Annotated in this window: 45 protein-coding genes (1 of these 45 running past the window's edge); 22 read left to right on the top strand and 23 right to left on the bottom strand. The window is 68.2% G+C overall.

Going from position 1 to position 57,671, the window contains the following annotated elements; translation table 11 throughout:
- On the top strand, positions 1-518 hold the end of the coding sequence (locus tag M2421_RS00225; protein ID WP_310439032.1) for a LysR substrate-binding domain-containing protein. 733 nt of this gene lie to the left of the window's left edge; the window shows 518 of its 1,251 coding nt (coding positions 734-1,251); its start codon lies off the left edge, out of view; the stop codon is at positions 516-518.
- Positions 519-2,138: 1,620 nt separating this feature from the next.
- Entirely contained in the window at positions 2,139-2,510 is a 372-nt protein-coding gene (locus M2421_RS00220) for a hypothetical protein (protein WP_259202485.1), read from the top strand.
- A 64-nt stretch (positions 2,511-2,574) separates the two neighbouring features.
- Here M2421_RS00220 and acnB read toward each other — a convergent pair whose 3' ends face one another.
- The 3 genes from acnB to M2421_RS00205 are packed head-to-tail and all read right to left on the bottom strand — an operon-like array spanning position 2,575 to position 5,840.
- Positions 2,575-5,160 (bottom strand): bifunctional aconitate hydratase 2/2-methylisocitrate dehydratase, encoded by a 2,586-nt coding sequence (acnB, locus tag M2421_RS00215; protein WP_259202484.1) that lies wholly within the window; start codon positions 5,158-5,160, stop codon positions 2,575-2,577.
- A 49-nt stretch (positions 5,161-5,209) separates the two neighbouring features.
- Positions 5,210-5,608, bottom strand: coding sequence for a type II toxin-antitoxin system VapC family toxin (locus M2421_RS00210; protein WP_259202483.1), 399 nt, complete (start codon positions 5,606-5,608; stop codon positions 5,210-5,212).
- Between the two features lie 7 nt (positions 5,609-5,615).
- The gene (locus M2421_RS00205; RefSeq protein WP_259202482.1) at positions 5,616-5,840 is read right to left on the bottom strand and encodes an AbrB/MazE/SpoVT family DNA-binding domain-containing protein; all 225 of its coding nucleotides are present in this window, start codon (positions 5,838-5,840) and stop codon (positions 5,616-5,618) included.
- A gap of 286 nt (positions 5,841-6,126) precedes the next feature.
- On the opposite strand from M2421_RS00205, the gene acnA reads away from it, so the two are divergent.
- From acnA to M2421_RS00190, 3 genes are all read left to right on the top strand, one after another.
- Positions 6,127-8,883 carry an aconitate hydratase AcnA gene (gene acnA / locus M2421_RS00200; protein ID WP_259202480.1) on the top strand — a complete coding sequence of 919 codons (2,757 nt, stop codon included), beginning with the start codon at positions 6,127-6,129 and terminating at the stop codon, positions 8,881-8,883.
- A gap of 393 nt (positions 8,884-9,276) precedes the next feature.
- Positions 9,277-10,953, top strand: a complete 1,677-nt coding sequence (locus M2421_RS00195) for a long-chain fatty acid--CoA ligase (protein ID WP_259202479.1) — start codon at positions 9,277-9,279, stop codon at positions 10,951-10,953.
- Between the two features lie 209 nt (positions 10,954-11,162).
- Positions 11,163-12,032, top strand: coding sequence for a crotonase/enoyl-CoA hydratase family protein (locus tag M2421_RS00190; RefSeq protein WP_259202478.1), 870 nt, complete (start codon positions 11,163-11,165; stop codon positions 12,030-12,032).
- Positions 12,033-12,059: 27 nt separating this feature from the next.
- On the opposite strand, the gene M2421_RS00185 is transcribed toward M2421_RS00190, so the two are convergent.
- From M2421_RS00185 to M2421_RS00160, 6 genes are all read right to left on the bottom strand, one after another.
- Positions 12,060-14,231, bottom strand: coding sequence for a response regulator (locus M2421_RS00185; RefSeq protein ID WP_310439306.1), 2,172 nt, complete (start codon positions 14,229-14,231; stop codon positions 12,060-12,062).
- Positions 14,232-14,775: 544 nt separating this feature from the next.
- Positions 14,776-15,915 (bottom strand): two-component system response regulator, encoded by a 1,140-nt coding sequence (locus M2421_RS00180; RefSeq protein ID WP_259202475.1) that lies wholly within the window; start codon positions 15,913-15,915, stop codon positions 14,776-14,778.
- A gap of 197 nt (positions 15,916-16,112) precedes the next feature.
- Positions 16,113-17,630 carry a lysine--tRNA ligase gene (lysS, locus tag M2421_RS00175; RefSeq protein WP_259202474.1) on the bottom strand — a complete coding sequence of 506 codons (1,518 nt, stop codon included), beginning with the start codon at positions 17,628-17,630 and terminating at the stop codon, positions 16,113-16,115.
- A gap of 123 nt (positions 17,631-17,753) precedes the next feature.
- A protein-coding gene (gene prfB / locus M2421_RS00170; protein WP_259203508.1) for a peptide chain release factor 2 occupies positions 17,754-18,879 on the bottom strand; the annotation gives its coding sequence in 2 pieces (ribosomal slippage) (positions 17,754-18,803 and positions 18,805-18,879; 1,125 coding nt in all).
- Between the two features lie 55 nt (positions 18,880-18,934).
- Positions 18,935-19,828, bottom strand: a complete 894-nt coding sequence (locus M2421_RS00165; RefSeq protein WP_259202472.1) for a LytTR family DNA-binding domain-containing protein — start codon at positions 19,826-19,828, stop codon at positions 18,935-18,937.
- Positions 19,829-19,987: 159 nt separating this feature from the next.
- On the bottom strand, positions 19,988-22,918 hold the full coding sequence (locus tag M2421_RS00160) for a VIT domain-containing protein (protein ID WP_259202470.1): 2,931 nt from the start codon (positions 22,916-22,918) through the stop codon (positions 19,988-19,990).
- A 137-nt stretch (positions 22,919-23,055) separates the two neighbouring features.
- Between M2421_RS00160 and M2421_RS00155 the strand changes: the two genes are divergently transcribed.
- Positions 23,056-24,111: a DUF1176 domain-containing protein gene (locus M2421_RS00155; RefSeq protein ID WP_259202468.1), complete on the top strand. Its 1,056-nt coding sequence runs from the start codon at positions 23,056-23,058 to the stop codon at positions 24,109-24,111.
- Positions 24,112-24,171: 60 nt separating this feature from the next.
- On the opposite strand, the gene recJ is transcribed toward M2421_RS00155, so the two are convergent.
- The 6 genes from recJ to dapB form a co-directional block, all read right to left on the bottom strand.
- Positions 24,172-25,959, bottom strand: a complete 1,788-nt coding sequence (gene recJ / locus M2421_RS00150) for a single-stranded-DNA-specific exonuclease RecJ (RefSeq protein ID WP_259202467.1) — start codon at positions 25,957-25,959, stop codon at positions 24,172-24,174.
- A gap of 158 nt (positions 25,960-26,117) precedes the next feature.
- On the bottom strand, positions 26,118-27,038 hold the full coding sequence (locus tag M2421_RS00145; RefSeq protein ID WP_259202466.1) for a phosphoglycerate mutase: 921 nt from the start codon (positions 27,036-27,038) through the stop codon (positions 26,118-26,120).
- A 1-nt stretch (position 27,039) separates the two neighbouring features.
- On the bottom strand, positions 27,040-27,504 hold the full coding sequence (gene greA / locus M2421_RS00140) for a transcription elongation factor GreA (RefSeq protein ID WP_026069738.1): 465 nt from the start codon (positions 27,502-27,504) through the stop codon (positions 27,040-27,042).
- Positions 27,505-27,512: 8 nt separating this feature from the next.
- The gene (gene carB, locus M2421_RS00135) at positions 27,513-30,755 is read right to left on the bottom strand and encodes a carbamoyl-phosphate synthase large subunit (RefSeq protein ID WP_259202465.1); all 3,243 of its coding nucleotides are present in this window, start codon (positions 30,753-30,755) and stop codon (positions 27,513-27,515) included.
- A 147-nt stretch (positions 30,756-30,902) separates the two neighbouring features.
- The gene (carA, locus tag M2421_RS00130) at positions 30,903-32,033 is read right to left on the bottom strand and encodes a glutamine-hydrolyzing carbamoyl-phosphate synthase small subunit (RefSeq protein WP_259202464.1); all 1,131 of its coding nucleotides are present in this window, start codon (positions 32,031-32,033) and stop codon (positions 30,903-30,905) included.
- Positions 32,034-32,326: 293 nt separating this feature from the next.
- Complete coding sequence (gene dapB / locus M2421_RS00125; RefSeq protein WP_259202462.1) at positions 32,327-33,067, bottom strand: 4-hydroxy-tetrahydrodipicolinate reductase; 741 nt, start codon at positions 33,065-33,067, stop codon at positions 32,327-32,329.
- A 129-nt stretch (positions 33,068-33,196) separates the two neighbouring features.
- Here dapB and M2421_RS00120 point away from each other — a divergent pair, with 129 nt between their 5' ends.
- The 3 genes from M2421_RS00120 to M2421_RS00110 are packed head-to-tail and all read left to right on the top strand — an operon-like array spanning position 33,197 to position 34,994.
- Positions 33,197-33,958, top strand: coding sequence for a 3-oxoacyl-ACP reductase (locus tag M2421_RS00120; protein WP_259202461.1), 762 nt, complete (start codon positions 33,197-33,199; stop codon positions 33,956-33,958).
- Positions 33,958-34,359, top strand: a complete 402-nt coding sequence (locus tag M2421_RS00115; RefSeq protein WP_259202458.1) for a MerR family transcriptional regulator — start codon at positions 33,958-33,960, stop codon at positions 34,357-34,359. Before M2421_RS00120 ends, M2421_RS00115 begins: the two co-directional genes overlap by 1 nt.
- A 53-nt stretch (positions 34,360-34,412) precedes the next feature.
- Positions 34,413-34,994: an NAD(P)H-dependent oxidoreductase gene (locus M2421_RS00110; protein WP_259202457.1), complete on the top strand. Its 582-nt coding sequence runs from the start codon at positions 34,413-34,415 to the stop codon at positions 34,992-34,994.
- A 160-nt stretch (positions 34,995-35,154) separates the two neighbouring features.
- Here M2421_RS00110 and M2421_RS00105 read toward each other — a convergent pair whose 3' ends face one another.
- Genes M2421_RS00105 through M2421_RS00095 form a run of 3 tightly spaced genes read right to left on the bottom strand, consistent with a single transcriptional unit; the run spans position 35,155 to position 37,522 of the window.
- Positions 35,155-35,409: a DUF6587 family protein gene (locus tag M2421_RS00105; protein WP_259202456.1), complete on the bottom strand. Its 255-nt coding sequence runs from the start codon at positions 35,407-35,409 to the stop codon at positions 35,155-35,157.
- Positions 35,409-37,268: a ferrous iron transport protein B gene (gene feoB / locus M2421_RS00100; protein ID WP_259202455.1), complete on the bottom strand. Its 1,860-nt coding sequence runs from the start codon at positions 37,266-37,268 to the stop codon at positions 35,409-35,411. Before feoB ends, M2421_RS00105 begins: the two co-directional genes overlap by 1 nt.
- Positions 37,265-37,522: a FeoA family protein gene (locus M2421_RS00095; RefSeq protein WP_259202454.1), complete on the bottom strand. Its 258-nt coding sequence runs from the start codon at positions 37,520-37,522 to the stop codon at positions 37,265-37,267. The genes feoB and M2421_RS00095 overlap by 4 nt, the downstream gene beginning before the upstream one ends.
- A 117-nt stretch (positions 37,523-37,639) precedes the next feature.
- Between M2421_RS00095 and M2421_RS00090 the strand changes: the two genes are divergently transcribed.
- The 7 genes from M2421_RS00090 (at position 37,640) to M2421_RS00060 (ending at position 44,534) form a co-directional block, all read left to right on the top strand.
- A complete protein-coding gene (locus M2421_RS00090) occupies positions 37,640-38,428 on the top strand; it encodes an enoyl-CoA hydratase-related protein (RefSeq protein WP_259202453.1) in 789 nt (262 codons plus the stop codon).
- Positions 38,429-38,438: 10 nt separating this feature from the next.
- Positions 38,439-38,825 (top strand): VOC family protein, encoded by a 387-nt coding sequence (locus M2421_RS00085; protein ID WP_259202452.1) that lies wholly within the window; start codon positions 38,439-38,441, stop codon positions 38,823-38,825.
- 192 nt (positions 38,826-39,017) lie between these two features.
- Entirely contained in the window at positions 39,018-39,914 is an 897-nt protein-coding gene (locus tag M2421_RS00080; protein WP_259202451.1) for a hydroxymethylglutaryl-CoA lyase, read from the top strand.
- Positions 39,911-42,478, top strand: a complete 2,568-nt coding sequence (locus tag M2421_RS00075; RefSeq protein WP_259202450.1) for an EAL domain-containing protein — start codon at positions 39,911-39,913, stop codon at positions 42,476-42,478. Before M2421_RS00080 ends, M2421_RS00075 begins: the two co-directional genes overlap by 4 nt.
- A gap of 77 nt (positions 42,479-42,555) precedes the next feature.
- Complete coding sequence (locus M2421_RS00070; protein ID WP_259202448.1) at positions 42,556-43,326, top strand: SDR family NAD(P)-dependent oxidoreductase; 771 nt, start codon at positions 42,556-42,558, stop codon at positions 43,324-43,326.
- Between the two features lie 67 nt (positions 43,327-43,393).
- Positions 43,394-43,960 (top strand): elongation factor P-like protein YeiP, encoded by a 567-nt coding sequence (yeiP, locus tag M2421_RS00065; protein ID WP_259202447.1) that lies wholly within the window; start codon positions 43,394-43,396, stop codon positions 43,958-43,960.
- Entirely contained in the window at positions 43,950-44,534 is a 585-nt protein-coding gene (locus tag M2421_RS00060) for a hypothetical protein (protein ID WP_259202445.1), read from the top strand. Before yeiP ends, M2421_RS00060 begins: the two co-directional genes overlap by 11 nt.
- A gap of 12 nt (positions 44,535-44,546) precedes the next feature.
- Here M2421_RS00060 and M2421_RS00055 read toward each other — a convergent pair whose 3' ends face one another.
- The 4 genes from M2421_RS00055 to M2421_RS00040 form a co-directional block, all read right to left on the bottom strand.
- The gene (locus M2421_RS00055) at positions 44,547-45,281 is read right to left on the bottom strand and encodes an MliC family protein (RefSeq protein WP_259202443.1); all 735 of its coding nucleotides are present in this window, start codon (positions 45,279-45,281) and stop codon (positions 44,547-44,549) included.
- Between the two features lie 139 nt (positions 45,282-45,420).
- Positions 45,421-47,235 (bottom strand): DUF4105 domain-containing protein, encoded by a 1,815-nt coding sequence (locus M2421_RS00050; RefSeq protein WP_259202442.1) that lies wholly within the window; start codon positions 47,233-47,235, stop codon positions 45,421-45,423.
- Positions 47,235-47,531, bottom strand: a complete 297-nt coding sequence (locus M2421_RS00045) for a DUF2388 domain-containing protein (protein ID WP_259202440.1) — start codon at positions 47,529-47,531, stop codon at positions 47,235-47,237. Before M2421_RS00045 ends, M2421_RS00050 begins: the two co-directional genes overlap by 1 nt.
- A 61-nt stretch (positions 47,532-47,592) precedes the next feature.
- Entirely contained in the window at positions 47,593-48,981 is a 1,389-nt protein-coding gene (locus tag M2421_RS00040) for an FAD-binding oxidoreductase (RefSeq protein WP_259202439.1), read from the bottom strand.
- Positions 48,982-49,169: 188 nt separating this feature from the next.
- Between M2421_RS00040 and serA the strand changes: the two genes are divergently transcribed.
- Entirely contained in the window at positions 49,170-50,411 is a 1,242-nt protein-coding gene (gene serA / locus M2421_RS00035; protein ID WP_259202436.1) for a phosphoglycerate dehydrogenase, read from the top strand.
- Between the two features lie 455 nt (positions 50,412-50,866).
- Here the strand turns inward: serA and M2421_RS00030 are convergent, their stop codons facing one another.
- Positions 50,867-51,442 (bottom strand): NUDIX hydrolase, encoded by a 576-nt coding sequence (locus M2421_RS00030; RefSeq protein ID WP_259202435.1) that lies wholly within the window; start codon positions 51,440-51,442, stop codon positions 50,867-50,869.
- A gap of 192 nt (positions 51,443-51,634) precedes the next feature.
- On the opposite strand from M2421_RS00030, the gene M2421_RS00025 reads away from it, so the two are divergent.
- From M2421_RS00025 to mtnC, 5 genes are all read left to right on the top strand, one after another.
- Positions 51,635-53,113 carry an amino acid permease gene (locus tag M2421_RS00025; protein ID WP_259202434.1) on the top strand — a complete coding sequence of 493 codons (1,479 nt, stop codon included), beginning with the start codon at positions 51,635-51,637 and terminating at the stop codon, positions 53,111-53,113.
- A 68-nt stretch (positions 53,114-53,181) separates the two neighbouring features.
- Positions 53,182-54,609 (top strand): amino acid permease, encoded by a 1,428-nt coding sequence (locus M2421_RS00020; RefSeq protein ID WP_259202432.1) that lies wholly within the window; start codon positions 53,182-53,184, stop codon positions 54,607-54,609.
- 68 nt (positions 54,610-54,677) lie between these two features.
- Positions 54,678-55,319, top strand: a complete 642-nt coding sequence (locus M2421_RS00015) for a methylthioribulose 1-phosphate dehydratase (RefSeq protein ID WP_259202431.1) — start codon at positions 54,678-54,680, stop codon at positions 55,317-55,319.
- A 161-nt stretch (positions 55,320-55,480) separates the two neighbouring features.
- Positions 55,481-56,044, top strand: coding sequence for an acireductone dioxygenase (locus M2421_RS00010; protein ID WP_259202429.1), 564 nt, complete (start codon positions 55,481-55,483; stop codon positions 56,042-56,044).
- 3 nt (positions 56,045-56,047) lie between these two features.
- The gene (mtnC, locus tag M2421_RS00005) at positions 56,048-56,746 is read left to right on the top strand and encodes an acireductone synthase (protein WP_259202428.1); all 699 of its coding nucleotides are present in this window, start codon (positions 56,048-56,050) and stop codon (positions 56,744-56,746) included.
- Positions 56,747-57,671 lie beyond the last annotated feature (925 nt).

Below are 57,671 nucleotides of genomic sequence, written 5' to 3'. Positions count from 1 at the left end.
ACCTGCTGATTGGCGCGATGCGCGACAGCCTTCCGGCGCGCGACGTCGCCCAGGAAGGCCTGTTCGACGATGATCCGGTGATCGTGGCGCGCAGCGGCCACCCGCTGGCCAGCCACCCGCGCTTCGCGTTCACCCGCCTGCTCGCCTACCCCTGGGTGATCGCTGCCACCGGAGCCCCGGTCCGCGCCCGCTGGGAGCGCATGTTCCGCCAGCAGGGCCATGAACCGCCGCGCCTACGCATCGAATGCGGCTCGGTCCTGATCACCCGTGGCCTGCTGCTGGAAGACGACTGGCTCACCCTGATGTCGCGCGACCAGTTCGTGCTCGAACGCCGTGCCGGGCTGCTCCGCGAGATTGGCAGCGCCGGCGACCACCTGCGCCGCCGCATCGGACTTACCACCCGCGCCGACTGGCACCCCACCCGGCTACAGCAGGCGTTCGTGGAAACCTTCCGGCGGGTATGTGCCGAGCGCACTGATGACGGCACCGATGCTGCGTGGCCGTTCCGCTACCCGTGACCGACGCCGGGAATGTCGCTGCAGCACATTGATGGTCGAACTCGGCGATCCCTACGAGCGCTCATGGGCCGAAGCCGACCGCGATCGCCACCACGTCCTTCTCTCGTAGATAACAGCAGTTGCCGAATCCAGCCTGATAAAAGATGCACGTCTGGCTTGTGCGGGGACGAGCCTGTACCTGCAGCGTAAGTTCTTTTAATACGCCCCGGTGCAATTCCAATCAGGCGGACTGACGTCAGGCACGAGGGAGCACGTATTGGTACCCGGACCGTGATAATTGAAGGAGAGGCTGAATCTCTCCTCTGCGCTGGATGAGTAGTGGTACATCACACCAACCGAGTCGTAATCGAGATCAGCACCCTCATAACCGCCGCCAAGCTCTTGAAGGCTCCGTGGATATCGTCCAGCTGTTGAACGGAAAGCTTCCAGAGCACTGATGATTTCCGCGCCTTTTTCCATGCCATGCACCGCTTTACGGCCCTCGCCTGGCGGTTGGCAGGATGCCAGGAGGCAACAGATCCCCAAGAATGGCAGGCGGAGAGTGTGAATTCGTTTCATTGGCCACATCCACATTGCGTACGACTGGGCGCGCTGTAAAGCGCAGCCTCCGATAGATCCGAAGAGAGTTGATCCTTATCCTGATTGATATCTGCATCCTCCCAGTTCTGAGCTTGAGCTTCGCCACATCCCGCATTGGGTCGACGACCACGCGCGGCGTCCGGCAACTCTCCGCGGATGACCACCTGCTCGCAATACATAATAGGCATCTGTTCGCCCATCCAACGTTCAACCGGCCTCAAATCAGGCGCAACAAACCGAAAAAAGAACGACTCCCTCGGACCTCCCCTGTTCTTGGCCAACAGCAGTAGATCCCGCCCCTCTGAGCGCATCTCACCCAACTTCTCAAGCTTGTCTCTGGCAAGCATCCCCTGCTGGCGAATCTCTCGCGAAATCCAGGGTGTCCGCAATCATCACGTCGATGGTGGAAGCCCCAGTCGCCATGTAACCACGTCAACATCTGGCCCAGGACTTCTCACTAGACAGGCTCGCAGACGGGTGCAGGTCGGCGCAAACGCCGAGGAACACCCATGCCTAACAGCCTCATTCCCTGTGCTGGCACGTCAATTGCGTTTTTTACGCTCACAGGTCCTCGCAGGACGCGCCGCATTATGCCAGCAGCACGTCGTTAAGGCCGAGAAATCCTGAGCACCTGCGGCACCCGAGACCATCGACGGACCTGCTACCGCCGCGCCCAGCAGAGTGCCAACGCGAAGATCACGATATTTCATTATTCTCCCTTCCCTGGCTGCCACGCCGCGACTGACGCAAGACCTTGCCAGGCCAATCAAGATTCCCGTTCCCGCATTGAGCCAATCAATCGGTATGACAATCAATATGGCAGAAGCCATTTAGATCACATCAGGCAGGGAATCAGACTTTTCTGCCCCCTGCAGTCGATTCGTCTTCCAAATGCAGACACTCGCCGTTGCGCGTGCCCGTTCGGCGTGTTCAAGTAGGTCGGTCTGCGGAATGTAATGCAATCTCTGGCTGTCGTCCTTACCCAGCTCAGGGTATCGCAGCCGACGCGAATCACCCTGTCCCTCACAACGGAGCGTGAGCATGAAACACCCCTGGATGCGATTGTTGGCGATCGCGCTGCTGCTGGCAGCCCCGATCGCCCCCACCGTCGCCAGCGGCGATCTATTTCAGTTCAACGCCACCCAAGGGGATGTCAGCTTCACGCTGATGATGCACGGTCGTGAGGATATCGGTGCGATCCACGTGGTCTGGACGGGTGCGCCAGCGGCGGACCGCAATCTTCCTTACCGGCAGTACTACGTCGAGTTCGACCGCGCCAGACAGCGCCTCTATGTCCGCCCGCGCAAACGTGACGGCCTTCCGTGGTTCGAGCTGGACGTCGTCGGCAGCCAGGGGGATGTGCGCTTCCTGGGCCGGCGCATGCACGGCGAGGCAGACTGGGATATCCGGTAGGCGACACAAAAAACCCCCGGCCTGCGCCGGGGGTTTTTCGTTAACACATCAACCGATCAGCAGATCAGGCAGCAACCGTCTTGGCCACGTCCTGGTAATCCTCGATCTGGTCGAAGTTCATGTAGCGGTAGATGTCCTTGCTGCTGGCATCGAGCACGCCGATGTCGGCCATGTACTCTTCCTTGGTCGGGATGCGGCCCAGACGCGAGCAGATCGCGGCCAGTTCGGCCGAGCCCAGGTACACGTTGGAGTTGCGGCCCAGACGGTTCGGGAAGTTGCGGGTCGAGGTCGAGAACACCGTCGCGCCCTCGCGCACCTGTGCCTGGTTGCCCATGCACAGCGAGCAGCCCGGCATTTCCATGCGCGCACCGGCGGTGCCGAAGGTGCCGTAATGGCCTTCCTTGGTCAGCTCCGACGCGTCCATCTTGGTCGGCGGCGCCACCCACAGCTTGGTCGGGATGTCGCGCTTGCCTTCCAGCAGCTTGGCGGCCGCACGGAAGTGACCGATGTTGGTCATGCACGAACCGATGAACACTTCGTCGATCGCCGCACCGGCCACGTCCGACAGCGTCTTTACGTCGTCCGGATCGTTCGGGCAGGCCACGATCGGCTCGTGGATGTCGGCCAGGTCGATCTCGATGACGGCCGCGTACTCGGCATCGGCATCGCCTTCCAGCAGCTCCGGGTTGGCCAGCCAGGCTTCCATCTTCTCGATGCGGCGCGCCAGCGAACGGGCGTCCTGGTAGCCCTCGGCGATCATCCACTTCAGCAGCGTGATGTTGCTGGTGAGGTACTCGATGATCGGCTCCTTGTTCAGGTGCACCGAGCAACCGGCGGCCGAACGTTCGGCCGAGGCATCGGACAGTTCGAACGCCTGCTCGACCTTCAGGTCCGGCAGGCCTTCGATTTCCAGGATGCGACCGGAGAAGATGTTCTTCTTGCCGGCCTTGGCCACGGTCAGCAGGCCGGACTTGATCGCGTACAGCGGGATCGCGTTGACCAGGTCACGCAGGGTCACGCCCGGCTGCATCTTGCCCTTGAAGCGGACCAGCACCGATTCGGGCATGTCCAGCGGCATCACGCCGGTGGCCGCGGCGAAGGCGACCAGGCCCGAGCCGGCCGGGAACGAAATGCCCACCGGGAAACGGGTGTGCGAGTCGCCGCCGGTGCCGACGGTGTCGGGCAGCAGCATGCGGTTGAGCCAGCTGTGGATTACGCCATCGCCCGGGCGCAGCGAGATGCCGCCACGGGTGGAGATGAACTCCGGCAGCGTGTGGTGGGTCTTGACGTCCACCGGCTTCGGGTAGGCGGCGGTGTGGCAGAACGACTGCATCACCAGGTCGGCCGAGAAGCCCAGGCAGGCCAGATCCTTCAGCTCGTCACGGGTCATCGGGCCGGTGGTGTCCTGCGAGCCCACCGAGGTCATCTTCGGTTCGCAGTAGGTGCCCGGGCGCATGCCCTGGCCTTCCGGCAGGCCACAGGCGCGGCCAACCATCTTCTGCGCCAGCGAGAAGCCCTTGCCGGTGTCCGGCGGGTCCATCGGCAGGCGGAACAGATCGGTCGGGGCCAGGCCCAGCGCATCACGCGCCTTGGCGGTCAGACCGCGACCGATGATCAGCGGAATGCGGCCACCGGCGCGCACCTCGTCGAACAGCACGTCGGACTTGACCTTGAACTCGGCGATGACCGCGCCGTCCTTGAGGGCCTTGCCGTCGTATGGGCGCAGCTCGATCACATCGCCCATGTTCATCTGCGACACGTCGAGTTCGATCGGCAGCGCGCCGGCGTCTTCCATGGTGTTGTAGAAGATCGGGGCGATCTTCGAGCCCAGGCACACGCCGCCGAAGCGCTTGTTCGGGATGAACGGAATATCCTCGCCGGTGAACCACAGCACCGAGTTGGTGGCCGACTTGCGGCTGGAGCCGGTGCCGACCACGTCGCCCACGTAGGCCACCAGGTGGCCCTTGTCCTTCAGCGATTCGATGAACTTGACCGGGCCACGCTTGCCGTCTTCTTCCGGTTCGATGCCATCGCGCTTGTTCTTCAGCATCGCCAGCGCGTGCAGCGGGATGTCCGGGCGGGTGGTGGCATCCGGGGCCGGCGACAGGTCGTCGGTGTTGGTTTCGCCGGTCACCTTGAGCACGGTGATGGTCAGGCTCTCGGGCACCTGCGGGCGGCTGGTGAACCACTCCGCATCGGCCCAGCTCTGCAGCACGCCCTGGGCGTTGGCATTGCCGGCCTTGGCCTTTTCCTGCACGTCATGGAACGCATCGAACACCAGCAGGGTGTTCTTCAGCGCGTCGGCGGCGATCGCGCCGACGGCGCTGTCGTCCAGCAACTGGACCAGCGGGGCGACGTTGTAACCACCGAGCATGGTGCCCAGCAGTTCGGTGGCGCGCTCGCGGCTGATCAGCGTATTGGTTTCGCTGCCGAAGGCGATCGCGGCCAGGTAGGAGGCCTTGACCTTGGCGGCGTCATCGACGCCGGCCGGCACGCGGTGGGTCAGCAGTTCCAGCAGGAACTCGGCCTCGCCGGCGGGCGGGTTCTTCAGCAGTTCGATGACGTCGGCCGTCTGCTGGGCGCTCAGCGGCAGCGGCGGGATGCCAAGCGCGGCGCGCTCGGCTACGTGGTGGCGGTAGGCTTCCAACATGACAACTCCCGGGTGATTCTTTGAAAGAATGCGGTTTAAAAGTATGGGCTCAGGCGTGCGGCACGATCAGCTTCAGGCCCTTGAAGTAGTCGCGGTAAAATTTGTCGTTCCAGGTGATCAGGCCGTCGCATTGCAGCAGTGCGTGCGAGCCGATCATGAAATCGTCGAGGCTGCGGCGGCCTTCGCCACGCTGCCGGTGGCGGCGCTGCATCTCGCCGGCGCGCAGCGCCGACTTGGCTTCCAGCGCATTGAAATGGACGCCCATCTCTTCCAGTGCTTCGAGCACTTCGGCCCCGCCACGCAACGCGGCGCAGAGTTCGGCCAGGGTCGCGCCACATACCACCACGCGCCCGCCCACCAGGTTCTGGCGCAGGCACGCCTCCACGGCGTCGGCCTGCGGGCCATTGCTCAGCAGCTCGATCAGTACCGGCGAATCGACGGCGATCATCGCGGGCTCAGCCTTCGTCACGGACGGCCTTCACGGCGGCGTCGGACGACTCGAAGCCATCCAGCGCGAACTTGCCGCGGGCGCGCGAGATCGCGTCGTCCACGCTCTTGCGCAGGATGATCCGGCCGCCTTCCAGCTCGACGGTCAACTGGGTGCCCTTGGTCAGCCCCAGGGCATCACGCACCGCCTTGGGCAGGGTGATCTGGCCGCGCTCTGCAACGGTGGCTTCCATCGGTAGGCCCTCCAAAGTATGCACAAATTATACATACTTCCGGGGGCATACTTCCACCACCGCATTGTTCAGGGCCCTTCCCGCCCTTGCCAGGCAAAGGTTACGCAGCCCCGATGACATCCGCGATACATATCTCTATGTAGTCTGAGACCCGATGCCGCAGGCGGTAGGCCGACTGAATCGTTCATACTGGGGACGATCACCGGGCCTATAAGCCACCGGCGAACGCAAGCAGGCCCGCCCCGTGCGGACCACTGCAAGCCATCCGCAAGAGGAGTCACCCCGCATGAGCGATTCGTTCTCCACCCGCAGCCAGCTGGACGTCGGCGGCAAGACCTACGACTACTTCAGCCTGCCCAAGCTCGGACAGCAGTTCGACATCTCCCACCTGCCCTACTCGATGAAGATCCTGCTGGAGAACCTGCTCCGGCACGAGGACGGCGGTGCCACCGTCGGCCGCGATCACATCGAGGCGGTCGCCCGCTGGAACCCCAAGGCCGAGCCGGACATCGAGATCGCCTTCATGCCCGCCCGCGTGGTGCTGCAGGACTTCACCGGCGTGCCCTGCGTGGTCGACCTGGCCGCCATGCGCGATGCGGTGGTCAAGCTCGGCGGCCGACCGGAGCAGATCAACCCGCAGATTCCCTCCGAACTGGTGATCGACCACTCGGTGCAGGTGGATGTGTTCGGCACGCCCGACGCACTCGACCTCAACGGCAAGATCGAGTTCCAGCGCAACATGGAACGCTACGGCTTCCTGCGCTGGGGCCAGAAGGCGTTCGACAACTTCAAGGTGGTGCCGCCCAATACCGGCATCGTCCACCAGGTGAACCTGGAGAACCTGGCCCGCGTGGTGATGACGGCCGACAAGGACGGCAAGGCGGTCGCCTACCCGGACACCGTGTTCGGCACCGACAGCCACACCACCATGATCAACGGGATCGGCGTGCTCGGCTGGGGCGTGGGCGGCATCGAAGCGGAGGCGGCCATGCTTGGCCAGCCGTCTTCGATGCTGATCCCGCAGGTGGTCGGCTTCAAGCTGGTCGGCAGACTGCCCGAAGGCGCCACCGCCACCGACCTGGTGCTCACCGTCACCCAGATGCTGCGTTCGCACGGCGTGGTCGGCAAGTTCGTGGAGTTCTTCGGCGAAGGCCTGCAGCACCTGCCGCTGGCCGACCGCGCGACGATCGGCAACATGGCCCCCGAATACGGCGCCACCTGCGGTATTTTCCCGATCGACAACGAATCGCTGAACTACCTGCGCCTGTCCGGCCGCAGCGAAGAACAGATCGCGCTGGTCGAGGCCTACGCCAAGGCACAAGGCCTGTGGCACGACGCACAGACCGCGCACGCCAGCTACAGCGCCACGCTGGAACTGGACATGGGCACGGTCAAGCCCTCGCTCGCCGGGCCCAAGCGCCCGCAGGACCGCGTGCTGCTGGAAGACGTCAAGCAGAACTACCGCGACAGCCTGGTCGGCCTCACCACCAACCGCGACAAGCGCACCGAGGATGTGTCCAACTTCGTCAACGAAGGCGGTGGCGCGGCGGTCGGCAACGAGCAGCTGGCCAAGGGCTACAGCGATGTCGAACTGGACGGCCAGAAAGTCCGCCTGAAGGACGGCGCAGTGGTCATCGCCGCCATCACCTCGTGCACCAACACCTCCAACCCGGCGGTGATGATCGGTGCCGGCCTGCTCGCCCGCAACGCGGCCGCCCGGGGCCTGGACCGCAAGCCGTGGGTGAAGACCTCGCTCGGCCCGGGTTCGCGGGTGGTCACCGATTACCTTGAAAAGGCCGGTGTGCTCACCGAGCTGGAGAAGATCGGCTTCTACGTGGTCGGCTACGGCTGCACCACCTGCATCGGCAACTCCGGCCCGCTGCCGGCCGAAGTCAGTGCCGGCATCGCCGCCGGCGACCTGGTGGTGACCTCGGTGTTGTCGGGCAACCGCAACTTCGAAGGCCGCGTGCACCCGGAAGTCAAAATGAACTACCTGGCCAGCCCGCCGCTGGTGGTGGCCTATGCGATCGCCGGCACCACCGACATCGACCTGACCACCGAGCCGCTCGGCACCGGCAGCGATGGCCAGCCGGTCTACCTGCGCGACATCTGGCCGAGCAACAAGGAAATCGGCGATGTCATCGCCGCCACCATCGGCCCGGAGATGTTCAAGCAGAACTACGCCGACGTGTTCAAGGGCGACACCCGCTGGAACACCATCAAGTCGCCCGATGGCGACCTGTACGAGTGGGACGGTGGCTCGACCTACATCAAGAACCCGCCGTACTTCGAGGGCATGACCATGCAGGTCGGGCACATCGAAGACGTGCACGGCGCGCGGGTGATGGGCCTGTTCGGCGACTCGATCACCACCGACCACATCTCCCCGGCCGGCAACATCAAGAAGGATTCGCCCGCCGGCCGCTTCCTGCAGGAACGCGGCGTGCAGCCGGCCGACTTCAACAGCTACGGCAGCCGCCGCGGCAACGATGACGTCATGGTCCGCGGCACCTTCGCCAACATCCGCATCAAGAACCTGATGTTTGGCGGCGAAGAAGGCGGCAACACGCTGTACTTCCCCAAGGACGGCGGTGAACCGCAGAAGCTGGCCATTTACGACGCGGCCATGAAGTACAAGGCCGAAGGCGTGCCGCTGGTGGTGTTTGCCGGCAAGGAATACGGCACCGGTTCCTCGCGCGACTGGGCGGCCAAGGGCACCAACCTGCTGGGCGTCAAGGCGGTGATGGCCGAGAGCTTCGAGCGCATCCACCGCTCCAACCTGGTCGGCATGGGCGTGCTGCCGCTGCAGTTCAAGGCCGGCGAGAACGCGCAGAGCCTGGGCCTGGACGGGTCGGAGACCATCGACATCAGCGGCCTGCGCGATGGCGCCAGCAAGACCGCCACGGTCACCGCGACCAAGGCCGATGGAACGACGAAGCGCTTCGAGGCGCACGTCATGCTGCTCACCCCCAAGGAAGTGGAGTACTTCAAGCACGGCGGCCTGCTGCAGTACGTGCTGCGCCAGCTCGCGGCGAAGGGCTGACAGCAGCCACCATGCCCCGCCTGCACCGCAGGCGGCGCATGGAAGCGGGCGCAGCGTTCCGACGCTCCGCCCGCTTCCGTCTTGCGCCCGGTAGTGCCGAGCCATGCTCGGCACCGGCAATCCAGACCCACGCGCGGCACCGTCCACCCATCCGCCCCACGCACGCCACCCGCACCGACAGCAATGCCCGCACCGGGCATCTGCCGAGCATGGCTCGACACGACCGCCGCAGGCAGGCCGACGCCGTCCGATGCGCCCGCAGCGCCCCCACGAGCGCCCCACCCTTCACGCCCCCTTCGCCTTTTCCATTCGGCCCGGTATGCTGCCCGGACGTGAACTGGCGGATACTCAGGGCCAGAACACACTTTCATCAACGATTCCTGGAGGGGGAATATGAGTCTGGAACGTCCCTGGCTGCAGAGCTATCCCAACGGCGTGCCTGCCGAGATCGACGTCAACGAGTTCCATTCGGTCTCGGCCGTATTCGACACCTCGGTGGCCAAGTACCGCGACCGTCCCGCCTACTCCAGCTTCGGCAAGACCATCACCTACGGCGAAACCGACGCCCTGGTCGAGCAGTTCGCCGCCTACCTGCTGGGCGAACTGCAGCTCAAGAAGGGCGATCGCGTCGCCCTGATGATGCCCAACTGCCTGCAGTACCCGGTAGCCACCTTCGGCGTGCTGCGTGCCGGCCTCACCGTGGTCAACGTCAACCCGCTGTACACCGCGCGCGAACTCAGGCACCAGCTGGTCGATTCCGGCGCTGCGGTGCTCGTGGTGGTCGACAACTTCGGCGACACCGTGCAGCAGGTGCTGGCCGACACTCCGATCAAGCAGGTGATCACCACCGGCCTGGGCGACATGCTCGGTGCCAAGGGCGTACTGGTGAACTTCGTACTGAAGTACATCAAGAAGATGGTGCCCAACTACAGCATCCGCGGCGCGGTGCGCTTCAACCAGGCGCTGAAGCTGGGCAGCCGGCACACCCTGCCCAAGGTCGAGATCGACCACGAAGATGTCGCCTTCCTGCAGTACACCGGCGGCACCACCGGCGTGGCCAAGGGCGCGATGCTGACCAACCGCAACCTGATCGCCAACATGCAGCAGGCCTCGGCGTGGCTGTCCACCTCGGGCATCGAGCCGGGCAAGGAAGTGATCATCACCGCCCTGCCGCTGTACCACATCTTCGCATTGACGGCGAACGGCCTGGTCTTCATGAAGTTCGGTGGCTGCAACCACCTGATCACCAACCCGCGCGACATGAAGGGCTTCGTCAAGGAACTCAAGGCGACCCGCTTCACCGCCATCACCGGCGTCAACACGCTGTTCAATGGCCTGCTCAACACCCCCGGCTTCGAGGAGATCGACTTTTCCACGGTGAAGTTCACCCTGGGGGGCGGCATGGCAGTGCAGCGCGCCGTGGCCGAGCGCTGGAAGAAGGCCACCGGCGTGACCCTGGTGGAAGCCTACGGCCTGACCGAAACCTCGCCGGCCGCCTGCATCAACCCGCTCAACCTGGCCGAGTACAACGGCGCCATCGGCCTGCCGATTCCGTCCACCGATGCCTGCGTCAAGGACGATGACGGCAAGACCCTCACCCCCGGTGAAGTGGGCGAACTGTGCATCAAGGGCCCGCAGGTGATGAAGGGCTACTGGCAGCGCCCGGAAGAAACCGCCAAGGCCATCGATGCCGACGGCTGGTTGCACACCGGCGACATGGCGCGGATGGACGAGCACGGCTTCTTCTACATCGTCGACCGCAAGAAGGACATGATCCTGGTGTCCGGCTTCAACGTGTACCCCAACGAGGTCGAAGACGTCATCGCGATGATGCCCGGCGTGCTCGAAGTGGCCGCGGTAGGCGTGCCGGACGAGCGCTCGGGCGAAGTGGTCAAGGTGGTCATCGTCAAGAAGGACCCGAACCTGACCGCCGAGATGGTCAAGGAACACGCCCGGGCCAACCTGACCGGCTACAAGCACCCCAAAATCGTGGAATTCCGAAAGGAGCTGCCGAAGACCAACGTCGGCAAGATCCTGCGCCGCGAGTTGCGCGACAGCCCCGCCCCGTAAGGCTTTGCGGGTATCCGGGACGTAATGGGCCCCTGCCGGCGACGGCGGGGGCCTTTGCGTTGGGGCGCCCGGGGCCGGGCCCGGCCGGGCGGCGCTTGCGGGCGGTTCACATCGCGCGCATAGAATCATTCGCCGCCGCAGGTTCCAGCTCGCCCCCTTCATTCTCCGTCCGCATCGCGGTCGGCCGGACGGTCTTACGGAGAACTCCCATGTCTGCAGTCCATCCCTTTGCCCCGCGCCCGCAGCTGCACCCGACCCTGCGCATCACCGAAGAAACCCAGCGCGATGTGTACTGGATCCACATGCATGCCAACCTGGTCGACGAGCCCGGCCGCCCCTGCTTCGCCTCGCGGCTGGTGGACGACATCGTGGGCTACCAGCGCGAGCTGGGCGAACGCCTGAGCATTTCCCATGCACTGTCCCCGCACGTCGTGCTGGCCTCGGACAGCGACGTGTTCAACCTTGGCGGCGACCTGGAACTGTTCTGCCGCCTGATCCGCGAGGGTGACCGCGCGCGCCTGCTCGACTACGCCCAGCGCTGCGTGCGCGGGGTGCATGCCTTCCACGCCGGGCTGGGTGTGCGCGCGCACAGCATCGCGCTGGTCCAGGGCAATGCACTGGGCGGCGGCTTCGAAGCCGCGCTGAGCTGCCACACCATCGTGGCCGAGGAAGGCGTGCTGATGGGCCTGCCGGAGGTGCTGTTCGACCTGTTCCCGGGCATGGGCGCCTACTCCTTCATGTGCCAGCGGATCAGCCCGCGCCTGGCCGAGAAGATCATGCTGGAGGGCAACCTCTACACCGCACGCCAACTGCACGAGATGGGCCTGGTCGACGTGGTGGTGCCGGTCGGCGAAGGCGTGGCCGCGGTCGAACAGGTGATCAAGGACAGCCGCCGCATCCCGCATGCGTGGGCGGCGATGCGCGAGGTGTCGGAGGTGTCCAGCATGGTGCCGCTGCACGAAATGATGCGGATCACCGAGATCTGGGTGGATACGGCCATGCAGCTGGGTGAGAAGTCGCTGCGCACCATGGACCGGCTGGTGCGCGCGCAGGGGCGTCGCACCGGCGACGCTCGCTGACGTCCGGCCATGCTCAGGAGGGTGAGCTCAGGAAGGCGCGCACTCGTCGCCATCGCGCTGCCGCGACGCAGCCGCGCGGGCGTCGAGTGCCTTCCTTCCCTGCCGCAACGCGTTGACCAGATTCGGAACACGGAGGTTCCACTCGGCCTTGAGTTGCCAGTCGGGCATCCGCATCAATTCACCCCCGGCGGTGGCCACCTGGACCAGGCCGAGGTTGCTGGCCACCCCGCGCAGGGCGTGGGCGTGTTCGCGCAGCGGGTCCCAGGCCTGCGCTTCGCCGCTGGCCTGGATGCGCGCCACGCAGCCGTCCACATCGCTCAGGCATTGGGCGATGAACTGTTTCTCGAACCCATCCCCCATGCCCAGCGCGGCCAGCTCGTCGAGCACGGCCGGGTCCAGCGCGCCCACGGTCAGCGGTGCGGCCGGCACCGCCTGCAGGCCAGGTTCGGGCCGGGTATTGGCCGCGATGTCGGCCAGGATATCCAGTAGCCGCGTAGCCACCACCGGCTTGGCCAGGAAGGCCCGTGCGCCGGCCTGCTCGCAGCGCAGGATCGAGTCGGGGGTGACATCGGCGCTGAGCACCATCACCGGGAGGTAGGGCATGCCGCTGGCCTGCATCACGCGCAGTTGCTTGAGCAGATCCAGCCCGCTCATGCCGGGCATGTGCAGGTCCACGATCGCGGTATCGAAGTCGGCCTGTTCGAGCATGTCCAGCACCTGCTCGCCACCGTTCACGCAGAACACCTTGTGCCCGGCTTTCTCCAGCAGCCGCTGCAGCACCATGCGGTTGGCCTCGTGGTCATCGGCCACCAGCACGCGCATGCTGCGCACCCGTGCACGATGGCGCAGGAACGGGTTGGAGAAGGCGATGACGTTGCCGCCCTCGGTGGTTTCCCCCACCAGTACCGGCGTGGAGGCCACGTCCAGCGCGATCTCCACCCAGAACACGCTGCCGCGCGGTGCGTTGGGGCTGTAGCCGATCCGGCCGCCCATCGATTCGACCAGGCCCTTGGCGATGGACGTGCCCAGGCCGGTGCCCTCGTGGCGACGGGCCAGGCCCACGTCGGCCTGCTCGAAGGCATCGAACAAGCGGTCGCGCAGCACCGCCGGCACGCCGATGCCGCTGTCACCGATCTCGAAGCGCAGCGTCACCCGCCCGGCGCCCTGCCCGTCCAGCACCGAGACCCGCAACTGCACGAAACCTTCGTCGGTGAACTTGACCGCATTGCCCATCAGGTTGAGCAGGATCTGCTGCAGGTGGCCGGCGTCGCCGAACAACCGCGGCGGCACCACGTCGTCCACGACCACCCGGTAGTCCAGCGCCTTGGTCCGGGCCTGCGGGGTCAGGATCAGGTTGATCGCCTGGAGGACGTCGGCGAGCGCGAACTCATGCCGCTCCACGCGCACCTTGCCGGCCTCGATCGCGGAGATGTCCAGCACCTCCTCCACCAGCGCCAGCAGGCTGCGCGCCGAGGCCTGGATGGTGTTGAGGCACTCGCGCTGCTCTTCATCCAGGCGGGTGGTGGCCAGCACCTCGGTCATGCCGGCCAGGCCGTTGAGCGGGGTGCGGAACTCGTGGCTCATGTTGGCCAGGAAGCGGCTCTTGGCCTCGTTGGCCTGGCGCGCCTCGGCCACTGCCCGGGTCAGCGCATGCAGCAGCGAATCGAAGTACAACGGGATGGCGCCCAGGCCCAGCAGCAGGCCCCAGCCGAGGTAGCTGTGCTGCTGCCAATACGGGCTGAGCGTGACCGTGCACAGGAATGCCAGGCAACCCATCGCCGTCGCCACGCGCAGGTAGGTGCTGCCGTAGCGCATGCCGTTGCCGATGGTCACCCACAGGCACACCGCATACAGCGGCGCGGCCGGCTCGCCCTGGATGGACATGATCACGCCCATGCAGGAGTAGTCGGTGAGCATGCCGATCACCCGGCGCACGTGCGACACCCCGGGCCGGACCAGGATGCCGATCAGCAGGCCGGCCGAGATGGTCAGCTCGAAGGCCAGGATCAGCCAGGTGGCCAGCAGCGTGTCGCCGTCGGTCTCCAGGTAGCGCCAGCCGAGGTAGATGATGAACAACGCCGTGATGGCGATGCGGATCAGGTTCTGCGCGTGCTCGCTGTCCGGGCGCCCGGACAGGCGCTGCTTGAAGCGGGCCAGCAGATGGCGTCTGGGCGCGGCGCCGGAGACGGGTGCGTTCATGGGGGGTACTCGCGTGCGTCGGCGCAGCAGGGTCGAACAGAACATCGGCACGACCGCCAGGCCCAGCCACAGGAAGAAGGCCAGCCTGGCGTTGTCCATCCAGTACGGTGTCAGCAGCGTCGTAGCGCCGAAACTGAGCAGGGCCAACACCATCGCGGCAGTCAGGTAGTGGTTGCCGTAACGCAGGCCGTTGCCGACCGTCACCCACATCACCACCACGTACACCCAGGCCAGCGGCTCGCCCATCTGCACCATGCCGACCGCGATCAGGCCATAGTCGGCCAGCATGCCCAGCACGCGGCGCGGGTGCGAACGCTGCGGCCGCCACAGCAGCCAGCCGAACAGCAGCAGCGATGCGCCGAGCCCGGTCAGCGCCGTGGCCAGCACCGCCTGGTACTGGTCCAGCAGGTGGTTGCGTGCTCCGGCCAGCAGCACGTACACCAGGATCAACGAGATCATCGCGATCCTGACGATCGCCTGGTTGTGCTCCGTATCCGGACGTTGCGCCAACCGACGCTTCAGCCACGGGTACAGGGGTTGCATCTCACATCCCCGGTCGGGACGACGCAGTGGAATGCTGCGCGCAGATCTCATCGAGCTGCTCGCGGCCGCGCAGCAGCGCGTCCACGCAACGCGGGTCGAACAGGCGGCCACGCTGTGCATACAGGTAGGCCAGGGTCGCTTCCATCGTCCACGCTTCCTTGTACGGGCGCGGCGAAATCAGGGCGTCCAGCACGTCGGCCACCGCCACGATCCGCGCTTCCAGCGGGATCGCATCGCCGATCAGGCCATCGGGGTAGCCACTGCCATCGTAGCGTTCGTGGTGGCGCAGCGCGATCAGCGCGCCGACCTGGATGAACCGGTTCTGGCTGCCGCTCAGCAGCTCATAGCCGATCCGCGGGTGCCGGCGCATGATCGCCAGCTCCTCTTCGTTGAGCTTGCCCGGCTTGAGCAGCACCGCATCGGGAATGGCGATCTTGCCCATGTCGTGCAACGGGGCGGCCATCTCGATCAGCTTGCATTCTTCTTCCGGCAGCCCGAGCTGCTCGGCGATCAGCCCGGCCACGTGCGCCATGCGTTCCAGGTAGGCGCTGGTGCCGGCATCACGGAACTCGATCGCGCGCGCCAGCCGCGACAGGGTCTCGCGTTCGCGCTCTTCCACCTCGTGCATGCTGGCCAGCAGCCGCTGCTCCAGCGACAGCGCGCGTTGCTTGACGTTCTCCGACTGCTGGCGCAACTGCAACAGGTTGTAGCAGCGGGCGCGCAGCTCGCGCGGCCGGATCGGCTTGACCAGGAAATCGATCACGCCCGCTTCCAGCGCGGCCTGGCGGATCGGCTCGTCGCCGACCACGGTGATCAGGATGACCGGGATGTCGCGGTGCTTGGGCAACCGGCGGAAGCGGCGGGCGAACTCCAGCCCGTCCATCTCCGGCATGCGGTAGTCGAGCAGCAGCAGGTCCACCGGGTGCGACTCGCACCAGGCCAGCGCGGTGAGCGGATCGCCGAAGTCGTGCACGCTCAGTTCCGGCGCGATGTCCTCGATGACATGACGGAGCATGGTGCGCGCGGACGTCTGGTCGTCAACGATGACAATATTCAAGGATGCTTCCGCCGTCTTCCTGGACCACACTGGAACATGCTGCGGAAAGGATACTCCGCCACTTTGCACACTGGCACCTTGCATGGATCCGCCTCCCGTCGTGATCTGCCGGTTCATGATCGTGCTCATAGCGTGATGCGGATGTCATGCATCACCTGAACGATCCTCGCCTGGCCATCGCGCCCGGATACCGGGATGGCCACGCACGAAACCATACGCGCGCAGCCGCGGGAGCGGAACCCCGTCGCGGCTGCCCTTCCCCGGGCAGCCGGACCTACGTCTCAGTTTTCGGGACGCATATACGGGAACAGCAGGACATCACGAATCGAACTGCTGCCGGTCAGCAGCATCACCAGCCGGTCGATGCCGATACCCAGGCCGCCGGTCGGGGCCATGCCGTACTCCAGCGCACGGATGTAGTCGGCGTCGTAGTGCATGGCCTCGTCGTCGCCGCCTTCCTTGGCCGTCACCTGTGCCTGGAAGCGGGCCGCCTGGTCTTCCGGGTCGTTCAGCTCGGAGAAGCCGTTGGCCAGTTCCTTGCCGTTGATGAACAGCTCGAAGCGATCGGTATACCCCGGCTGGTCGTCGTTGGCCCGGGCCAGCGGGGAGACCTCGACCGGGTGGTCGGTGATGAAGGTCGGCTGCACCAGGGTGTGCTCGACGGTGGCTTCAAAGATCTCCAGCAGCAGCTTGCCCCAGCCGTAGGACGGCTTGATGCGGATCTTCAGGCGCTCGCAATGGGCGGCCAGCGCGTCGCGGTCGGTGCAGTCGGCGGCGCTGATCTCCGGGTTGTGGTGGCGCACCGCCTCGTCCATGCGCCAGCGGCGGAACGCCGGGGCCAGGTCGATCGTGGCGCCGTCCCACTCCACCGTCGTGGTGCCCAGCACCTTGCTGGCCACGTCGCGGATCACGCCTTCGGTCAGGTCCATCACCTCGGTGTACGTGGCGTAGGCCTCGTACAGCTCCATCATGGTGAATTCCGGGTTGTGCCGGGTGCTGACGCCTTCATTGCGGAAGTTGCGGTTGATCTCGTACACGCGCTCCAGGCCCCCCACGACCAGGCGCTTGAGGTACAGCTCCGGGGCCACGCGCAGGTACAGGTCCAGGTCCAGCGCGTTGTGGTGGGTGGTGAACGGCTTGGCCGTGGCGCCGCCGGGGATGTAATGCATCATCGGCGTTTCGACTTCCAGGAAGTCGCGGTTGTCCAGCCAGGCGCGCATGGCGCGGATGATCCGCGAGCGCTTGATGAAGACCTCGCGCGACTCCGGGGTCACGATCAGGTCGACGTAGCGCTGGCGGTAGCGCTGCTCCACGTCGGCCAGGCCGTGCCACTTGTCCGGCAGCGGGCGCAGCGACTTGGTCAGCAGGCGGATGCTGGTGGCCTTGACCGACAGCTCGCCGGTCTTGGTGCGGGTCAGGCCGCCTTCCACCGCGATGATGTCGCCCACGTCCCAGCCCTTGAAGGCGGTGTACGCATCGCCCAGGGTGCTGCCCTGCAGGAACAGCTGGATGCGGCCGGACTCGTCCTGGATCTGGGCGAAGCTGGCCTTGCCCATGACCCGCTTGGCCATCAGCCGGCCGGCCATCTTCACGTGGCGGTCGGCCGCTTCCAGCGCCTCGGCGGTCCACTGGTCGGCATCGGCGAATTCGGCCTGCAGGTTGCCGGCGAACTGCTCGCGACGGAAGTCGTTCGGGTAGGCGATGCCCTGCCCGCGCAGCGCGGTCAGTTTCGCGCGGCGCTCGGCGATGAGGCTGTTCTCGTCGACGGGGGGCTGCGGCGCGGGGGTCTGATCGTTCATGGCGTGGGTCTATGTATGGGGGGAGGTGCGAACCCCGCCATCATGCCGATGGACGGGGCAGAGTGCGAAATCCCCGGGCGGGCCCGGGGCGGGCGCATCGGGCCGCGCGCGGCGGCCCGACGGTCAGGCGTCGATGCGTTTGGAGCCCACGGCCAGGCCGGACTTCAGGCTGGCTTCGACGAATTCGTCGAGGTCGCCGTCCAGCACTTTCTGGGTGTCCGAGCGCTCGATGCCGGTGCGCAGGTCCTTGATCCGGCTCTGGTCGAGCACGTAATTGCGGATCTGGCTGCCCCAGCCGATGTCGGACTTGGTGGCTTCCACCGCATCGCGCTCGGCGTTGCGTTTCTGGATTTCCAGCTCGTACAGCTTGGCGGCCAGCATCTTCATCGCGTTGTCGCGGTTCTGGTGCTGGCTGCGGCCGGTCTGGCAGGCCACGACCGTGTTGGTCGGGATGTGGGTGATACGCACCGCCGACTCGGTCTTGTTGACGTGCTGGCCACCCGCGCCCGAGGACCGGTACACGTCGGTACGCAGGTCAGCCGGGTTGATGTCGATCTCGATGTTGTTGTCCACTTCCGGGGACACGAACACCGAGGTGAAGCTGGTGTGGCGGCGGTTGTCCGAGTCGAACGGCGACTTGCGCACCAGGCGGTGCACGCCGGTCTCGGTCTTCAGCCAGCCATACGCGTAATCGCCTTCCACGCGCAGCGTGGCCGACTTGATGCCGGCGACGTCGCCACCGGACACTTCCATCAGCTCGGTCTTCCAACCGCGCGATTCGCACCAGCGCAGGTACATGCGCAGCAGGATTTCGGCCCAGTCCTGGGCTTCGGTGCCGCCGGCACCGGCCTGGATGTCCACGAACGCCGGGGCGGTATCCATCTGGCCGGAGAACATGCGCTGGAATTCCAGCTGCTCCACGTGCTTCTGGTACTTGTCCAGGTCGGCGACCACGGCCAGGGCGGTATCTTCGTCCTGTTCGCTCTCAGCCAGTTCCAGCAGTTCGCCCGACTCGGACAGCCCGTCGAGGATGGTGGCGATGCCGCCGACCGTCTTCTCCAGGGTGGCGCGTTCGCGGCCAAGGTTCTGGGCGTACTCGGCGTTGTTCCAGATGTCTGGGTTTTCCAGTTCCCGGGTTACTTCTTCCAGACGCTCTTTCTTGGCGTCGTAGTCAAAGATACCCCCTGAGCGAGAGCACGCGATCGGTCAGATCGGTGATTCGCTGGCGCACGGGATTGAGCTCGATCATATCGGCGGTGTTGAAGGCTTGGGACAAGACCGGAATTGTAGCCCAGGCCGCCCGTTCATGCTGGCGTGGCCGCGCTGACCGGCGGCGTGCCGCCCTGCCCCAGCGCCGCCCGCAGCCCCGGCAGCTGGCGGCGACTGCACGGCACCGCAGTGCCATCGGCCAGGTGGGCGCGCGCCTCGCCGTTGTCCAGCGGCTCGATGGACACCAGAAAGCCCAGGTTGAGGACGTAGCTGCGGTGGATCCGGACGAACCGGGCCGGGTCCAGCCGGGCCTCCAGCGCGGCCATGGTGCTGCGCAGCGGGTAGTCGTGGCCGCGTACGTGCAGGTTCATGTAATTGCCCGCGGCCTGGGCGTATTCGATGTCGGCGGTCGCCACCAGGAAGTCGCGCCCCAGCTTGCGCACCAGGAACCGCTCCGGGCGATCGACCGGCTCCTCCGGCGGCACGTCCTCGGGCGCGACCAGCAGATGCGCCTCGCCCTGGCGGCGGCGCCCGAACCAGCTGAAGAAGTGCTCGAGCGCCACGAAGGTGAAGAACGCGCGCACGTCCTTGAGGTATTCGTACAGCAGCCGGGTGGGCCAACTGGAACCGTCCACGTAGTGCTCGCCCACGCTGGCGTAGGCCAGGTGGCGCAGGAGCATCATCCCCACTACGTGGACCAGCGACCACGCCACGCTGGCCAGCAGGTACAGCGGCAGTCGGCGCCGCCAGGTATCGGCGTGCAGCGGCCAGCGCTGGCAGCCCCACCACAGCAGGGGCAGCGTGAGCAGGATCAGCGTCGCGCTGCTCGCTTCCCAGACCAGCGGCTGCCAGAAGGCGAGCATCTCGCCGCGGCGCTGCGCGTCCATCACCTCGACCACCGCATTGGCCACGGCACTGCCGAGCAGGATCGCCATCCAGACCAGCAGGCGGCTGGCCGGGCGCCAGCGCACCGGCTTGGAAGTGACCATGGGGGTATCCACGCGAAAGGCCCGACAGGATGCGGCAGAAGTCCGATTCTAGCTGCCGCCATGCGTCCCCTGAACCCGTCATTGGTCACTGCCTGCCGGTTCGGGGCCGCCTTCGCCGCCGCTGCTGCCGCGGTGAGGGCAAGCCCCCGCATGCAGGCGCTACTTCACCTCGAACTCGCCCACCAGCACCGTGTCGGCGCGGTCCTTCAAGCGCATCGTGACCTGCTGGTCGCGCTGCCGGCGGGTGCCCCAATGCGTGCTCAGGCGCAGGCTCAGCGTGGTGGCACCGGTGACCAGCTGCTCGCGGCTGCCGAAGAAGTTCGCTTCCACCTTGTACTTGCCCGGCTTGGCATCGCGCAGCGAGAACTGCTCGGGACCGTAGCCGCCGGTGAAGTCCTGCGACATCTGCCCGCCCTGATAGGTGAGGCGGTTGCCGTAGTACGCGCGCTCGCCATTGGGATCGGTCACCCACAGGTCCATGTCGCTGTTGTCGCTGTCCCAGCTGAGGACCACCCGCAGGTCCAGCGGCATCGCCCGGCGCAGGCGCGGATCGACCACGCCCAGGTCCACGCGCTCGCGCACAGCCAGCGTGTTCAACTCGTCCAGGGCGATCAGCGCGATGCCGTCGAAGCGCCGGTCCCACGGGCGCTCCACCACTTCGTTGAGCATCGCCACGGCCGGCGCGTACTGCCCGCTGGCCTCCAGTGCGAGGCCGACGTCGCGGAAGCTCTGCGGTTCTTCCTCGCCCAGCCGCAGCACCTCGCGGAACACGGGCACGGCCAGCTCCGGCGCGCCGGCCTGCATCAGCCGGTAGCCAAGTACGCGCAGGACGTGGCGGTTCTCCAGCTGCATCTCGGCCAGGTTGGACAGCACCCGCAGCGCGAGGTCGCGCTGGCCCTTGGCCAGCAGCAGGTCGGCCACGTCCAGGTAGAAGGCGCTGCTGTCACTGTGCTGCGCGCGTTCGTCGAGGTAGGTGGCATAGAGCTGGGCCGGCGTGGCATCGCGCAGGCGGCGGGCATAGGCCGAATCCGGTGCCCACGGCGCCAGGCTGATGGCGATGGCACCGCGGTTGGCCGGGGCGACGGCGCGGGCGGCTGTCAGTTCCACCCCCTCGAGCTGGCGCCTGGCAGGGGCTGCCAGCGCCATCGGCGCACGCGGTGCGGGCGGCGACGGCGGGGTGACCCCGTCGTTGGCCAGGGCCTCCATCTGCGCCTGGGGTGCAGGCGCCGCGACCGCCACCGGCATCGTCATCGGCGCGGACTTTTCCAGGCCCTCGCTGCGTGCCGGGCGGTCCTTCGGCCAGCGCGTGTTCCACCAGCGCTCGCGGTCGGCGAACTGGCGTGCGATCTGGTCCAGGCGCTGGCGGCGCGCCTGCGTTTCATCGTCCAGCCGCAGCGCGTGCAGGCGGTCGTACTCGGCACGCCATGGGGCCGGCGCGCGGATGCCGTAGCGCAGGTAGTCGTCCAGCGACTCCAGGACCAGCAGTGAGGTATCCGCGCCGACGATGCCGAACTGCTGCGACAGCGTGCGGATGTCGGCGGCGTGGGCAACCGGATCGGCGGCATACGTGGCCAGCATCGCGTTGGCCCAGGCCTGCGCGACCAGCCCGCCGTCCAGCGCACGCGCCGAGCGCACCGCAATGCGCTCGCGATGCAGGCGACCGTCAGCCAGGCGCAGCGCGACGTCGATCTGGCCATCGTCGCGCTGTACGCGCCCGGTAATCCGCAACCAGCCCTGGTTGGCACTGCCGGCATCGGCGGTCAGTTGATCCACGCCGGTGCCGTGCAGCGCCGCGACCTCGGCCGGCTGCTGCAACAGCAGGGGCAGCGCCGCCGCAACGTCGGCCGACGTGGACAGCACCAGCGCCTGGCCGTGGTGGGCCTGGGTCCAGGCGCGCAGCCGCGCGACGTCGGTGCGTGCGCCGGCGCTGCTGAGTGCATACAGGCGCTGGTCGGCGCCCAGAGGCGGCAAGGCGGGCGCCCCGTAGTTGGACAGGCCGTCGCTGACCAGCAGGTACTCGGGGATGTCCGCACGCGGGGTCCATGCGGTCAACGCGCTGGCGCCATCCAGCGGCAGGCTGGCCAGGTGCGCACGCAGCGCGCTCCAGTCGCCGCCATGGATGCGGAAGCTGCGGCTGGGTTCGGCACGATCGCGCAGCACCGTGAGGGCCACCTCGCCCTCGCCGATCGCACGGAAGTAGCCCTCCAGCACCGCCAGTTCCGCATCGCGGTCGCGCTGGCGTGCCGAGCCGGAGGCGTCCCACAGCAGTCCGATGCGACGCGGCAGCGACCGCGGCGTGGCCTGCACCGGCAACGGCACCTGCGCCAGCAGGTAGCGCTGCCCGTCATGCAGCCCGGTCACCACGTCCGCCTGGCGCACCTGCGGCAACCGCCACTGGGCCTGCGCCGGCAGGGCATCGCCGGCGCCCTGCCACTGCGCCACGTAGGCACCGTCGCGGGCACGGAACTGCCACGGCAACGGCGTGCTGGGCACCGGCGCCCCGGTCCCGCTGGCGTCCATCCGGACGCTGACCTGCCCCGCCCCGCGGGCAAACTGCAGCGGCAGGTTCCAGCGCAGGCCCTGCGCATCCACCGGCAGCGTCTCCCGCAGGGTCAGCGCCACGCGACGACTGCCCTTGGCGGGGATCGGGTACACGCGCAGCTGGAACTGGTTGCCCGCGGTCTGCTCGAGCAGGCCCGGATCGACCCGGCGCCGCTCGATCGCCTCGAATACCTGCCGTCCCTGCGCCTTGGGCACCGGCACCGCGTCGCGCAGCGTGCCGTCGATATCCAGCGCGAAGCCCGCCACCTGCTGGCCATCGGCCAGCGGGAATTCCAGCTGGCCCTCCAGCACCCGCGCATTGGGATTATGGAACTCCATCTCGATGCGGGTCTCGCCCAGGCCCGCCACCACGTGGCTGTCCAGGCGCACCGTGCGCAGCTGCACCGGCCGCTCCGCCCCTGCCACCTGCAGCAGCGGCGCCGTTGCCGGCGGGCGCGGCGCCAGCGCCGGGCGCGCCTGCGCCATGCCCACCTGGCTTCCCAGCCACAGCATGCCGAGCATGCCGATCCCACGAAGTGCGCATTGCATGTGACGCTCCCGATCCGATGACAGCAGGTTGAACGGATCATGCGGGCAAACGGGGTTGAGGCAACGCAAGGCTTGGCGCGGGCATCGCCGTGGGCCAAGATGCCGCTCCCCCGAACCACGTCTACAAGGATGTCCCGATGCGCCCGACTGCCCTGCTGCCGCTGCTGCTGTTGGCCCCGGCCCTGGCTGCCCACGCCGCCCCCGCCACCAGCGGGCTGAGCTTCACCCACAATGACTGGACGCTGGCCTGCGACAACACCCGCACCTGCCGCGCGGCCGGCTACCAGAACGATGACGACGGCGACAACCCGCCGGTCTCGATCCTGCTCACCCGCCGCGCCGGCCCCGACCAGCCGGTCTCCGCCGAGCTGATGCTGGGCCAGTACGACGAGGTCACGCTGCCGAAGCAGCTGTCGCTGCAGATCAACGACGCCAAGCTCGGCGCGTTGAAGTACGCCGCCGCCGAGGGCACTGCGGAGCTGTCACCCGCGCAGGTGACGGCCCTGCTTGCCTCCCTGACCCGCAGCAGCCGCATCGTGCTGGTAGGCAACGACGGCAAGCGCTGGACCGTATCCGATCGCGGTGCTTCGGCGGTGCTGTTGAAGATGGACGAGTACCAGGGCCGGCTGGGCACGCCCGGCGCGCTGGCGCGCAAGGGCAAGAACCCCGAAAGCACGGTGCTGCCGGCCTTGCCGGTGCCGGTGGTGAGGCTGGTCAAGGCGGTGGCCACCCGCCCTGCCGACGAGGCGCTGGCCACCTCGGCCGCCCTGCGTGCGGCGCTGGCCGCGGCAACCTCGGCCGACGATTGCGAAGCGCTGCACCCGGGCGACGGCATGATCGCCAATGAAGGCCCGCAGGAGATCACCGTGCAGCGGCTGAGCGCGAGCAAGCTGCTGGTGTCCCAGGCCTGCTGGCGTGCGGCCTACAACACCGGCGACGGCTACTGGGTGGTCAACGACCGCGCGCCGTACCAGCCGACGCTGGTCACCACCTCCGCCGTGGCCGATGACACGGTGACCATCGAGGAAGGCCACAAGGGCCGTGGCCTGGGCGACTGCTGGTACACCGCCAGCTGGGCCTGGAACGGCACCGCGTTCGTGCGCACCGCGGTATCCAGCTCGGGCCTGTGCCGGCTGGTCTCGGCCGGCGGTCCGTGGGACCTGCCGACGCTGGTGACCAAGGTCCAGAAGTAAACCCCCACACCGGGCGCTGCGCGTTCGCCGCGCCGTGCCCCGGTGCAGCGCCGGGCGGCGTCAGGCATCGGCGCAATGCTCGATGATCAGCTGGATCGCCCCGCCGCCCCGGTAGTCATCGCTGACCAGCCGGTAGGCGATATGCACGTGGTTGGCCGGGGCGGTGCCCTTCCAGCCACTGAAGTGGATGGCGTTGAGCGGCTCGGCACGGCCGGGCACCCGCAGGCTGAGCTTGAGGTGCTTTTCCTTCAGCACCTGCCAGCGCGCCACCTGGAAGTGACCATCGAACAGCGGCTCGGGGAAGCCCTGCCCCCACGGGCCCGCCAGGCGCAGCGCCTCGGCATGCCGGAAGTCGAGTTCGGCGGGCGCCAGCTCGCCATCGCTCATCAACTGCTGCTGCAACGCGGCCGGGTCCATGCTCGCCGCGACCACCGCCACGAAAGCGCGTTGGAAGTCGTCCAGGCGCGCGTGCGGCAGGCTCAGGCCGGCCGCCATCGCGTGCCCACCGAACTTGTCGATCAGGCCCGGGTGCGCCGCGTTGACCAGCGCCAGTGCGTCGCGGATGTGGAAGCCGGGAATGGAACGGGCCGAGCCACGCAATGCGTCGCTGCCTGGTTCGGCGGGCGCGAAGGCGATCACCGGGCGATGCAGGCGGTCCTTCATTTTGGAGGCGACCAACCCAACCACGCCCGGGTGCCACTCGGCATCGAACAGGCACGCGGCGATCGGGCGTTCGCCTTCGGCGCGGAGCACCGCCCGCGACACCGCCAGTTCGGCATCGTCGGTCATCAACTGCTGCACGGCGCGGCGCTCGGCGTTGATCTGCTCCAGCGTCTGCGCGATGTCGCGGGCCTGGCTGCGGTCTTCGGTGAGCAGCAGCTCGATGCCCAGCGCCATGTCTTCCAGGCGGCCTGCGGCGTTGAGCCGTGGCCCCAGCGCGAAGCCGATATCGGTCGCGCTCAGCCGGGCCGGGTCGCGGCCGCTGGCCTCGATCAACGCCTGCAGGCCCACGCAGCCCTGCCCCGCACGCAGGCGGCGCAGGCCGGCGGCGACCAGCGCACGGTTGTTGGCATCCAGCGCCACCAGGTCGGCGACGGTACCGACGGCGACCAGGTCCAGCAGGGTCAGCAGGTCCGGCTCGGGGCCGGCGCCGAACGCACCCTGCCCGCGCAGGTGCCGGCGCAAGGCCATCAACACGTAGAAGATCACGCCGACGCCGGCCAGCGACTTGCTCGGGAACGCATCGCCATCGATGTTCGGGTCCACCAGCGCATCGGCCGGCGGCAACTGCTCGCCGGGCAGATGATGGTCGGTGACCAGCACCTTCCAGCCCAGCGCCTTGGCGGCGCGGACGCCCGCATGGCAGGCGATGCCGTGGTCGACGGTGACCAGCAGGCCGGGCTGCAGCGGGGCCAGGTCGGCCACCAGCGAGGGAGAGAGGCCGTAGCCGTGCAGCATGCGGTTGGGCACGGCATGGACCACGTCGCGCGCGCCGAGCATGCGCAACCCGCGCACGCCGACGGCGCAGGCGGTGGCGCCATCGCAGTCGAAATCGCCCACCACCAGGATCCGTTCGTCGTTGGCGATGGCCGTCGCCAGCAGTTCCACCGCCGCCTGCATGCTGCCCATCAGCTCCGGCGCATGCAGCTGGGCCAGCTTGGGGTGTGCCTGCGCGGCATCGGTGACACCGCGCGCGGCGTACAGGCGTTGCAGCAACGGGAGCATATCGGCGGGCCACGCCGTGGCGGCAGGCGCAAGCGGGCGGCGCTGGATCTGGGGCGTATCGGAAGAAGACAAGGCAGACTCGAATGGCGGGCGGAACGCCGAACAGGTGTCGACGCGCGCCATGATACCGGCTGCTGGCGGCGACCTGCCGCACACACGGGTCGGGTAGAGCCACCCCATGGGTGGCTGCGCGCGGCGCCGGAACGAAATGCAGCCACGCATGGCGTGGCTCTACGAGGTGATGCCGATCCGGTTGCGCCACCCCTATGGGCGGCCGCGCCTCACGCGTCGTGCAGCTGTACCGGCTTTTTCCAGAAGCGCCAGCGCTGGCCCTTGTCGATCTCGAAGCGTACCCCGTCCTCGAAATCCAGCACCAGCCGGCGCAGTTCGCCACGCTGCAGCGCCGACAACAACGGACGGATCGCATCGTTGCCCAACTGGTCCAGCGAGCGCAGCTGGCGCAGGTCGACCAGGGCGTCCACCTGCTGTTCGTTGTCGGCCTGCAGCCCGGCTGCCTTGGCCAAGGCCTGCAGCAGCGCCTCGCGACTGCGGACCTGGGCATGGGCGGTATGCACCGACTGCGGCAACGCGCCGCCGCCCCAGAACCACAGCGAATTGATCGCACGCTTGCCGTCGGCCACGCGCTGCTGGTTCCAGTCGTGGGTATGCAGCACCACCTGCGCTTCGGTCAGCAGGGCGCGCCATCGGCGCCCCGCATCGCCGTCGGGAAGATGCGCGAAGAGGTCGTCGCCCAGCACGTCATCGGGGCTGTGGAAGTCCGGCAGCGTGGTGCCCGGCGGCAGGCGCAGGTACCAGCGTGAGGGCACCGGCGCATCCAGGATGAACCCGAACCCGGCAAACAACGGTTGCAAGGCCGGCAGCAGCTGGGCCACGTCCTCGGCATCGGGCCGCAGCGTGTCGCCGTGGCCCATCATCCGTGCGCCCTGCATGTCCGGCACGACATTAGCCGGGTCGGCACGCAACCAGATCGCGTCCCCGGCGTCGCCGACATCCAGTTGGCGGGTCAGCGCGGCAACCGGCCACTGCGCCGGCTGCAGCTGGAAATGCCGCTGCAACTGGGCGCGTTCACCCCCGTCCACGCTGCTGCGTTCGGCACGACCGAGCGCCTTGGCCACGTCATCGGGCAAAGGCGCGGCCGGAAACCGGCTGCGCGCCGGCAGCAGCAGCGTGGCGGTGGCCATGTCAGTCCAGGTACTGGACGCTGACGATTTCGTACTCGCGCTGGCCGGCCGGTGCGTCGATGGTGACCGCATCGCCTTCCAGCTTGCCGATCAGGGCGCGCGCCAGCGGCGACGAGATCGCGATCAGGCCCAGCTTGATGTCGGCCTCCAGGTCGCCCACGATCTGGTAGCGCTTCTCTTCATCGCTTTCCACGTCCGACAGCTCCACCGTCGCGCCGAACACCACTTTGCTGCCGGCGTTGAGCTTGGTGATGTCGATGATCTCGGCATGCGAAAGCTCACCTTCCAGCTGCTTGATGCGGCCTTCGATGAAGCCCTGCTCTTCGCGCGCGGCGTGGTACTCGGCGTTCTCCTTGAGATCGCCGTGCTCGCGCGCCTCGGCGATCGCCGCGATGACCTTGGGGCGCTTGACCGACTTCAGGTGGTCAAGCTCTTCGCGCAGACGCTGCGCGCCCTTCAGGGTGATCGGTGCTCTCATGCGTTCAACTCCTTGTGCAGTTCCTGCAGCGACCAGACCGGGCCGGTACCGCGGAATTCCAGTGATTGCACCAGCGCCTTGGCGCCGGCAATGGTGGTCGAATAGGTGACGCGGTGCTGCAGCGCCTCGCGACGGATCGAGAACGAGTCGTTGATCGCCGCGCGACCTTCGGTCGTGTTGACGATATACACGATCTCGCCGTTCTTGATCGAATCGACGATGTGCGGGCGGCCTTCGACGACCTTGTTGACGATCTCGCAGTCCATGCCGTGCTGCTGCAGCCACGCACCGGTGCCACGGGTGGCGACCAGGGTGTAACCACGCTCAAGCAGGGCCTGGGCGACCGGCAGCACGCGCTGCTTGTCCGGGTCACGCACCGAGACGAAGGCCTTGCCCAGCGGCGGGGCCTTGATACCGCCGGCTTCCTGCGCGCGCGCGAAGGCGGCGCTGAAGCTGCGGCCCACGCCCATCACCTCGCCGGTGGAACGCATCTCCGGCCCGAGGATCGGATCGACGCCCTGGAACTTGGCGAACGGGAAGATCGCTTCCTTGACCGAGTAGTAATCCGGCACGATTTCCTTGGTGGCGCCCTGTTCGGCCAGGGTCTTGCCGGCCATGCAGCGCGCGGCGATCTTGGCCAGCGCCATGCCGGTGGCCTTGGACACGAACGGCACGGTGCGCGACGCACGCGGGTTCACTTCCAGCAGGTAGACGATGTCTTCGCCGTTCTCGCCGGCCTGGATGGCGAACTGGGTGTTCATCAGGCCGACCACGTTCAGGGCCTTGGCCAGCTCGACCACCTGGCGGCGCAGCTCGGCCTGCGTTTCGGCCGACAGCGAGTACGGCGGCAGCGAGCAGGACGAGTCGCCCGAATGCACGCCGGCCTCTTCGATGTGCTCCATCACGCCGCCGATCAGCACGTTGCCGTCCTTGTCGGCAATGATGTCCACGTCCACTTCCACGGCGTTGTCCAGGAAGCGGTCCAGCAGCACCGGCGAGTCGTTGGAGACCTTGACCGCGTCGCGAACGTAGCGGGCCAGATCGGATTCACCGTAGACGATTTCCATCGCACGGCCGCCCAGCACGTAGCTCGGACGCACCACCAGCGGGTAGCCGATCTCTCGGGCCAGCAGCAGGGCTTCCTGGTCGTTGCGGGCGATGCGGTTCGGCGGCTGCTTCAGGCCGAGCTTGTCCACCAGCTGCTGGAAACGCTCGCGGTCTTCAGCCAGGTCGATCGAGTCCGGCGAGGTGCCGATCACCGGCACGCCATTGGCTTCCAGCGCGCGCGCCAGCTTCAGCGGGGTCTGGCCGCCGTACTGCACGATCACGCCCTTCGGCTGTTCCAGCTCGACGATCTCCAGCACGTCTTCCAGCGTCAGCGGCTCAAAGTACAGGCGGTCGGAGGTGTCGTAATCGGTGGAGACGGTTTCCGGGTTGCAGTTGACCATGATGGTTTCAAAGCCATCCTCGCGCAGCGCGAGTGCCGCGTGCACGCAGCAGTAGTCGAACTCGATGCCCTGGCCGATGCGGTTCGGACCGCCGCCCAGGATCATGATCTTGTCGCGGTTGCTCGGCGCCGCTTCGCACTCGTCCTCGTAGGTCGAGTACAGGTAGGCGGTGCTGGTGGCGAACTCGGCCGCGCAGGAATCCACGCGCTTGTACACCGGGCGCACCTTGTGGGCACGACGCAGCGCGCGCACGGCCGCTTCGTTGGTCCCGGTCAGTTCGGCCAGGCGGGCGTCGGAGAAGCCGGCGCGCTTGAGCTTGCGCAGGCGCGCGGCGTCGAGCGCATCGATGCCCTCGGCCGCGACCTGCGCTTCGGCCTGGATGATCTCTTCGATCTGGTCCAGGAACCACGGGTCGATGTGCGACAGCGCGAACACGTCTTCCACGCTGAAACCGGCGCGGAATGCATCACCGACGAAGAACAGGCGCTCCGGGCCCGGCGCCTTGAGCTCGCGCTTGAGGGTGGTGATGTCGTCCTCGTTGGACAGGTCCAGACCGGTCGGGTCGAGGCCGATCTTGCCGGTTTCCAGGCCACGCAGGGCCTTCTGCAGCGATTCCTGGAAGGTGCGGCCCATCGCCATCACCTCGCCCACCGACTTCATCTGGGTGGTCAGGCGCGCATCGGCGGCCGGGAACTTCTCGAAGGCGAAGCGCGGGATCTTGGTGACGACGTAATCGATCGACGGTTCGAACGAGGCCGGGGTCAGGCCACCGGTGATTTCGTTCTTCAACTCGTCCAGGGTGTAACCCACCGCCAGCTTGGCGGCGACCTTGGCGATCGGGAAGCCGGTGGCCTTGGAGGCCAGCGCCGAGGAGCGCGACACGCGCGGGTTCATCTCGATCACCACCACGCGGCCGGTGGTCGGGCTGATGCCGAACTGCACGTTGGAGCCGCCGGTATCCACGCCGATCTTGCGCAGCACGGCAATGGAGGCATCGCGCAGGCGCTGGTATTCCTTGTCGGTCAGGGTCTGCGCCGGGGCCACGGTGATCGAGTCACCGGTGTGCACGCCCATCGGGTCCAGGTTCTCGATCGAGCAGACGATGATGCAGTTGTCGGCGGTGTCGCGCACCACCTCCATCTCGAACTCCTTCCAGCCCAGCACCGACTCTTCCACCAGCACTTCGGTGGTCGGCGACAGTTCCAGGCCGCGGGTCACGATGTCGACCAGCTCTTCGCGGTTGTAGGCGATGCCGCCACCGCTGCCGCCCAGGGTGAAGCTGGGGCGGATGATGGTCGGATAGCCGACGCGGGTCTGGATCTCGATCGCTTCTTCAAGCGTGTGCGCCACCGCCGCCGACGGGCATTCCAGGCCGATCTCGCCCATCGCCACGCGGAACAGCTCGCGGTCTTCGGCCATGCGGATCGCGTCGCGCTTGGCGCCGATCAGTTCGACGTTGTACTTCTCCAGCACGCCGTTGTCGGCCAGGTCCAGCGCGCAGTTCAGCGCGGTCTGGCCCCCCATGGTCGGCAGCAGGGCGTCGGGCTTTTCCTTGGCGATGATCTTCTCGACCGTCTGCCAGTTGATCGGCTCGATGTAGACCGCGTCGGCCATCTCCGGGTCGGTCATGATCGTGGCCGGATTGCTGTTGACCAGCACCACGCGGTAGCCCTCGTCACGCAGCGCCTTGCAGGCCTGCGCGCCGGAGTAATCGAACTCACAGGCCTGGCCGATGACGATCGGGCCAGCACCGATGATGAGGATGGTTTTAAGGTCAGTGCGCTTGGGCATTGTCTTCTCTAAGTCAGTACAGCGTGTCGGGGTGATCGCACGCTGTCGATCAGGAAACTTCCGGGGTGCAGCGCCGCGCCGAAGGCGGCGGCAGTGCAGGACGTCGCGATCCGTCGCGATGCCGCCGGGCTCGCCGGCGGCGACGCGTCAGGCCTTGGCCTGCGCCATCAGGTCCACGAAACGGTCGAACAGCGGGCTGACGTCGTGCGGGCCCGGCGAGGCTTCCGGGTGGCCCTGGAAGGAGAACGCCGGCACGTCGGTGCGCGCGATGCCCTGGTTGGTGCCATCGAACAGCGAGCGGTGGGTGACCCGCAGGGTCGCCGGCAGCGTGGCTTCATCCACCGCGAACCCGTGGTTCTGCGAGGTGATCATCACCCGGCCATCGTCCAGGTCCTGCACCGGGTGGTTGGCACCGTGGTGGCCGTGGCCCATCTTGACCGTCTTGGCACCCGAGGCCAGCGCCAGCAACTGGTGGCCCAGGCAGATGCCGAACACCGGCAGCTTCTTGTCCAGGAACACCTTGATCGCCTCGATCGCGTAGTCGCACGGTTCCGGATCGCCCGGGCCGTTGGACAGGAACACGCCGTCCGGGTTCATTGCCAGCACCTCGGCGGCCGGGGTCTGCGCCGGCACCACGGTGATCTCGCAGCCGCGCTCGGCCAGCATGCGCAGGATGTTGAGCTTGGCGCCGAAATCGTAGGCCACCACCTTGAACCTCGGCGCAGCGCTGACGAACTCGTTGCTGTCCAGGTCCAGCTGGCCTTCGGTCCAGGGGTAGGCCTTGTCGGTGCTTACCACCTTGGCCAGGTCCATGCCCTTCAGGCCCGGGAACTTGCGTGCCGCTTCCAGTGCCGTCTCCACGTTGAGGCCGTCACCGGCCATCAGCGCACCGTTCTGCGCGCCGCGCTCGCGCAGGATGCGGGTCAGCTTGCGGGTATCGATGCCGGAAATGGCGACCACGCCACGCTGCAGCAGCCAGTCCTGCAGCGACACCTGGCTGCGCCAGTTGCTGGGACGGCGCGGCACGTCGCGCACGATCAGACCGGCCGACCAGACCTTGTGGGCCTCGTCGTCCTGGTCGGTCATGCCGGTGTTGCCGATATGCGGGTAGGTCAGCGTGACCATCTGCCGGGCGTAGGAAGGGTCAGTCAGCACTTCCTGGTAACCGGTCAGCGCGGTGTTGAACACCACCTCACCGACGGACAGGCCGGGCGCGCCTACGGATTCGCCCTCGAATACGGTGCCGTCTTCGAGGACGAGGATTGCGGCTTGGGTCACGGAATTCTCACTTTGGCTACCGATGGGGTCACCGAAGTCACGCCTGCGCTTCACGAAAAAGCGGCTGCAAAAAAGCGCGGACGGCGGTGCGGGACCGGTCCGGCTGTCGTGATTCGGCGAGCGGGAATTGTAAAGGCAAGGGGCCTGCGATGCCAGCGTTTACATGCATGCGCTGACGTACGGCGATGCCGGGCCCGCCCTCGGTTCAGGCTGGCCCGGGCCTGTTCAGCCTGGCCCGACCCGCCGATCCCGCGCACTGGCGGCGATCGACGGTGGCCTGTGCCGGGAGCGGCTCAGCCGGCGCTGGCGGGCGCCGGGCCGGCCAACAGGTCACGCACCCGGTAGCTGCCGGGCGCCCGCCCATTCAGCTGGCGCGCGGCGAACAGCGCGCCACGGGCGAAGATGTCCCGGTTGGTGGCCCGGTGGGTCAGCTCGATGCGCTCGCCCAGCCCGGTGAACTGGACCAGGTGCTCGCCGACGATGTCACCGGCACGCAGGCTGGCGTAGTGCGGCTCGGCCCCGCCCTTCTGCGCGGCCGCGCCCAGGGTGAGCGCGGTGCCCGACGGCGCGTCCTGCTTGTGCACGTGGTGCGATTCAACGATGTCGCAGTCCCAGCCCGCCAGCGCCGACGCGGCGCGCTCGACCAGCTCGTCCAGCACCGCCACCCCCAGGCTGAAATTGGAGGCCCACACCAGCGGGATGCCGGTGGCCGCCTGGATCAGCGCCTGACGCTGCTGTTCGCTGATGCCGGTGGTGCCCGACACCAGCCCGGCCTGGCGCTCCACGCACAGCGCCAGCACCGGGTCGAAACCTTCGGGCAGGCTGAAATCGATCGCCACGTCGAACGGCGGCGCGCCGGCCAGCTCGCTGGCGGCGAAGTGCGGCACGCCGTCGATCACGCGCTGTACCGGCGAGCGCCGGGTCACCGCGGCGACGACCTGCAGGTCGGGATGGTCGGCGGCCAGGCGCAGCAGGGCCTGGCCCATGCGTCCGGAGGCACCGTGGATGAGCAGGCGAAGAGGTGTGTTGGTCATGCGCGCAGGCTAGCGGGTGGCGGCAAGCCTGCACAAGGGGAAAAACGCCACCGCCATGCAGGCAGGCGCCCGGCCGGGGCGCGATGTCGCTTGCTACCCTGTGCGCCCCCTCCTTGCCGCCGGTCCGCCATGCAGCTTTCCCAGCAACTCGTCCTCGTCACCGGCGGCGCCCGCGGCCTCGGCCAGCACCTGGTACGCGCCTTTGCGCGCGAAGGCGCGCAGGTGCTGGTCAACTACCTGCACAGCGCCGACGCCGCCAGCGCACTGGCCGCCGACCTGGGCCCGGCCGCGCTCGCGGTGCGCGCCGATGTCACCGACCCCGCGCAGGTACAGGCGATGTTCGCGCAGGCCCGCGCGCACTTCGGTCGCGAGGTCACCAGCGTGGTCAACAACGCGCTGGCCGCCTTCTCGTTCAACGGCGACGCCCGCGCCCAGGCCGATGCGATCGGCTGGCAGGCATTCAACGCGCAGTTCCAAGGCAGCGTGCGCGGCGCGTTGAACACCGTGCAGGCCGCCCTGCCCGGCATGCGCGCGCAGCGCTTCGGGCGCGTGATCAACATTGGCACCAACCTGTTCCAGAACCCGGTGGTGCCCTACCACGACTACACCGCGGCCAAGGCCGCGCTGCTGTCGCTCACCCGCACCCTGGCTGGCGACCTCGGCCCGGACGGGATCACCGTGAACATGCTGTCCGGCGGCCTGCTGCGCAGCACCGATGCCAGTGCGGCCACGCCGGAGGCGGTATTCGACTACATCGCGGCCAACACACCGCTGCGCAGCGTGACCACCCCGGCCGAGTTCGCCGATGCCGCCCTGTTCTTCGCCTCGCCCTGGTCGCGCGCGGTCACCGGGCAGAACCTGGTGGTGGACGGCGGCCTGGTGCGCGACTGATGCGCATCTCCGAGGTGGCGCGGCGCAGTGGCGCCAGCCAGAAGGCCATCCGCCTGTACGAGGCGCGCGGGCTGCTGGCCACGGTGGCGCGGATCAACCGCTACCGCGACTACAGCGAGCAGGATCTCAACCTGGTGCTGCTGATCCGGCAGGCCCTTGCGCTGGGCTTCCGGCTGGCCGACGTGGCCGCGCTGCGGCGCGCCGATGGCGGCATCGACTGGTTGCGCGTGCAGGCGCTGTTGGCGCAGCGGCAGCAGGCGGTGCGCGCGGACATGCAGCGCCTGCAGCAACTGGATGCCGCGCTGACACAGCTTCGCGCCGAGGTGGTCGTGCTGATCGGCCACGGCGACACCGGGCCGCTGGATGCGTGCATGGCCAGCGGTAACTGCCTGGCCGCTTGACTCTGCCCCATGGGGCAGACCGTAGGCTGCGTGCTCCCCTCACGAGCGCCCCCATGTCCCGTTCGATCGTTATCCTGCTTGGCCACCCCGACCGCGACAGCCTGTGCGGGGCCCTGGCCGAGCGCTACCGACAGGCCGCGCAGGCCGCCGGCCACCCCGTGCAGCTGTTCGCGCTCGGCGAACTCGCCTTCGACCCGATCCTGCGCCATGGCTACCGCCAGATCCAGCCGCTGGAGCCGGCCCTGCAGCAGGTCAACGCCGCCATCGCGGAGTGCCAGCACCTGGTGCTGGTCTACCCGACCTGGTGGGGCGGCATGCCGGCCCTGCTGAAGGGCTTCTTCGACCGCGCCTTCCTGCCTGGCATGGCGTTCCGCTACCGCAAGGATTCGGTGTGGTGGGACCGGCTCCTGGCCGGACGCAGCGCGCGGGTGATCACCACGCTGGACACCCCGCCCTGGTACTACCGCTGGGTGTACCGGATGCCGGGGCACCAGCAGATCCGGCGCACCATCCTGGAGTTCTGCGGGATCAAGCCGGTGCGGATCACCGGGCTCGGCCCGGTGCGCAACAGCACCCCGGCGCAGCGGGATGCGTGGCTGCTACACGCCGAGCAACTGGGCCGCCAGGCCAGGTGAAATGGAGGGGGTAGAGCCACGCCATGCGGGGCTGCCCTTGGTTCCGGCGTGCGGACGCCTGCCAGCCACGCATGGCGTGGCTCTCCGGTGATGGTGCGTCGGCTTGTGCCAGCCACGCATGGCGTGGCTCTACGGGCGATGGCGCGACGGGTGCGCCGGCTCAATGCTGTTTGGGCGGGGTCGGGCCGCAGCTGTCGCAGCCGCCGCAGGCCCCGCCATTGCCGCTGGCCGGCGGTGCGATCCTGCGCCCCAACGCCTGCTGCCAGGCGGCGCGCTGCGGCTTGACCAGCACCAGCGCGATCGCACCGCGGATTCTGCGCACCACGCCGGGGAACTGCTTCTTCATCACCACCCACGCGCTGACCAGCACGGCCAGCGCGATCACGGCGTACTGCAGCAGCAGGCCGGCGTCCATCAGCCGCCGCCCAGTGCCACGGTCACCTGGTAGGTGACCAGCGAGGCGATGTAGGCGGCCGCGAACAGGTAGAAGGTGGCAAAGCCCATCTGCTTCCACGAGTTGGTTTCGCGCTTGATCGTGGCCAGCGTGGAAATGCACATCGGCGCGTAGATGTACCAGACCAGCAGCGACAGCGCGGTGGCCAGCGACCAGCCATCGCTGATCAGCGGGGTCAGCGCCTGGCTGGCGGCGTCATCATCGGCAGCCGACAGCGCATACACCGTGGCCAGCGACGCCACGGCCACTTCACGCGCGGCCAGGCCCGGGATCAGGGCGATGCAGATCTGCCAGTTGAAGCCCAGCGGCGCGAAGAATACCGCCATCGCGTGCCCGATCTGGCCGGCGAAGCTGTAGTCGATCGCCGGCATCGTCGCGTTCTCCGGTGCCCCCGGGAACGACAGCAGCACCCACAACAGGATGGTCAGCGCCAGGATGATGCCACCCACGCGCTTGAGGAAGATCATGCCGCGCTCGTACAGCCCCACCGCCAGGTCGCGCGGGTGCGGAATGCGGTAGGACGGCAGCTCCAGCATCAACGGGTGCTCGCTCTTGTCGCGACGCCACTTCTTCATGGACCAGGACATCAGCAGCGCGCTGACGATGCCGGCCGCGTACAAGCCGAACAGGACCAACCCCTGTTGGTTGAACACGCCCCAGACCTGCTTCTGCGGGATGAACGCACCGATCAGCAGCGCATACACCGGCAGGCGCGCCGAACAGGTCATCAAGGGGGCCACCAGGATCGTGGCCAGGCGATCCCGCGGGTCCTGGATGCTGCGGGTGGACATGATGCCCGGCACGGCACAGGCGAAGCTGGACAGCAGCGGGATGAACGAGCGCCCGGACAGGCCGGCCGCCGCCATCATCCGATCCAGCAGGAACGCGGCCCGCGGCAGGTATCCCGATTCCTCCAGCGCCAGGATGAAGGCGAACAGGATCAGGATCTGCGGCAGGAAGATGATCACCCCGCCCACGCCGGCAATGATGCCGTCGGTCAGCAGGCTGTTGAGCGGCCCTTCCGGCAGCGCGCCACCGACCCACTCGCCCAGCGCCCCGGTACCGGCCTCGATCAGGTCCATCACCGGCGTGGCCCAGGCATAGACCGCCTGGAAGATCAGGAACATCACCACTGCGAGGGTCAACAGCCCGAACACCGGGTGCAGCAGCCATCGGTCCAGCGCATCGTCCACCTTCGCGGTGCGCGTGGGCATGCTCACCGCGGCGGCCAGGATGGCGCGCACCTGGGCGTGGTAGTCCCGGTCTTCGGCCGGTGCCGCCACCGGCGCCTGCAGGTGCGGCACCATGCCGTCCAGCCGTTCGACCAGCGCCTGGGCGCCATTGCGGCGCACGGCCACGGTTTCCACCACCGGCACGCCCAGCGCCTGTTCCAGGGCCTGCACGTCGATCTTGATGCCACGGCGCTGGGCGGCGTCGACCATGTTGAGCGCCACGATCATCGGCTTGCCCAGCTCGCGCAGCTCCAGCGCGAAGCGCAGGTGCAGGCGCAGGTTGGTCGCGTCGATCACGCACAGCAGCACGTCCGGCGCGGCCTCGCCCGGGTAGAAGCCCCGGCACAGGTCGCGGGTGATCGCCTCGTCCAGGCTGGCGGGCTGCAGGCTGTAGGCACCCGGCAGGTCGAGCACGGCAAACTCGCGCCCGGACGGCGCGCGCAGGCGGCCTTCCTTGCGCTCCACGGTCACGCCGGTGTAATTGGCCACCTTCTGGCGGCTGCCGGTCAGCTGGTTGAACAGCGCGGTCTTGCCGCTGTTGGGGTTACCCACCAGCGCCACGCGCAGGGCGGCGGTCGCGGCGCTCATGCGCGCGCCTCCCCGCCCGGCAGCGCGGTCACCACGATGCGCGACGCCTCACTGCGGCGCAGGGCGAAGCGCGTGAACCCGACCTGCACCAGCAGCGGCTCGGCGCCGACCGGACCACGGGCTACCAGACGCACTTCTTCCCCTTCGACGAAGCCAAGCTCCTTCAGACGGCGGGCGATCGCATCGTTTGCGTGTAGTTCCTGCACGGACGCCACCAGGGCGGAGTCGTACAGCGCCAGATCGGACAACGTCACGGAGCGCCTTCTCGATGATAGGAATGGTTATCAATTCTACCATCGCCGCGCCGCGTCATTGCCCGTGACCAATGGCCCGCTATGATCCGTACATGTATGGACCGACCGCAGACCCCCATGAGTGATGCATTAAGGATAGAACGCAGCGCCTCGGTGCTGACCCTGTGGCTGAACCGCCCCACCCTGCACAACGCCTTCGATGCGGCCCTGATCGCCCAGCTCACCGCGGCGCTGGACGCCGCCGGCCGCGACGAGCAGGTGCGTGCCGTGGTGCTGGCCGGCCAGGGCGCTTCGTTCTCGGCGGGCGCGGACATGCAGTGGATGCGCGGCATGGCCGCCGCCAGCGAAGAGGCCAACCGCCAGGATTCGCTGGCCCTGGCGCAGTTGATGCGCACGCTGGACGAGCTGCCCAAGCCGACCATCGCGCGGGTGCACGGCGCCGCCTTCGGTGGCGGGGTCGGCCTGGTGGCCTGCTGCGACATCGCCATCGCCAGCACCACGGCCCGGTTCGGCCTGACCGAAAGCCGGCTGGGGCTGCTGCCGGCGGTGATCTCCCCGTACGTGATCGACGCCATCGGCCCCCGCCAGGCACGGCGCTGGTTCGCCACCGGCGAGCACTTCGACGCCGACACCGCCTTGCGGATCGGGCTGGTCCACCAGCTGATCGAACCTGAACGCATCGACGAGGCCGTGCAACGCCAGCTCGGCCTGCTGGACAAGGCCGGCCCGATCGCCTCGGCCCTGGCCAAGGACCTGGTGCGTCGGGTCAGCGCGGGCCGCGACCGCGATGCGCTGGACCGCGACAATGCCGCGCTGATCGCGCGGCTGCGGGTCTCGGCCGAGGGCCAGGAGGGCCTCGGCGCCTTCCTGGACAAGCGCGCCCCGCATTGGGTTACCCAGGACTGAGGACTCGGACATGCTTGACCATATCGGTATCCGCTGCGCCGACTTCACGCGCAGCCTGGCCTTCTTCCAGCAGGCCCTGGCGCCACTCGGCATCACGGTGGTGATGCAGGTCGGCGCCGAACAGACCGGCGCGCACGACCACGCCGGCTTCGGCCGCACCTGCAAGCCGGACTTCTGGATCGGCAATGCGCCCGGCGCCCATGGCGGCGTCCACGTCGCCTTCAGTGCCGACAGCCGCGCCGAAGTGGATGCCTTCCATGCCGCGGCGCTGGCCGCCGGTGGCCGCGACAACGGCGCCCCGGGCATCCGCGAGTATTACCACCCCGACTATTACGGGGCCTTCGTCCTCGATCCGGACGGCAACAACATCGAAGCGGTCTGCCACCGCCCGGGCTGACGCCCGGCGGTCGCCCCCGACGACCGCGTGCGCCTGGCGCAGGATGGCCGCTTTGTCGCCCATCCCGCGTATCCCCCTTTCGTGGCCCGCCGGGGACCGTGGGCCACCCTCCTTTCCCTGGTATCCCTGTGACCCCAACCCCGCCCCTTACGCAGCCTGCTGTGCGCCATCCCGTTCGCCGGGAGGCCTGCCATGGATGACACCTTCGTCCGCATCGTCGAGGTGGGCCCGCGCGATGGCCTGCAGAACGAGGCCCAGCCGGTGGCCACCGCCGACAAGATCGAGCTGATCCGGCAGCTGTCGCTGACCGGCCTGCGCACCATCGAGGCGACCAGCTTCGTCAGCCCGCGCTGGGTGCCGCAACTGGCCGACGCCGCCGAGGTCTACGCCGGGATCGAGCGCCGGCCCGGCATCGCCTACCCGGTGCTGGTGCCCAACGAGCAGGGCTATGACCGGGCGCGCGCCGTGGGCGTGCAGGAAGTGGCGGTGTTCACCGCCGCCTCGGAAACCTTCAACCGCACCAACACCAACGCCGGCATCGACGAATCGCTGGCGCGCTTTGCTCCGATCCTCGAACGCGCCAGGGCCGATGGGGTGAAGGTGCGCGGCTATGTCTCCACTGTGCTCGGCTGCCCCTACCAGGGCGAGGTGCCGGTCAGCGAGGTGGTGCGGGTGGCGCGCGCGCTGCACGCGATGGGCTGTTACGAAATTTCGCTGGGCGACACCATCGGCGTGGGCACGCCGCGCAAGGCGCGCGCGATGCTGCACGCCGTGGCCGCCGAAGTGCCGGTGGCCGCGCTGGCGGTGCACTTCCACGATACCTACGGGCAGGCGCTGGCCAACATCGACGCGTGCCTGGAGGAAGGCGTGCGCGTGGTGGATTCGGCGGTGTCCGGCGCGGGCGGCTGCCCCTACGCCAAGGGGGCCAGCGGCAACGTCGCCAGCGAGGACGTGGTGTACCTGCTGCACGGCATCGGCATGCGCACCGGCATCGACCTGCCGGCGCTGGCCACGACCGGCCGCTGGCTGGCCGCGCGGCTCGGCCGCGAGACCGGCAGCAAGGCCGGCAAGGCGCTGGCGGCCACATGAGTCGCCGCGGCCCGCGCCGGAACGTTGCGGTCGGTGACCACCTCACCGCCCACGTCCACGCGCTGGCCGCCATGGACCAGGCGCTCGCACGCATCCCCGGCGAGGCCGACCTGCGGACCCTGCTGCGCGATGTGCAGCAGGCGCTGCAGGAAGCGATGGACGAGCGCCAGCTGGCACTGCGCCGCTACGCCGCGCTGTTCGATGCGGTGCCCGACCCGGTCAGCATCCTCAGCGAAACCGGCGTGGTGCTGGACCTCAACAAGGCCGGCGTGCGCGCCTACGGCCGCCCGCGCGAGGACATCGTCGGGCAGCCGATCGAACTGCTCAACCCGGACCTGCCCAGCGACCACCTCGACCCGGTGTGGGAGGCGCTGCGGCGCGATGAGACCTACGTCATCGAGGTCACCAACATGCGCGGCGACGGCAGCCGCTTCCCGGTGGAGGTGCACTCGGCGGGTTTCGAGCACCAGGGCGAGCACTGCATCGTGGCGGTGGCGCGCGACCTCAGCAGCCGCTGGCAGGCCGAATCGCGCTACCGGTTGCTGATGGAGTCGATCGACAAGGGCGTGGTCCTGTTCGACGCCCACCTGCGCGTGGTCTCGGCCAACCCCGCCGCGCATCGCATCCTCGGCACCGCCGGCAACGGCGGCAGCCTGCAGGCGATGCTGGCCCCGGATGACTGGATCTGCGTGGACGAACACGGCCACCCGCTCACCCGCGAGCAATGGCCGGCGGCGGTATCGCTGCGCACCGGGCGGATCATCCGCAGCACCATCGTCGGGCTGTACCACCGCCCGCGCGGCCGGATGATCTGGATCTCCACCACCAACGTGCCGGTGTTTGGCACCGGCCGCGATTGTCCGGACCATGTGTTCGGCATGTTCAGCGACATCACCGAACTCAAGCGCACCAACGCGCTGTTCGACCGCGCCCAGTCGCTGGCGCACATCGGCGGCTGGGAATGGGACCGCGGCCTGCAGCGGCTGTATCTCACCGACGAGGCCAACCGCATCCTCGGCCAGGCGCTGCCGCTGCACGACATGGCCCACCTGCTGGAATGCCTGCGCGTGGACGACCGCTCGCAGCTGCAGCAGGCGCTGCTGGACGTGATCGACAAGCAGGCCCCGTTCGAGCTGGAACTGCAGGGCCAGCGCAGTGACGGCCATTCGTTCTGGGTGCGGATGATCGGTGAGGCCGAGGCCGGCGACGTCGACGCCGCGCGCATCGCCGGCACCGTGCAGGACATCACCGCGCGCAAGCAGGCCGAGGAAACCCTGCGCATCCAGGCCCGTACCGACCCGCTCACCGGCATCATGAACCGCGATGCGGTACTCAACGACCTGTCCACGCGCATGGCCAACCCCACCCATTGCCGGGTGGCCGTGCTGTACATCGACCTGGACCGGTTCAAGACGGTCAATGACCTGCTCGGCCACAACGCCGGCGACGAACTGCTGATCGACGCCACCCGCCGCATCGCCACCGCGATCGGTACCGAAGGGCTGCTGGCGCGGTTTGGCGGCGACGAGTTCCTGGTGGTCTGCGACACCCGCGACCAGGCCGACCAGCCCGAGCGCCTGGCCGAGGCGATCACCCGTGGCTTCAGCACCCCGTTCCGCTTCGGCAGCGACGAGTTCGCGGTCACCACCAGCATCGGCATCGCGCGTGCCCCGCAGGATGGGCTGCGCCCGCAGCAGCTGATCCAGAACGCGGACATCGCCATGTACGACTGCAAGCGGCGCACCCGCAACGGCTGGCAGGTGTTCTCCCCGGAGCTGGCGCAGCGCCAGCACGACCGCCTGCAGATCGAAAGCCGCCTGCACCGGGCCCTGGACGACGACGAGTTCCACCTGGTCTACCAGCCGCAGGTGAACCTGCATGACGGCCGCATGGTGGCGGCCGAGGCCCTGATCCGCTGGCGCAATTCGCAGCTCGGCGAGCTGCGGCCGGACATCTTCATCGGCCATGCCGAGAGCACCGGCGACATCGTCCGGATCGGGCTGTGGGTGCTGCGCGAGGCCTGCCGCCAGATCCGCGCCTGGCAGGACGCCGGGCTGGGCATCGTGCGGGTGGCGGTGAACGTGTCCTACCGCCAGTTCGTCGGCGAGGACCTGGCCCGCAACGTGCGCCAGGTGCTGGACGAGTTCGGCCTGCCCGGCAGCGCGCTGGAACTGGAGTTCACCGAGCGGGTGCTGATCGAGGACGCCCCGGACACCCTGCAGACCTTTGCCCGCCTGCGCGAGATGGGCGTGCTGCTCACCATCGACGACTTCGGCGAGGGCTACAGCGCGCTGAACTACCTGCGTCGTCTGCCGATCCACGGGCTCAAGCTCAGCCAGCTCTTCGTCGAAGGCGTGCCCGGCAACCGCTCCGATGAAGCGGTCTGCGAGGCGGTCTGCGGCATCGCGCGCAGCCTGGGCCTGGGGCTGGTGGCCGAGGGCATCGAGTCGGAGCCGCAGCGGCGTTTCCTGCAGGCCCTCGGGGTGTCGGTGGGCCAGGGCTTCCTGTTCGCTCCGGGGCTGCCGGCCGACGAATTCGCACGGCGGCTGGTCCACCACCACTGAGCGCGCGCGCACTGCACAACGGCGGCGGCGCCGGCTTCCGCTAGAATCGGCGGTTCCCGAACCAGCGGAACCACGCAATGCAGCTGTCTTCAGTCCGTGCCGTCATCACCGGTGGCGTCTCCGGCCTCGGCCTGTCCGTGGCCCAGTACCTGGTCGCCCACGGCGCCAAGGTGGCCCTGTTCGACCTCAATGACGACAAGGGCGCGGCCGCGGTGGCCGGGCTTGGCGAGGCCAATGCCCGCTACTTCACCACCAACGTCAGCGATGAAGCCGCCGTTGCCGCGCAGATCGATGCCGCGCACGACTTCCTTGGCGGCCTCAATGCCGCGATCAGCTGCGCGGGCATCCTCGGTGCCGGCCGCGTGCTCGGCAAGGAAGCGCCGATGCCGCTGGCCAGTTTCCAGGCCACGGTGATGGTCAACCTGGTCGGCAGCTTCAACGTGGCCAAGGCCGCGGCCAACCGCATGCAGCACAACACCCCGGGCGAGGACGGCGAGCGCGGGGTCATCATCAACACCGCCAGCGTGGCCGCCTACGAGGGCCAGATCGGCCAGGCCGCGTATGCCGCCTCCAAGGGCGGCGTGGTCAGCATGACCCTGCCGATGGCGCGCGAGCTGTCTCGCTTCGGCATCCGCGTCATGACCATTGCCCCGGGCATCTTCTGGACGCCGATGGTGGATGGCATGCCGCCGGCCGTGCAGGAGTCGCTGGCCGCCTCGATCCCGTTCCCGGCGCGCCTGGGCAAGCCGGAGGATTTCGCCGGCCTGGTCGGCCACATCCTCGGCAACACCTACCTCAACGGCGAGACCATCCGCCTGGACGGCGCGGTGCGCCTGGCGCCGAAGTAACCCGCATTCCCATCCCGCCGGGCGCCCGGTCTGGCGCCCTGACCTCCCACGAACCGACCTTCAGTCCATGAAAGCCAACGACATCAAGAAAGGCAACGTCGTCGAATACAACAACGGCGTTTACCAGATCCGCGACATCGAGCGCAGCTCGCCGCAGGGCCGCGGCGGCAACGTCCGCTTCCGCTTCATCATGTACAGCGTGCCGGGCGGCAACAAGCTCGATGCCAGCTTCGATGCCGACGACAACCTGCCGGAAGTCGAACTGCTGCGCCGCCAGTCCACCTATTCCTACAAGGACGGCGATGCGTTCGTGTTCCTGGATGACGAGGACTACACCCCGTACATGGTCGACGCGGACGTGCTCGGCGAGGACGCCGGCTACATCACCGACGGCCTGACCGGCATCTACGTGCAGGTGATCGACGAAACCCCGGTGGGCGTGCAGCTGCCGACCAGCGTGGTGCTGGAAGTGGTCGAAACCCCGCCGGAAATGAAGGGCGGCACCGCCACCAAACGCCCGAAGCCGGCCAAGCTCAGCACCGGTATCGAGATCATGGTGCCCGAGTACATCGCCAACGGCGAGCGCGTGCTGGTCAACACCACCACCGGTGAATTTGCAGGCCGTGCCGACTAAGCGCGTCGCGCTGCTCGGTTGCCTGGCCCTGCTCGCGGCGTGCGCGCCGCGGGCAGCGGACAGCAGCATTGATGCAGTGGATGCCGCCCCGCCGGCGTCAAGCCAGGGCGACGTCGCCGCAGCGGACCGCGTCACCGACGCCCCGGCTGCCGTTGCACCGGGCGTGGACGCCCCCTCGGACCACGCCGACAGCGACGCCGGTGGCGGCATGCCCAACCTGGATGAGCTCGAGCAGGCGCGGGCCGCCGCCGGCTGCGCGGTCTCCAACGACATCGGCGACCTGGACGACATCCGCATCTACTGCCAGATGCCGGCCGACGTGCGCGCGTTCCTCGAACGCGAAAACACCTGCCAGCACTTCGCGGGCGAAGAAGCCTACGATGAAGCGCGGCGACTGGAACTCGAGACCGCCAGCGAGCGCTATTGCGATGGCCGCGAACGCATCTTCGCCGACCTCTACGCGCGCCATCATGACGACTGCGCGGTGCGCGAAGCACTGATCGGCGTGGGCAACCGCTACGACCTGTTCACCGACGTCGCGGCGGACCACTGCCGCCCGCAGGACGTGCGCTGATCCACCCTCGGTTCACGGTTTGGCGGCCAGCGTCGGCGCCCCGCCGAAATCACCGCAGCCATGGTACTGCCGCGCGCCCACGGTCAGCATCGCCGTGGTCCCGAACGCCTGCCCACTCATGTCGTCCTGGCAGACCGTGCGCTGGAAGGTCAGCTTGATGTCGGTGCCGTCGGCGGCCTTGCCCGACCAGCCATCCTTGCCCTGGGTCGGCAGCGGAATCTCGAAGGTACGCTGCCCGTAATCCGTTTCCACCCGCAGGCTGGGCGTCGCGCCGGCGGCTACTTCCGCCAGCCAGCCCGGCTCGTTGCCGGTCGCCCGGAAGCCCGCCGCCGCGGTGCCCGCCGCGGCCGGCCCCGGCGCTGCCACCCCTTCCGCACCCGACCCGGTGCAGGTGCGGTCCGGCTCCCCGTTCAACGCCAGGGTGCCGTCGGTGGTGCCCCGGGTCCAGAACGTGGTGCCTTGACCGTCGCTGTATCTGGCCCCGGAGGCGGCCGGCTGCGACGACATCGCGAACGTGCGGTCGCCCACCACCACGGTGGCCGAATCCTGCCCCCGATACGTCGCATGCACCGTCAACTCGCCGCACTGGAAGACATAGCTGCGCTCGTCGGACGTAGCCGCGACCGGCGGCGGTGGTGCCTGGTCGGTCGCGCCTGCACTGGCGGTGTCGCCACCCTGTTGCGCCGGCTGGCAGGCGGCCAGCCCGGCCGCGATGGCGAGGCTCAAAAGCCAGGGGGAAGCACGCATGTGGAACTCCTTGCGGTTGTTGCATTCAACGCACCATCCTAGCCCGCACCCTGCAGCCGCAGGTGAAGCGGCACTGACTCCGGCCCCGTCCGCGCCATCGCGTCGCCGGCGCTCGACGCGCGCATGCGCGGCAGCGACCTCAGCGCAGGTCGGCGCCAGCGGCGGTGTCGGCGCGGGCCAGCCGACGCATCCGCGCACCCAGCCGTTCCAGGTTGTCGTCGGTGATCCGCAGTTCCTGCTGTTGCGCCGCCGGCAGCCGCGCGCGCAGTCGCTGGGCAAGCGCCTGCCAGCCCGGCACCGCACGCTGGCTGATCGCCGCAGTGGACGCCGCCGCGGCGGCGCGCTCGCTGCCCAGCGGCAGGCCATAGCCACCGGCCGGCACGAGTGCGGCAGGGCTGACCAGCTGGCCGGTATCGCGCAGCAGGGCCATCAACGCCTGGCGCGCGTCGTCGCCGGCATCGGCCGGGGCCGCCAGGGTGCGCTTGAGCAGGTCGCGCGCGCGCAGTTCCTCGCGCTGGCGCACCGCCTGTTCCAGCAGCAGCAGCGCGGCGGTGGCACGCAACCCGCCCTGCTCCAGCGAGGCTGCGCGCCGGGCCGCCGGTTGGCGCAGCCAGTCGTCGACCCGGTCCGCGCCGAGCGGAAGCTCGGCCCGCGCGACGTCGAACAGCTGCTGGTAGTGGTCCTGGGCAGAGGCGAAGTAGTAGCCCTGGCGCAACGCGGCATCGCGATCGCGCAACACCGAACCATCCGCATGCCCCTGCCGTTGCAGCCTGTCCAGCAGGCCGCGCGGCGTGATCCGGTTCAGTCCCGGCGTGGCCCACCCCGGCACGCCCGCCTGCAGCAGCTTGCCGGTTTCCACCGCGCAGTTGTTGCTGACGAACAGGTAGTGGCCGTCGTAGCTCCAATGCACCTGCGCCACGCGTTCGAGCAGGCTGGCAATCTCGGTCGGCTGCAGCCGCAGTGGCACCGAGGCCAGCCCGCGCAGCTCCACCTGGGTGTATTCGTTGATCACCTGGTTGAGCGGCAGCACGAACAGGCGCGAGGGATAGGAACCGGTCAGGCCGCGCCAGCTGGAGATCTGCACGTCGCCGACGAATGCGCGGAAGGACAGCACGCGGTGATGGGCCAGGTCCATGCGGCAGGCCGGGCCCGGCGGCCGCCCCGGCGCGCAGATCACCAGCCGCAGCATGCTGTGGCCCCATCGGCTCATCATCTGGTCGTTGCCCTCGGCCAGCAGGTAATCCACCGCGTACACACGGGCCGGGTCCAGCTCCAGCAGCGACGCCGCGCCGGTGGCATCGTCGCTCTGGACCAGGGGCATCCGCGCATCGCAACGCGCTGCATCGTCGCCGCGCGTGCCGATGGTGCTGTCGAACCACGCCGCGAGCACGGGACGGCGGCAGGCATAGCCAGGGTCGAGCAGGAAGTGTTCGGCGTTGACGGCGAGGAACTCGGCCGGGCTGGCGCGCTCGTACGGGTCCGGGCTGCGCTGGCTGAAATGATTGCCGCTGCGCCCCATCCGCCACGGGCGCTGCTGCCAGCCACTGAGGTCGCGCCAGCGTGCGCTGCGCGACCAGCCGCCAGCGCGGCTGCGGTCGAGCACGTGGGTCAGTTCATGGATGAGCGCGGCCTGCACCGCTCGCGGCAGCGGCTGCCCGTCCTGCACCTCGTCGAGCAGCTGCCGGCGCAGGGTGATGGCGCCGTTGCGCGCGCGCCCATGCACCTGCACGGGAAGCGCATCGCTCCAGCGCACGCGCACCGGGGCATCGAAGCGCGCCTGCCAGCTGGCGGGCAGCGGCACCTCGTCCAGTACCCGCTGCGCGGCCACCCGCTGGGCCGCATCCAGGCCGTCGGCCTGTAGTTCCAGGCGCAGACCGGCCTGCGCCAGCGGCGCGGCCAGCAGCGCCGCCAGGGCCGCCCATCGCCAGCGGCGGGCCTGGCCACGCACGTGCATCAACGGGCCAGCAGCGCCTTGGCCAGGGCCAGGTCGCTGGCGTCGCGCTGGGCGACATCGCGCTCGCGCAGGCGCAGCAACGCCGCTTCCAGGCGCGCGCCACGGATGGCGCCATCGCTGGCGACGAACGCGGCCGCATCGTCGCGCGCGTCGAGCACGATCTTGTCATCGTCCGAGCTGGACGAACCGGCCGACGACGCGCCGGAGGCGGAACCGGCCGAGGAGCCGGCGAAGCTGGAGGCCAGCGCCGACAGCGGCAGGGCGAGGACGGCAAGAAGCAGGATCGGACGCATCATCAGGGTGTCGTTCGCGGTGGAAAACGCAGAGCGTATAGGCTGGGTGAAATCCTGTCGCGGCCTACAGGTCGAACAGCTTGCCGGGATTCAGCAGGCCTTGGGGATCAAACGCACGTTTGACCGCCTTCATCAAGGCGATTTCCGGCGCGCTGCGGGTGCTGTCCAGGTAGCCCTTCTTGACCAGCCCGATGCCGTGCTCGGCCGAGATGCTGCCATCGAAACGGGCCAGCACCTGCGCCAGCAGCGTGGTGACGTGCTCGCACTGGGCAAGGAATTCCGCGCTGGCGGTGGCGTCGGGCTTGAGCACGTTGATGTGCAGGTTGCCGTCGCCGATGTGGCCGAACCAGACCACGTCGAACTGCGGATATGCCTGGCCGATCAGGGCCTGGGTTTCGGCCATGAACGCGGGCATCGCCGAGATCCGCACCGACACGTCGTTCTTGTAGGGCGTGTAACGCGCCACCGCTTCAGTGATGCCCTCGCGCAGGCGCCACAACTGCGCGGCCTGCGCATCGCTCGCGCTGACCACGCCATCGCTGACCCAGCCCTGCTCCATGCAGGCCTCGAAGGCGGCCATCGCGGCGGCCTCCTGGGCCTCGTCGCCGGCGGCGAACTCGGTGACCACGTAGAACGGGTGCACCTCGGCGAACGGTGCCTGCGCGCCATGCGCGAGCACGTGTTCGAGCGCGCGGTCGGTGAAGAATTCGAAGGCCTGCAGCTGCAACCGCTCGCGGAACGCGGCGAACACCTGCATGAGCACCTCGAAACTGGGCAGCGCCAGCAGCATCACGTTGCTGGCCGGCGGCGGATCGGTCAGCCGCAGCGTGGCCTCCACGATCACCCCCAGGGTGCCCTCCGAGGCGATCAGCAGCTGGCGGAAATCGTAGCCGCTGGAATTCTTGATCAGGCCCTTGTTGAGTTCCAGCAGCTCGCCGCTGGCGGTGACCACCTTGAGCCCGGCGATCCACTCGCGGGTGTTGCCGTAGCGGATCACGCGGATGCCGCCGGCGTTGGTGGCGATGTTGCCGCCGATCGAGCACGACCCGCGCGCGGCGAAATCCACCGGGTAGATCAGGCCGTGTTCCAGCGCGGCGTTGTGCACCGCTTCCAGCGCCATGCCGGCCTGCACGGTCAAGGTGCGGTCCACGGCATCGAAGGCCAGCGGCTTGTTCATGCGTTCCAGGCTGAGCACCAGCTCGCCCTGCGCGGCGACCGCGCCACCGGACAGGCCGGTGCGGCCGCCGGAGGGCACCACCGCCACCTGCTGGGCGCTCGCCCAGCGCAGGATCGCCTGCACTTCCTCCACGCTGCCCGGCAGCGCGATGGCCAGCGGCGCCGGGGTCCAGCGCCGGGTCCAGTCGCGGCCGTAGTGCTCCAGGTCGGCCGGATCGGTCTTGAGCCGCAGCCCGGGGCAGTCCTGCAACAGCGAAGAAAGGCGCGGATCGGTCATGGCAGCAGGACTGGGCGAGGGAATTGCCAAGCGTAGCAGACCCCCGCCGCTGGCCCGACGGCTGGCATCGACCTGGCGCGTGTCAACGGATGCATCTGAAACCATCTCCGCGCCCATTGGCGCACTGCACAATCGGCGGCCCGTTCTGGCATAGTTGGGTGCTCTCGCCCACCATGCCGCACCCGCCCATGTCGCCGAAGAAGACCTCGTTCCCGAAGCAGGATATCCGCGTGCTGTTGCTGGAGGGGGTGAGCCAGACCGCGATCGACGTGTTCACCGCCGCCGGCTATTCGCAGATCGAACTGCACAGCAAGGCGCTGCCCGAAGACGAACTGAAGGCACGCATCGCCGAGGCGCACATTGTCGGCATCCGCTCGCGCACGCAGCTGAGCGCCGAGGTGCTGGCCCATGCCAAGCGCCTGATGGCGGTGGGCTGCTTCTGCATCGGCACCAACCAGGTCGACCTGGACGCTGCCGAGCTGGCCGGCATCCCGGTGTTCAACGCGCCCTACTCCAACACCCGCAGCGTGGCCGAGCTGGTCATCGCCGAAGCGATCATGCTCACCCGCGGCATCCCGCAGAAGAATGCCGAATGCCATCGCGGCGGCTGGTCCAAATCGGCCGCCGGCAGCCATGAAGTGCGCGGCAAGACGCTGGGCATCATCGGCTACGGCCACATCGGTACCCAGGTCGGGGTGATGGCCGAGGCGATGGGCATGCAGGTGATCTTCCACGACGTGGAAACCAAGCTGTCGCTGGGCAATGCGCGCGCGGCGATCAGCCTGGACGACCTGCTCGCGCGCGCGGACATCGTCACCGTGCACGTGCCGGAAACCCCGGCCACGCAGTGGATGATCGGCGCCGCCGAACTGGCGCGCATGCGTCCCGGCGCGCACCTGATCAATGCCGCGCGCGGCACCGTGGTCGACATCGACGCGCTGGACGCGGCGCTGCGCAGCGGCCATATCGGCGGCGCGGCGGTGGACGTGTTCCCGATCGAGCCCAAGGGCAACGGCGATGCGTTCGTGTCGCCGCTGACCGCGCACGACAACGTGATCCTGACCCCGCACGTGGGCGGCAGCACGCTGGAAGCGCAGGACAACATCGGCGTGGAAGTGGCGGCCAAGCTGGTCCGCTACAGCGACAACGGCAGCACGCTGTCGGCGGTCAATTTCCCGGAAGTGACCCTGCCCGAGCACGAAGACAGCCTGCGCCTGCTGCACATCCACCAGAACGTGCCGGGCGTGCTGTCCAAGGTCAACGAGATCTTCTCGCGCCACAACGTCAACATCGACGGCCAGTTCCTGCGCACCGACCCCAAGGTGGGCTACGTGGTCATCGACATCACCGCCAGCGAGGCCCAGGCGACGGCCGTGCGCGAAGAGCTGGCCGCGATCCCGGGCACGCTGCGGACGCGCGTACTGTATTGATCGCCCGCCGGGCTCCCCGGCGGCGGGATGTCGTGCCGCGCTGTGCGCGGTTGCCGAGCATGGCTCGGCACTACCGGTTCGCGTCGGATTGCGGTTGGCGGCCATGGTTCGGCACTACCCGTTCGCACCGGATCGCGGTTGGTGGCCATGGTTCGGCATTACCGGTGCGCGCCGGATCGCGCTTGGCGGCCGTGGTCGGGCATCACCGGTGCGCCCCGGATTGCCGGCCAATGGTCCGGTGCACCCGGATCCCGGTAGAGCCGAGCCATGCTCGGCTGCTTTTCGTCGCGGGATCGCGATGGCCTGAGCCACACGTCGGACGGAGATCACCCGCGCCACCGACGCGTCGCCCGGCCGGCGGCGACCGGTTGCCGCGCTGGCTCGCGGTTGCCGAGCATGGCTCGGCACTACCGGTTCGCGCCGGGTCTTGGCCGCGAAGCGCATTCGGCCTCGGGTTAGCGCGCCAGCCAGCGCTTCGCCATCCGCGGCAGCGAATCGTCACCGTCCGGCGTCTCGATCGCCGCATTGGCCACGTCACGGATATCCCGCCAGGCCAAGGCCAGCGACTCTTCGCTGAGCGCGAACTGCTCGCTGCCCAGCGCACGCACCACGTAGCGCGCGTCGTAATGCCAGTGGCCGGGCACGTCCTTGCGCTCGGGGATCCAGTGCTTGTCGATGTCGAACAGCTCGCCATCCTCCAGCACCAACCCGCTCAGGCCCGACTCTTCCTCGGCCTCCTTCAGCGCCACCCGGGCCAGGTCACGGTCGCCATCGGCGTGCCCGCCCAACTGCAGCCAGCGGTCCAGCTTGCGGTGGTGGGTGAGCAGCACGCGCTGGCCGTCGGCGCTGACCAGCCACGCACTGCCTGTGAAGTGGCCGGCCAGGCGCTCGCGCAGGAACGGATTTTCCGGATCGTCCAATAGTGTGCTGAATTCGGCAGATAGCGCGGCGTGTCCGGGCTGGCGTTGCGCATAGGCGGCCAGTTCGGCGCGCAGTTCGGCATCAGCAACGACAACGGATTCAGGGTTCATCGGCATGGCAGCGGCGGGTTCGGGCGGAATTTGTCGATTATCGCCGGGGTCATGCTGCATTTGTGCTTGTGTGCAGGCTTCAGCTTTGGCTAAGGTACAGCGGGCCCCGCTCCGTTGGGGCGCCCAGTTGCCATCAGGGCGCGCGGCAAAGTACCGCGCGCCTCACCTTTGTCCATTTTAGGGAAGCACTGCATGCTGAAGTCTCTGTTGAGGGTCAAACCGGTCGAACCGGCCGGGCACGTCGATGCCGGCGAGCCCATCGAAGGCAGCCTGGACGGCGAAGCCACGCTGAAACGGACCCTCACAGCCAAGCACCTCATCATGCTCGGCATCGGCGCGGTGATCGGCGCCGGCATCTTCGTACTCACCGGCCAGGCCGCAGCCAACCACGCCGGCCCGGCGGTGATGCTGTCGTTCGTGTTCGCCGGCATCGCCTGCGCGCTGGCCGGCCTGTGCTACGCCGAGTTCGCGGCGATGATGCCGGTCTCCGGCAGCGCCTACTCCTATTCCTACGCCACCCTCGGCGAAGGCATGGCGTGGTTCATCGGCTGGTGCCTGGTGCTGGAGTACCTGTTCGCCTCGGCATCGGTCGCGGTGGGCTGGTCGGCGTACCTGATCAGCTTCATCACCACCACGCTGCACATGCCGTTCCCGGATGCGCTCAGTGCCGCGCCGATCGCCTGGACCGGCCAGGAGTTCATCGCCTCCGGCAAGCTGTTCAACATGCCAGCGGTGCTGATCGTGGCGGCCGTGACCGGCCTGCTGTACGTGGGCGTGACCCAGTCCGCCTTCGTCAACGCGATCATCGTGGCGATCAAGGTGTTCGTGATCTGCCTGTTCATCGGCATCGGCGCGGCACACGTGGACCCGGCCAACTGGCACCCCTTCATCCCCGAAAACACCGGCGTGTCCGGCGAGTTCGGCTGGAGCGGCGTGTTCCGTGCAGCCACCATTGTGTTCTTCGCCTACATCGGCTTCGATGCGGTCTCTACTGCGGCCGGTGAAACCAAGGATCCGCAGCGCAACATGCCGATCGGCCTGCTCGGCTCGCTGGCGGTCTGCACCATCGTCTACATCATCGTCTGCGCGGTGCTGACCGGCATGCTGCCCTACCACCTGCTGGGCACCGACAAGCCGGTGGCCACCGCGCTGGAAGCCTACCCGAGCCTGTCCTGGCTGAAGACCGCCGTGGAAATCGGCGCGATCGCCGGCCTCTCCTCGGTGGTGCTGGTGATGATGATGGGCCAGACCCGCATCGCCTACACGATCTCCCGCGATGGCCTGCTGCCCAAGGTGTTCGGCAAGGTCCACGCGCGCTTCCGCACCCCGTACTGGGCCACGATCGTGGTCGGCGTGATCGCCGCCGCGCTGGCCGGCATGGTCCCGCTGAACGTGCTCGGCGAGCTGGTCTCGATGGGCACCCTGCTGGCCTTCGCCACGGTCTGCATCGGCGTGCTGATCCTGCGCTATACCCGCCCGGAACTGCCGCGCCCCTTCCGCGTGCCGCTGGTGTGGGTGATCTGCCCGCTGGGCGCGCTGTCGTGCCTGTTCCTGTTCTGGCAGGCGTTCGTGGTGCATTGGCACCTGTTCGTCGGCTGGACCCTGCTGGGCCTGTGCATCTACTTCGGCTACGGCATGCGCCACAGCAAGCTCAACAAGAAGTCCGCCTGAGTGCTGCCGGGCCGGCCAAGTGCCGGCCCGGTCGTTTGATCCGTCGCGCCTGAGAAGAAGTCAACACCATGTTCAAGCAACTGTGGGCCACCAAGCATCCGCACGCCGCCCATGAAGACGCCAACGGCCTGAGCCTGCGCCGCACCCTCGGCCCCTGGGGCCTGACCGCGCTGGGCATCGGCGCGGTGATCGGCGGCGGCATCTTCGTGATCACCGGCCAGGCCGCAGCCAACCACGCCGGCCCGGCGATCATGCTGTCCTTCGTGCTGGCCGCGATCTGCTGCGCGTTCTGTGCGATGGCCTATGCCGAATTCGCGGCGATGGTGCCGGTCTCCGGCAGCGCCTATACCTATACCTACGCCACTTTCGGCGAGCTGTCGGCCTGGTTCATCGGCTGGATGCTGGTGCTCGAGTACGGCGTCTCGGCCTCGGCGGTGGCGGTCAGCTGGACCGGTTACTTCCTCAGCCTGCTCAGTCATTTCGACATCCACCTCCCCGCGGCGCTGGTCAGTGCCCCTCTGGACGCGCAGCTGCGCCCGACCGGGGCGATCGCCAACATCCCCGCCGCCATCCTGGTGCTGCTGCTGACCTGGCTGTGCTACGTCGGCATCAGCAAGTCCTCGGCCATGAACATGGCCATGGTGGTGCTCAAGACCGGGCTGATCGTCCTGGTCATCATCGCCGGCTGGCGGTACGTGGACCCGGCCAACTGGACCCCGTTCATCCCCGCCAACGAGGGCCCGGGCAAGTACGGCATGGAAGGCGTGCTGCGCGGCGCGGCGATGGTGTTCTTCGCCTACATCGGCTTCGAGGCGGTGTCGGTGGCCGCGCAGGAATCGCACAAGCCGCAGCGCGACATGCCGATCGGCATGCTGCTCTCGCTGGTGATCTGCACGGTGCTGTACATCGCCATGGCGGCGGTGATGACCGGGCTGGTGCCCTACACGCTGCTGGGCACCGACGAGCCGGTGGTCACCGCGGTGGCCGCGCACCCGCAGCTGGGCTGGCTGCGCATCATCGTGGAGATCGGCGCGCTGATCGGCCTGTCGTCGGTGGTGCTGGTGATGATCATCGGGCAGCCGCGCATCTTCATGATCATGGGCCGCGACGGCCTGCTGCCGCCGGTGTTCACCAAGATCCACCCGACCTACCGCACGCCGCACATCAATACCGTCATCACAGGTATCGGCATCGCCCTGCTGGCCGCGCTGTTCCCGCTGGACATCCTCGGCGAACTGACCTCGATGGGTACGCTGATCGCCTTCGCCGCGGTCTGCGCCGGCGTGCTGATCCTGCGCCGCACCCAGCCGGACCTGCCGCGCCCGTTCCGGATGCCGATGGCGTGGCTGATCTGCAGCCTCGGCGTGCTCAGCTGCATCGCCCTGCTGACCGCGATGACCGCGCACAACTGGATGCTGATGGGGGTCTGGACCGCAGTGGGCTTTGCCATCTACTTCGGCTACGGCTACCGCCACAGCCGCCTGCGCGGGAAATAAGGGCTTGCCGCCGGCCATTGGCCGGCGCCGGGCGCGCGCGAATCAGCGAAGCGCCGTAAAATGGCCGCATGACCACCCCGACCTTCCCCTACGACACCGCCCGCCTGAGCGACCTGGCCCAGGTGCTGATCGACAACGTCCGCGAGCTGGCCCAGGCCGGCTGGACCCCGGCGACCAGCAGCAACTTCTCCCACCGCCTGGATGACCGCCACGCGGCGATCACCGTGTCCGGCAAGGACAAGGGCCGGCTGGTCGAGGACGACATCATGGTGGTGGACTTCGACGGCAAGGCCGTTGGCCGCCCCCTGCGCCCTTCCGCCGAGACCCTGCTGCACACCCAGCTGTATCGCCGTTTCCCGGAGATCGGCTGCGTGCTGCACACGCACTCACCGGTGCAGACGGTGGCCTCGCGCCTGTATGCGCCGCAAGGCCACATCCGCCTGGAAGGCTACGAGCTGCTCAAGGCCTTCCACGGCAACAGCACCCACGAGATGGCCATCGACGTGCCGGTGTTCGCCAACACCCAGGACATGGACGTGCTCTCGGCGCAGGTGGATGCGCTGCTCGACCAGCAATGCCTGTGGGGCTACCTGATCGACGGCCACGGCCTGTATGCCTGGGGCCGCGACATGGCCGAGGCGCGCCGGCACCTGGAAGCCTTCGAGTTCCTGTTCCATTGCGAGCTGGAACTGCGCAAACTGCGCGGCTGAACGGGTTGGGCGGGCGCCGGGCCACGCTGCACGGACCGGGCGTGCCCCGTGCAGATTCCTGAAGGGAATCTGTATTCCGCCGTTCACCATCAGCGCAGCGCCCCTGCCCCGGCGCTGCGCTGGTACCCTTTCCTTCCCCCTTTCGCCTCGCTGCCGCCGCCATGAGCCGACTCCGCATCTTTGACGACACTGCCCCGGACACCGCGTTGTTCGACAGCCGCGATGGCGCGGCGATCGCGGCCGAACTGACCCGGATCGGGGTCACCTTCGAACGCTGGCAGGCCACCCAGGAGGTCGCCCCCGGCGCCAGCCAGGACGAGGTGTTCGCCGCCTACAAGGCCGACATCGACCGCCTGGTCGCCCAGCACGGCTTCAAGAGCGTGGACGTGGCGTCGATCGCACCGGACAACCCCAACCGTGCCGAACTGCGCAGGAAGTTCCTCGATGAACACTTCCACAAGGAAGACGAGGTGCGCTTCTTTGTCGCCGGCTCCGGCCTGTTCACCCTGCACGTGGACGGCAAGGTGTACGAGATCGAGTGCGTCAAGGACGACCTGATCGCCGTGCCCGATGGCATCACCCACTGGTTCGACATGGGCGAAGAGCCCAATTTCGTCGCGATCCGTTTCTTCACCGAGGCCGATGGCTGGGTGGGTCATTTCACCGGCAGCGACATCGCCCAGCAGTTCCCGCGTTACCACCCCGCACAGCACCAGGCCGACTGATCCATGCCGCATCCCACTGTCATCCTCACCGATATCGAAGGCACCACCAGCAGCATTTCGTTCGTCAAGAACGTGCTGTTCCCGTATGCGCGCAAGGCCCTGCCGGCATTCGTCGCCGCACATGGCCAGCAGCCGGAGGTGCGCCGCTGGCTGGACGCGGTGGCCGTGGAGATCGGCGGTGCCTGCCAGGACAGCCTGGTCGTGGAGACCCTGCAGGGCTGGATCGACCAGGACCGCAAGCACACCGCGCTCAAGGCGCTGCAGGGCATGATCTGGGAAAGCGGCTACCGCAACGGCGACTACAAGGCGCACTTCTACCCGGAGGTGGGCGCGGTGCTCAAGGGCTGGCACGCCGAAGGCAAGCGGCTGTACGTGTATTCCTCCGGATCGGTGCCGGCGCAGAAGCAGTTCTTCGGTTTCAGCGAGGCCGGCGACCTGACCGGGCTGGTTTCCGGCTGGTTCGACACCGAAGTCGGTGGCAAGCGTGAGGCCGACAGCTACCGCCGCATCGTGCAGACGATCGGCGTGCCGGCGAACCAGATCGTGTTCCTTTCCGACGTGGTGGAAGAGCTGGACGCCGCGCGCGACGCAGGCTTGCAGACCCGCCTGCTCGACCGCCTGGACGATTACCCGCTGCCGCGCACGGGCGAAGCCACCCATGGCCACGACCGCGTCGAGAATTTCCAGCAGATCACGCTGTAATTGCGCCACCCCTGGGCGACCCGACGCGGGCATCCACGCCATGCGTGGATGCTGTTCGCGCGGGCCCCGCCTCGCGTCAGCCACGCATGGCGTGGCTCTACTGGAATTTTGCGTCGCGTCAGCCTCTGTGTGAGCCGCCGCGGGGGCCCAACCCGTAGATCCACGCCATGCGTGGATGCTGTTCGCGCGGACCGCGCCGCGCTTCAGCCACGCATGGCGTGGCTCTACGGGAATCCTGCATCGCGTCAGCCGCTGTGTGCGCCGCCGCGGGGCCCAACCCGTAGATCCACGCCATGCGTGGATGCTCTTCGCGCGGACCACACCTCGCGTCAGCCACGCATGGCGTGGCTCTACGGGAATCCTGCATCGCGTCAGCCTCTGTGTGCCCCGCCGCGCGGACCCAAGCCGTAGATCCACGCCATGCGTGGATGCTCTTCGCGCGCACCACGCCTCGCGTCAGCCACGCATGGCGTGGCTCTACGGGAATCCTGCATCGCCTCAGCCGCTGTGTGCCCCGCCGCGGGGCCCAACCCGTAGATCCACGCCATGCGTGGATGCTCTTCGCGCGGACCACACCGCGCGTCAGCCACGCATGGCGTGGCTCTACGGGAATCCTGCATCGCCTCAGCCGCTGTGTGCGCCGCCGCGGGCCCCACCGCGTAGATCCACGCCATGCGTGGATGCTCTTCGCGCGGACCAGGCCTCGCGTCAGCCACGCATGGCGTGGCTCTACCGGCATCCTGCATCGCGTCAGCCGCTGTGTACTCCGCCGCGGGCCCCACCGCGTAGATCCACGCCATGCGTGGATGCTGTTCGCGCGGACCACACCTCGCGTCAGCCACGCATGGCGTGGCTCTACGGGAATCCTGCATCGCCTCAGCCGCTGTGTGCGCCGCCGCGGGCCCCACCGCGTAGATCCACGCCA

It is taken from the genome of Stenotrophomonas sp. BIGb0135 (genome assembly GCF_024810105.1).
Classification (GTDB): Bacteria; Pseudomonadota; Gammaproteobacteria; order Xanthomonadales; family Xanthomonadaceae; genus Stenotrophomonas; species Stenotrophomonas maltophilia_AB.
The sequence above is the reverse complement of the archived record's forward strand: the minus strand, read 5'-3'. Positions and strand labels throughout refer to the sequence as shown.

Coding starts and splice junctions, on each gene's coding strand:
- recJ (WP_259202467.1), bottom strand. CDS start 25,959: ATGGCGCGCGTCGACACCTGTTCGGCGTTCCGCCCGCCATTCGAGTCT.
- lysS (WP_259202474.1), bottom strand. CDS start 17,630: ATGAACGATCAGACCCCCGCGCCGCAGCCCCCCGTCGACGAGAACAGC.
- M2421_RS00180 (WP_259202475.1), bottom strand. CDS start 15,915: ATGCAAGGTGCCAGTGTGCAAAGTGGCGGAGTATCCTTTCCGCAGCAT.
- M2421_RS00040 (WP_259202439.1), bottom strand. CDS start 48,981: ATGACCGATCCGCGCCTTTCTTCGCTGTTGCAGGACTGCCCCGGGCTG.
- M2421_RS00115 (WP_259202458.1), top strand. CDS start 33,958: ATGCGCATCTCCGAGGTGGCGCGGCGCAGTGGCGCCAGCCAGAAGGCC.
- M2421_RS00015 (WP_259202431.1), top strand. CDS start 54,678: ATGACCACCCCGACCTTCCCCTACGACACCGCCCGCCTGAGCGACCTG.
- M2421_RS00155 (WP_259202468.1), top strand. CDS start 23,056: ATGCGCCCGACTGCCCTGCTGCCGCTGCTGCTGTTGGCCCCGGCCCTG.
- M2421_RS00210 (WP_259202483.1), bottom strand. CDS start 5,608: ATGATCGCCGTCGATTCGCCGGTACTGATCGAGCTGCTGAGCAATGGC.
- M2421_RS00030 (WP_259202435.1), bottom strand. CDS start 51,442: ATGAACCCTGAATCCGTTGTCGTTGCTGATGCCGAACTGCGCGCCGAA.
- M2421_RS00020 (WP_259202432.1), top strand. CDS start 53,182: ATGTTCAAGCAACTGTGGGCCACCAAGCATCCGCACGCCGCCCATGAA.
- M2421_RS00050 (WP_259202442.1), bottom strand. CDS start 47,235: ATGCACGTGCGTGGCCAGGCCCGCCGCTGGCGATGGGCGGCCCTGGCG.
- M2421_RS00220 (WP_259202485.1), top strand. CDS start 2,139: ATGAAACACCCCTGGATGCGATTGTTGGCGATCGCGCTGCTGCTGGCA.
- acnA (WP_259202480.1), top strand. CDS start 6,127: ATGAGCGATTCGTTCTCCACCCGCAGCCAGCTGGACGTCGGCGGCAAG.
- dapB (WP_259202462.1), bottom strand. CDS start 33,067: ATGACCAACACACCTCTTCGCCTGCTCATCCACGGTGCCTCCGGACGC.
- M2421_RS00010 (WP_259202429.1), top strand. CDS start 55,481: ATGAGCCGACTCCGCATCTTTGACGACACTGCCCCGGACACCGCGTTG.
- M2421_RS00120 (WP_259202461.1), top strand. CDS start 33,197: ATGCAGCTTTCCCAGCAACTCGTCCTCGTCACCGGCGGCGCCCGCGGC.
- serA (WP_259202436.1), top strand. CDS start 49,170: ATGTCGCCGAAGAAGACCTCGTTCCCGAAGCAGGATATCCGCGTGCTG.
- M2421_RS00045 (WP_259202440.1), bottom strand. CDS start 47,531: ATGATGCGTCCGATCCTGCTTCTTGCCGTCCTCGCCCTGCCGCTGTCG.
- M2421_RS00145 (WP_259202466.1), bottom strand. CDS start 27,038: ATGGCCACCGCCACGCTGCTGCTGCCGGCGCGCAGCCGGTTTCCGGCC.
- M2421_RS00090 (WP_259202453.1), top strand. CDS start 37,640: ATGAGTGATGCATTAAGGATAGAACGCAGCGCCTCGGTGCTGACCCTG.
- M2421_RS00025 (WP_259202434.1), top strand. CDS start 51,635: ATGCTGAAGTCTCTGTTGAGGGTCAAACCGGTCGAACCGGCCGGGCAC.
- acnB (WP_259202484.1), bottom strand. CDS start 5,160: ATGTTGGAAGCCTACCGCCACCACGTAGCCGAGCGCGCCGCGCTTGGC.
- M2421_RS00160 (WP_259202470.1), bottom strand. CDS start 22,918: ATGCAATGCGCACTTCGTGGGATCGGCATGCTCGGCATGCTGTGGCTG.
- M2421_RS00080 (WP_259202451.1), top strand. CDS start 39,018: ATGGATGACACCTTCGTCCGCATCGTCGAGGTGGGCCCGCGCGATGGC.
- M2421_RS00105 (WP_259202456.1), bottom strand. CDS start 35,409: ATGGACGCCGGCCTGCTGCTGCAGTACGCCGTGATCGCGCTGGCCGTG.
- M2421_RS00055 (WP_259202443.1), bottom strand. CDS start 45,281: ATGCGTGCTTCCCCCTGGCTTTTGAGCCTCGCCATCGCGGCCGGGCTG.
- M2421_RS00075 (WP_259202450.1), top strand. CDS start 39,911: ATGAGTCGCCGCGGCCCGCGCCGGAACGTTGCGGTCGGTGACCACCTC.
- M2421_RS00165 (WP_259202472.1), bottom strand. CDS start 19,828: ATGGTCACTTCCAAGCCGGTGCGCTGGCGCCCGGCCAGCCGCCTGCTG.
- M2421_RS00185 (WP_310439306.1), bottom strand. CDS start 14,231: ATGAACGCACCCGTCTCCGGCGCCGCGCCCAGACGCCATCTGCTGGCC.
- M2421_RS00085 (WP_259202452.1), top strand. CDS start 38,439: ATGCTTGACCATATCGGTATCCGCTGCGCCGACTTCACGCGCAGCCTG.
- M2421_RS00070 (WP_259202448.1), top strand. CDS start 42,556: ATGCAGCTGTCTTCAGTCCGTGCCGTCATCACCGGTGGCGTCTCCGGC.
- M2421_RS00110 (WP_259202457.1), top strand. CDS start 34,413: ATGTCCCGTTCGATCGTTATCCTGCTTGGCCACCCCGACCGCGACAGC.
- M2421_RS00195 (WP_259202479.1), top strand. CDS start 9,277: ATGAGTCTGGAACGTCCCTGGCTGCAGAGCTATCCCAACGGCGTGCCT.
- feoB (WP_259202455.1), bottom strand. CDS start 37,268: ATGAGCGCCGCGACCGCCGCCCTGCGCGTGGCGCTGGTGGGTAACCCC.
- yeiP (WP_259202447.1), top strand. CDS start 43,394: ATGAAAGCCAACGACATCAAGAAAGGCAACGTCGTCGAATACAACAAC.
- mtnC (WP_259202428.1), top strand. CDS start 56,048: ATGCCGCATCCCACTGTCATCCTCACCGATATCGAAGGCACCACCAGC.
- carB (WP_259202465.1), bottom strand. CDS start 30,755: ATGCCCAAGCGCACTGACCTTAAAACCATCCTCATCATCGGTGCTGGC.
- M2421_RS00190 (WP_259202478.1), top strand. CDS start 11,163: ATGTCTGCAGTCCATCCCTTTGCCCCGCGCCCGCAGCTGCACCCGACC.
- M2421_RS00205 (WP_259202482.1), bottom strand. CDS start 5,840: ATGGAAGCCACCGTTGCAGAGCGCGGCCAGATCACCCTGCCCAAGGCG.